This window comes from Halostella salina (assembly GCF_003675855.1).
Lineage (GTDB): Archaea > Halobacteriota > Halobacteria > Halobacteriales > Natronoarchaeaceae > Halostella > Halostella salina.
The window spans coordinates 54,928-108,094 of sequence record NZ_RCIH01000006.1 but is presented as its reverse complement, the minus strand read 5'-3'; the positions used below and the strand labels follow the sequence as shown (position 1 = coordinate 108,094).

At 68.6% G+C, this 53,167-nt stretch carries 65 protein-coding genes and 3 tRNA genes (2 of these 68 running past the window's edge); 50 read left to right on the top strand and 18 right to left on the bottom strand.

What is annotated here, in order from left to right; translation table 11 throughout:
* Positions 1–720, top strand: the 3' portion of a protein-coding gene (locus D8896_RS12780) for an alpha-hydroxy-acid oxidizing protein (protein ID WP_121822496.1). It extends 450 nt beyond the left edge of the window; only the last 720 of its 1,170 coding nucleotides appear in the window; its start codon lies off the left edge, out of view; it ends in the stop codon at positions 718–720.
* Here the strand turns inward: D8896_RS12780 and D8896_RS19445 are convergent.
* Positions 717–875 carry a hypothetical protein gene (locus D8896_RS19445; protein ID WP_162991553.1) on the bottom strand — a complete coding sequence of 53 codons (159 nt, stop codon included), beginning with the start codon at positions 873–875 and terminating at the stop codon, positions 717–719. The genes D8896_RS12780 and D8896_RS19445 overlap by 4 nt on opposite strands.
* Before the next feature lie 165 nt (positions 876–1,040).
* Here D8896_RS19445 and D8896_RS12775 point away from each other — a divergent pair, with 165 nt between their 5' ends.
* From D8896_RS12775 to D8896_RS12765, 3 genes are all read left to right on the top strand, one after another.
* A complete protein-coding gene (locus tag D8896_RS12775) occupies positions 1,041–1,601 on the top strand; it encodes a DnaJ domain-containing protein (RefSeq protein WP_121822495.1) in 561 nt (186 codons plus the stop codon).
* A gap of 60 nt (positions 1,602–1,661) precedes the next feature.
* Positions 1,662–3,263: a GTPBP1 family GTP-binding protein gene (locus D8896_RS12770; protein WP_121822494.1), complete on the top strand. Its 1,602-nt coding sequence runs from the start codon at positions 1,662–1,664 to the stop codon at positions 3,261–3,263.
* Between the two features lie 63 nt (positions 3,264–3,326).
* Positions 3,327–4,271, top strand: coding sequence for a M48 family metallopeptidase (locus tag D8896_RS12765; RefSeq protein WP_121822493.1), 945 nt, complete (start codon positions 3,327–3,329; stop codon positions 4,269–4,271).
* A 9-nt stretch (positions 4,272–4,280) separates the two neighbouring features.
* Here the strand turns inward: D8896_RS12765 and D8896_RS12760 are convergent, their stop codons facing one another.
* Positions 4,281–4,952, bottom strand: coding sequence for an HAD family hydrolase (locus D8896_RS12760; RefSeq protein WP_121822492.1), 672 nt, complete (start codon positions 4,950–4,952; stop codon positions 4,281–4,283).
* A 57-nt stretch (positions 4,953–5,009) separates the two neighbouring features.
* Positions 5,010–5,669 carry a DUF7509 family protein gene (locus tag D8896_RS12755; RefSeq protein WP_121822491.1) on the bottom strand — a complete coding sequence of 220 codons (660 nt, stop codon included), beginning with the start codon at positions 5,667–5,669 and terminating at the stop codon, positions 5,010–5,012.
* Positions 5,670–5,772: 103 nt separating this feature from the next.
* Here D8896_RS12755 and D8896_RS12750 point away from each other — a divergent pair, with 103 nt between their 5' ends.
* Positions 5,773–6,165: an ArsR/SmtB family transcription factor gene (locus D8896_RS12750; RefSeq protein WP_121822490.1), complete on the top strand. Its 393-nt coding sequence runs from the start codon at positions 5,773–5,775 to the stop codon at positions 6,163–6,165.
* Here the strand turns inward: D8896_RS12750 and D8896_RS12745 are convergent, their stop codons facing one another.
* Positions 6,166–6,657 carry a hypothetical protein gene (locus D8896_RS12745; protein WP_121822489.1) on the bottom strand — a complete coding sequence of 164 codons (492 nt, stop codon included), beginning with the start codon at positions 6,655–6,657 and terminating at the stop codon, positions 6,166–6,168.
* Between the two features lie 10 nt (positions 6,658–6,667).
* Positions 6,668–7,600: a methenyltetrahydromethanopterin cyclohydrolase gene (gene mch / locus D8896_RS12740; protein WP_121822488.1), complete on the bottom strand. Its 933-nt coding sequence runs from the start codon at positions 7,598–7,600 to the stop codon at positions 6,668–6,670.
* Between the two features lie 97 nt (positions 7,601–7,697).
* Between mch and D8896_RS12735 the strand changes: the two genes are divergently transcribed.
* A complete protein-coding gene (locus D8896_RS12735; RefSeq protein WP_121822487.1) occupies positions 7,698–8,693 on the top strand; it encodes an arsenic resistance protein in 996 nt (331 codons plus the stop codon).
* Between the two features lie 10 nt (positions 8,694–8,703).
* Here the strand turns inward: D8896_RS12735 and D8896_RS12730 are convergent, their stop codons facing one another.
* The 5 genes from D8896_RS12730 to D8896_RS12710 form a co-directional block, all read right to left on the bottom strand.
* Complete coding sequence (locus tag D8896_RS12730; RefSeq protein WP_121822486.1) at positions 8,704–9,015, bottom strand: MTH1187 family thiamine-binding protein; 312 nt, start codon at positions 9,013–9,015, stop codon at positions 8,704–8,706.
* Positions 9,016–9,471: 456 nt separating this feature from the next.
* A tRNA-Gly gene (locus D8896_RS12725) sits at positions 9,472–9,542 on the bottom strand.
* 55 nt (positions 9,543–9,597) lie between these two features.
* Entirely contained in the window at positions 9,598–9,987 is a 390-nt protein-coding gene (locus tag D8896_RS19440) for a hypothetical protein (RefSeq protein WP_162991552.1), read from the bottom strand.
* Between the two features lie 31 nt (positions 9,988–10,018).
* A complete protein-coding gene (locus D8896_RS12715) occupies positions 10,019–10,744 on the bottom strand; it encodes a class I SAM-dependent methyltransferase (protein ID WP_121822485.1) in 726 nt (241 codons plus the stop codon).
* Between the two features lie 421 nt (positions 10,745–11,165).
* A tRNA-Gly gene (locus D8896_RS12710) sits at positions 11,166–11,236 on the bottom strand.
* A 222-nt stretch (positions 11,237–11,458) separates the two neighbouring features.
* On the opposite strand from D8896_RS12710, the gene D8896_RS12705 reads away from it, so the two are divergent.
* The 26 genes from D8896_RS12705 (at position 11,459) to D8896_RS12580 (ending at position 30,438) form a co-directional block, all read left to right on the top strand.
* Entirely contained in the window at positions 11,459–12,367 is a 909-nt protein-coding gene (locus D8896_RS12705) for a putative RNA uridine N3 methyltransferase (RefSeq protein ID WP_121822484.1), read from the top strand.
* 7 nt (positions 12,368–12,374) lie between these two features.
* The gene (locus D8896_RS12700; protein ID WP_121822483.1) at positions 12,375–13,391 is read left to right on the top strand and encodes a 50S ribosomal protein L3; all 1,017 of its coding nucleotides are present in this window, start codon (positions 12,375–12,377) and stop codon (positions 13,389–13,391) included.
* 3 nt (positions 13,392–13,394) lie between these two features.
* Positions 13,395–14,147: a 50S ribosomal protein L4 gene (gene rpl4p, locus D8896_RS12695; protein WP_121822482.1), complete on the top strand. Its 753-nt coding sequence runs from the start codon at positions 13,395–13,397 to the stop codon at positions 14,145–14,147.
* Positions 14,144–14,401, top strand: coding sequence for a 50S ribosomal protein L23 (locus tag D8896_RS12690; RefSeq protein ID WP_121822481.1), 258 nt, complete (start codon positions 14,144–14,146; stop codon positions 14,399–14,401). Before rpl4p ends, D8896_RS12690 begins: the two co-directional genes overlap by 4 nt.
* Positions 14,402–14,403: 2 nt before the next feature.
* Entirely contained in the window at positions 14,404–15,126 is a 723-nt protein-coding gene (locus D8896_RS12685) for a 50S ribosomal protein L2 (protein ID WP_121822480.1), read from the top strand.
* Positions 15,126–15,551, top strand: coding sequence for a 30S ribosomal protein S19 (locus D8896_RS12680; protein ID WP_121822479.1), 426 nt, complete (start codon positions 15,126–15,128; stop codon positions 15,549–15,551). Before D8896_RS12685 ends, D8896_RS12680 begins: the two co-directional genes overlap by 1 nt.
* 7 nt (positions 15,552–15,558) lie before the next feature.
* Complete coding sequence (locus D8896_RS12675; RefSeq protein ID WP_121822478.1) at positions 15,559–16,023, top strand: 50S ribosomal protein L22; 465 nt, start codon at positions 15,559–15,561, stop codon at positions 16,021–16,023.
* Positions 16,023–16,958 carry a 30S ribosomal protein S3 gene (locus D8896_RS12670; protein WP_121822477.1) on the top strand — a complete coding sequence of 312 codons (936 nt, stop codon included), beginning with the start codon at positions 16,023–16,025 and terminating at the stop codon, positions 16,956–16,958. Before D8896_RS12675 ends, D8896_RS12670 begins: the two co-directional genes overlap by 1 nt.
* A complete protein-coding gene (rpmC, locus tag D8896_RS12665) occupies positions 16,958–17,170 on the top strand; it encodes a 50S ribosomal protein L29 (protein ID WP_121822476.1) in 213 nt (70 codons plus the stop codon). The genes D8896_RS12670 and rpmC overlap by 1 nt, the downstream gene beginning before the upstream one ends.
* 7 nt (positions 17,171–17,177) lie before the next feature.
* A complete protein-coding gene (locus D8896_RS12660) occupies positions 17,178–17,609 on the top strand; it encodes a ribonuclease P protein component 1 (RefSeq protein ID WP_121822475.1) in 432 nt (143 codons plus the stop codon).
* The gene (locus D8896_RS12655; RefSeq protein WP_121822474.1) at positions 17,600–17,935 is read left to right on the top strand and encodes a 30S ribosomal protein S17; all 336 of its coding nucleotides are present in this window, start codon (positions 17,600–17,602) and stop codon (positions 17,933–17,935) included. The genes D8896_RS12660 and D8896_RS12655 overlap by 10 nt, the downstream gene beginning before the upstream one ends.
* On the top strand, positions 17,935–18,333 hold the full coding sequence (locus D8896_RS12650) for a 50S ribosomal protein L14 (protein WP_121822473.1): 399 nt from the start codon (positions 17,935–17,937) through the stop codon (positions 18,331–18,333). Before D8896_RS12655 ends, D8896_RS12650 begins: the two co-directional genes overlap by 1 nt.
* Positions 18,330–18,686, top strand: a complete 357-nt coding sequence (rplX, locus tag D8896_RS12645) for a 50S ribosomal protein L24 (protein ID WP_121822472.1) — start codon at positions 18,330–18,332, stop codon at positions 18,684–18,686. The genes D8896_RS12650 and rplX overlap by 4 nt, the downstream gene beginning before the upstream one ends.
* Positions 18,683–19,396 carry a 30S ribosomal protein S4e gene (locus D8896_RS12640; protein WP_121822471.1) on the top strand — a complete coding sequence of 238 codons (714 nt, stop codon included), beginning with the start codon at positions 18,683–18,685 and terminating at the stop codon, positions 19,394–19,396. Before rplX ends, D8896_RS12640 begins: the two co-directional genes overlap by 4 nt.
* Positions 19,393–19,920, top strand: a complete 528-nt coding sequence (locus D8896_RS12635; RefSeq protein WP_121822470.1) for a 50S ribosomal protein L5 — start codon at positions 19,393–19,395, stop codon at positions 19,918–19,920. The genes D8896_RS12640 and D8896_RS12635 overlap by 4 nt, the downstream gene beginning before the upstream one ends.
* Positions 19,917–20,096 (top strand): 30S ribosomal protein S14, encoded by a 180-nt coding sequence (locus D8896_RS12630; protein WP_121822469.1) that lies wholly within the window; start codon positions 19,917–19,919, stop codon positions 20,094–20,096. Before D8896_RS12635 ends, D8896_RS12630 begins: the two co-directional genes overlap by 4 nt.
* Positions 20,097–20,098: 2 nt before the next feature.
* Entirely contained in the window at positions 20,099–20,491 is a 393-nt protein-coding gene (locus D8896_RS12625; protein WP_121822468.1) for a 30S ribosomal protein S8, read from the top strand.
* Positions 20,492–20,493: 2 nt separating this feature from the next.
* The gene (locus D8896_RS12620; protein WP_121822467.1) at positions 20,494–21,030 is read left to right on the top strand and encodes a 50S ribosomal protein L6; all 537 of its coding nucleotides are present in this window, start codon (positions 20,494–20,496) and stop codon (positions 21,028–21,030) included.
* Positions 21,031–21,735, top strand: a complete 705-nt coding sequence (locus D8896_RS12615; protein ID WP_121822466.1) for a 50S ribosomal protein L32e — start codon at positions 21,031–21,033, stop codon at positions 21,733–21,735.
* Positions 21,728–22,177, top strand: coding sequence for a 50S ribosomal protein L19e (locus D8896_RS12610; RefSeq protein WP_121822465.1), 450 nt, complete (start codon positions 21,728–21,730; stop codon positions 22,175–22,177). Before D8896_RS12615 ends, D8896_RS12610 begins: the two co-directional genes overlap by 8 nt.
* Complete coding sequence (locus tag D8896_RS12605) at positions 22,177–22,728, top strand: 50S ribosomal protein L18 (RefSeq protein ID WP_121822464.1); 552 nt, start codon at positions 22,177–22,179, stop codon at positions 22,726–22,728. Before D8896_RS12610 ends, D8896_RS12605 begins: the two co-directional genes overlap by 1 nt.
* Positions 22,725–23,375, top strand: coding sequence for a 30S ribosomal protein S5 (locus tag D8896_RS12600; protein WP_121822463.1), 651 nt, complete (start codon positions 22,725–22,727; stop codon positions 23,373–23,375). Before D8896_RS12605 ends, D8896_RS12600 begins: the two co-directional genes overlap by 4 nt.
* Positions 23,375–23,839 carry a 50S ribosomal protein L30 gene (rpmD, locus tag D8896_RS12595; RefSeq protein WP_121822462.1) on the top strand — a complete coding sequence of 155 codons (465 nt, stop codon included), beginning with the start codon at positions 23,375–23,377 and terminating at the stop codon, positions 23,837–23,839. The genes D8896_RS12600 and rpmD overlap by 1 nt, the downstream gene beginning before the upstream one ends.
* A gap of 2 nt (positions 23,840–23,841) precedes the next feature.
* Positions 23,842–24,330, top strand: coding sequence for an uL15m family ribosomal protein (locus tag D8896_RS12590; protein WP_121822461.1), 489 nt, complete (start codon positions 23,842–23,844; stop codon positions 24,328–24,330).
* Positions 24,331–24,333: 3 nt separating this feature from the next.
* Positions 24,334–25,773, top strand: a complete 1,440-nt coding sequence (secY, locus tag D8896_RS12585; protein WP_121822460.1) for a preprotein translocase subunit SecY — start codon at positions 24,334–24,336, stop codon at positions 25,771–25,773.
* 453 nt (positions 25,774–26,226) lie between these two features.
* On the top strand, positions 26,227–30,438 hold the full coding sequence (locus D8896_RS12580; RefSeq protein ID WP_121822459.1) for a hypothetical protein: 4,212 nt from the start codon (positions 26,227–26,229) through the stop codon (positions 30,436–30,438).
* Positions 30,439–30,531: 93 nt separating this feature from the next.
* Here D8896_RS12580 and D8896_RS12575 read toward each other — a convergent pair whose 3' ends face one another.
* Complete coding sequence (locus tag D8896_RS12575; RefSeq protein ID WP_121822458.1) at positions 30,532–31,860, bottom strand: MFS transporter; 1,329 nt, start codon at positions 31,858–31,860, stop codon at positions 30,532–30,534.
* Between the two features lie 138 nt (positions 31,861–31,998).
* On the opposite strand from D8896_RS12575, the gene D8896_RS12570 reads away from it, so the two are divergent.
* Positions 31,999–32,862 carry a DNA adenine methylase gene (locus D8896_RS12570; protein WP_121822457.1) on the top strand — a complete coding sequence of 288 codons (864 nt, stop codon included), beginning with the start codon at positions 31,999–32,001 and terminating at the stop codon, positions 32,860–32,862.
* A gap of 6 nt (positions 32,863–32,868) precedes the next feature.
* Here the strand turns inward: D8896_RS12570 and D8896_RS12565 are convergent, their stop codons facing one another.
* From D8896_RS12565 to D8896_RS12555, 3 genes are all read right to left on the bottom strand, one after another.
* Positions 32,869–33,057 (bottom strand): DUF1328 domain-containing protein, encoded by a 189-nt coding sequence (locus D8896_RS12565; protein ID WP_121822456.1) that lies wholly within the window; start codon positions 33,055–33,057, stop codon positions 32,869–32,871.
* A 107-nt stretch (positions 33,058–33,164) separates the two neighbouring features.
* Complete coding sequence (locus tag D8896_RS12560; protein ID WP_121822455.1) at positions 33,165–35,405, bottom strand: amino acid permease; 2,241 nt, start codon at positions 35,403–35,405, stop codon at positions 33,165–33,167.
* A 215-nt stretch (positions 35,406–35,620) separates the two neighbouring features.
* Positions 35,621–36,004 (bottom strand): hypothetical protein, encoded by a 384-nt coding sequence (locus tag D8896_RS12555; protein ID WP_121822454.1) that lies wholly within the window; start codon positions 36,002–36,004, stop codon positions 35,621–35,623.
* Between the two features lie 109 nt (positions 36,005–36,113).
* Between D8896_RS12555 and D8896_RS12550 the strand changes: the two genes are divergently transcribed.
* From D8896_RS12550 to D8896_RS12535, 4 genes are all read left to right on the top strand, one after another.
* Positions 36,114–36,761, top strand: a complete 648-nt coding sequence (locus D8896_RS12550) for an adenylate kinase (protein WP_121822453.1) — start codon at positions 36,114–36,116, stop codon at positions 36,759–36,761.
* 97 nt (positions 36,762–36,858) lie between these two features.
* The gene (locus D8896_RS12545; RefSeq protein ID WP_121822452.1) at positions 36,859–37,758 is read left to right on the top strand and encodes a DUF106 domain-containing protein; all 900 of its coding nucleotides are present in this window, start codon (positions 36,859–36,861) and stop codon (positions 37,756–37,758) included.
* 43 nt (positions 37,759–37,801) lie between these two features.
* The gene (gene cmk / locus D8896_RS12540) at positions 37,802–38,380 is read left to right on the top strand and encodes a (d)CMP kinase (protein WP_121822451.1); all 579 of its coding nucleotides are present in this window, start codon (positions 37,802–37,804) and stop codon (positions 38,378–38,380) included.
* Entirely contained in the window at positions 38,380–39,279 is a 900-nt protein-coding gene (locus tag D8896_RS12535; protein ID WP_121822450.1) for an RNA-guided pseudouridylation complex pseudouridine synthase subunit Cbf5, read from the top strand. The genes cmk and D8896_RS12535 overlap by 1 nt, the downstream gene beginning before the upstream one ends.
* 36 nt (positions 39,280–39,315) lie before the next feature.
* Here the strand turns inward: D8896_RS12535 and D8896_RS12530 are convergent, their stop codons facing one another.
* Positions 39,316–39,726: a MaoC family dehydratase gene (locus D8896_RS12530; RefSeq protein WP_121822449.1), complete on the bottom strand. Its 411-nt coding sequence runs from the start codon at positions 39,724–39,726 to the stop codon at positions 39,316–39,318.
* 88 nt (positions 39,727–39,814) lie between these two features.
* Here D8896_RS12530 and D8896_RS12525 point away from each other — a divergent pair, with 88 nt between their 5' ends.
* The 13 genes from D8896_RS12525 (at position 39,815) to D8896_RS12465 (ending at position 51,956) form a co-directional block, all read left to right on the top strand.
* Positions 39,815–40,615, top strand: a complete 801-nt coding sequence (locus tag D8896_RS12525; protein ID WP_121822448.1) for an alpha/beta fold hydrolase — start codon at positions 39,815–39,817, stop codon at positions 40,613–40,615.
* A complete protein-coding gene (locus D8896_RS12520) occupies positions 40,615–42,246 on the top strand; it encodes an AMP-binding protein (RefSeq protein ID WP_121822447.1) in 1,632 nt (543 codons plus the stop codon). Before D8896_RS12525 ends, D8896_RS12520 begins: the two co-directional genes overlap by 1 nt.
* Before the next feature lie 24 nt (positions 42,247–42,270).
* The gene (locus D8896_RS12515; protein WP_121822446.1) at positions 42,271–42,972 is read left to right on the top strand and encodes a helix-turn-helix domain-containing protein; all 702 of its coding nucleotides are present in this window, start codon (positions 42,271–42,273) and stop codon (positions 42,970–42,972) included.
* 51 nt (positions 42,973–43,023) lie between these two features.
* The gene (locus D8896_RS12510; protein WP_121822445.1) at positions 43,024–44,214 is read left to right on the top strand and encodes a thiolase domain-containing protein; all 1,191 of its coding nucleotides are present in this window, start codon (positions 43,024–43,026) and stop codon (positions 44,212–44,214) included.
* Entirely contained in the window at positions 44,211–44,585 is a 375-nt protein-coding gene (locus D8896_RS12505) for a Zn-ribbon domain-containing OB-fold protein (protein WP_121822444.1), read from the top strand. The genes D8896_RS12510 and D8896_RS12505 overlap by 4 nt, the downstream gene beginning before the upstream one ends.
* 53 nt (positions 44,586–44,638) lie before the next feature.
* Positions 44,639–45,484 carry an SDR family oxidoreductase gene (locus D8896_RS12500; protein ID WP_121822443.1) on the top strand — a complete coding sequence of 282 codons (846 nt, stop codon included), beginning with the start codon at positions 44,639–44,641 and terminating at the stop codon, positions 45,482–45,484.
* 90 nt (positions 45,485–45,574) lie between these two features.
* Positions 45,575–46,918, top strand: a complete 1,344-nt coding sequence (locus tag D8896_RS12495; RefSeq protein ID WP_121822442.1) for an ABC transporter substrate-binding protein — start codon at positions 45,575–45,577, stop codon at positions 46,916–46,918.
* Positions 46,918–47,721: an ABC transporter ATP-binding protein gene (locus D8896_RS12490; protein WP_121822441.1), complete on the top strand. Its 804-nt coding sequence runs from the start codon at positions 46,918–46,920 to the stop codon at positions 47,719–47,721. The genes D8896_RS12495 and D8896_RS12490 overlap by 1 nt, the downstream gene beginning before the upstream one ends.
* The gene (locus D8896_RS12485; RefSeq protein WP_121822440.1) at positions 47,718–48,425 is read left to right on the top strand and encodes an ABC transporter ATP-binding protein; all 708 of its coding nucleotides are present in this window, start codon (positions 47,718–47,720) and stop codon (positions 48,423–48,425) included. The genes D8896_RS12490 and D8896_RS12485 overlap by 4 nt, the downstream gene beginning before the upstream one ends.
* Positions 48,422–49,426, top strand: a complete 1,005-nt coding sequence (locus D8896_RS12480) for a branched-chain amino acid ABC transporter permease (protein ID WP_121822439.1) — start codon at positions 48,422–48,424, stop codon at positions 49,424–49,426. Before D8896_RS12485 ends, D8896_RS12480 begins: the two co-directional genes overlap by 4 nt.
* A gap of 202 nt (positions 49,427–49,628) precedes the next feature.
* Positions 49,629–50,828 carry a branched-chain amino acid ABC transporter permease gene (locus D8896_RS12475; RefSeq protein WP_375137062.1) on the top strand — a complete coding sequence of 400 codons (1,200 nt, stop codon included), beginning with the start codon at positions 49,629–49,631 and terminating at the stop codon, positions 50,826–50,828.
* Positions 50,825–51,844, top strand: coding sequence for a 3-oxoacyl-ACP synthase (locus D8896_RS12470; RefSeq protein ID WP_121822437.1), 1,020 nt, complete (start codon positions 50,825–50,827; stop codon positions 51,842–51,844). The genes D8896_RS12475 and D8896_RS12470 overlap by 4 nt, the downstream gene beginning before the upstream one ends.
* Before the next feature lie 41 nt (positions 51,845–51,885).
* Positions 51,886–51,956, top strand: a tRNA-Pro gene (locus D8896_RS12465).
* A gap of 60 nt (positions 51,957–52,016) precedes the next feature.
* Here D8896_RS12465 and D8896_RS12460 read toward each other — a convergent pair.
* The 3 genes from D8896_RS12460 to D8896_RS12455 form a co-directional block, all read right to left on the bottom strand.
* Entirely contained in the window at positions 52,017–52,550 is a 534-nt protein-coding gene (locus tag D8896_RS12460; protein ID WP_121822436.1) for a hypothetical protein, read from the bottom strand.
* Positions 52,551–52,608: 58 nt separating this feature from the next.
* Positions 52,609–52,740 carry a hypothetical protein gene (locus D8896_RS19995; protein ID WP_259372646.1) on the bottom strand — a complete coding sequence of 44 codons (132 nt, stop codon included), beginning with the start codon at positions 52,738–52,740 and terminating at the stop codon, positions 52,609–52,611.
* 72 nt (positions 52,741–52,812) lie between these two features.
* Positions 52,813–53,167, bottom strand: partial view of a bifunctional 4-hydroxy-2-oxoglutarate aldolase/2-dehydro-3-deoxy-phosphogluconate aldolase gene (locus D8896_RS12455; protein WP_121822435.1) — the 3' portion only. 290 nt of this gene lie beyond the right edge of the window; the window shows 355 of its 645 coding nt (coding positions 291–645); the start codon falls outside the window, past its right edge — the gene reads right to left on this strand; it ends in the stop codon at positions 52,813–52,815.

The window sequence follows — 53,167 nt, the reverse complement described above, 5'->3', positions numbered from 1 at the left end:
TTCCAGCTGTACTGGAGTTCGGACGACGACCTGACCGCCAGCCTGCTGGACCGGGCCGAGGCGGCGGGGTACGAGGCCGTCGTCGTCACGCTGGACACGCCGCTTCTGGGCTGGCGCGAGCGCGACATCGACCTCGGCTACCTGCCGTTCATGGAGGGCGAGGGCGTGGCAAACTACTTCGAGGACCCCGTGTTCCGCGAGTCGCTGTCCGGGTCGCCGGAGGAGAACATCGATGCCGCCGTCGCGCAGTTCCTCGACGTGTTCTCGGACGCGAGCCACACCTGGGACGACCTGGCCGACCTCGCCGGGATGACCGACCTCCCGGTCGTCGTGAAGGGCGTGCTCCACCCGGAGGACGCCGCGCTCGCGCTGGACCACGGCGCGGACGGCGTCGTCGTCTCGAACCACGGCGGCCGGCAGGTCGACGGCGCGGTGGCGGCCGCCGACGCGCTCCCCGAGGTCCGCGACCGGGTCGGCGACGACGTGCCGGTGCTGTTCGACAGCGGGATCCGCCGCGGCGCGGACGCCGTCCGGGCGATCGCGCTCGGAGCGGACGCGGTCCTCCTCGGCCGACCGTACGTGTACGGGCTCGCGCTCGGCGGGTGCGAGGGCGTCGCGGCCGTGGTCGACAACTTCCTCGCGGACCTCGATCTGACGGTGGCGCTGTCGGGCGTGACGGACGTGGACGACCTGGACCGGTCGGTGCTGACCGAGCGCTAAAACGTCCGGCCGCCCTGCGACGCCCCGGACGCGCAGTCCGCACAGTAGCCCAGCGACCGGTCGTAGTGTTCGGGACACACCATCGTGCCACACTGGTCACACCGCGTCTCTGCCTCCCGCGCCTGACAGATCCCACAGAGGCCGCTGACGCTCATACGAGGGGGTAGGACGGGCGCGGGTTTGTAGCTTGGGCGCGCCGGCGACCCCGAGGCGGTCGGCTTCTCCGGCGACGCCGGCGTCGTCTCGGCGACGGTCGGGGACGACGCCGACGGCCGGTCCGGGCGGGACGCTTACTTGCCTGTAGTGCCTACTTCCATCCCGTGTCGAAGGAGACACTGCTGGTCGGGCTTGCGGCCGTGTTCGCCGGGTTAGCGGCGGTGCTTGGCATCCTGACGCTGGTGCGGATGAACCCCTTCGTGCTGATCCTCGCCGCGCCGTTCGCGTTCGTCGCCTACCTGCTCTGGTACCAGGGCACCGGCCGGCTGGCCGAGCAGGCACAGCGCCGCGCCGACCGGGGCGAGTTCCGCGACCGCCGGGAGTCCGGGTTCGGAGCCGGCGCGCGCCGAGCGGCCCGCGAAAGCCGGGGACAGCGGGAGGCCCGCCAGCGGTACGAGGCCCGCTTCGGCGGCCGGACAGCGGCAAGCGACGGTGCCGGACGCACCGGACCGCAGCCCTCGCCGGGGCCGAGCGCGAGCGAGGCGGCCACGGTCCTCGGCGTCAGCCCGGACGCCGGCGACGACGAAGTCAGGCGAGCCTACCGCGAGAAGGTCAAGGACGTGCATCCGGACGCGCCCGACGGCGACGAGGAGCGGTTCAAGCGCGTCCAGCGCGCCTACGACCGCCTCCAGGGCGATCCGGAGAGTGATCGTGTTAGTCGATAACACGGCATGGTTTAGCATCCGACGCGAAGGCTTTTGTTCACGGTCTTCCAACCCGGGGGTATGAGCCCTGACCGGGCCGTGCTGGAGCAGGCCCTGGAACGTGGCGAACGGGAAGGCGGGAGCGTGGAGTTCAAGGAGCAGCTCACGAAGGACCTCCACCTCTCCGAGGGGCGACGCGAGAGCCTGGCGGCGCAGCTGCGCCACCGCGTGCTCTCGGGCGACGGCGAGGCGACGTACGTCGTCGGCGTCACCGACGACGGCGGGCTCGCGGGGATCGCCCCCGACGACTTCTCCGAGTCGATGGACGTGCTCTCGCTGCTGGCCGAGGAGGCCGGCGCACACATCGAGGACGTGGGGACGTGGGGCGTCGACGGCGGCATCGTCGGCGTCGCCACGGTCCGCGAGGGGGCGATGCTCGACACCGACGACGAGCACATCGTCGTCGGGACGGCTGGCCACGTCGACCACGGGAAGAGCACGCTCGTCGGGAGCCTCGTCACCGGCCAGCCCGACGACGGGCAGGGCGGCACGCGGGGCTACCTCGACGTCCAGCCCCACGAGGTCGAGCGCGGCCTCTCCGCCGACCTGTCCTACGGCGTCTACGGCTTCGACGACGACGGCCCGGTCAGGATGGACAACCCGCACCGCAAATCCGACCGCGCGCGGGTCGTCGAGGAGTCCGACAGCCTCGTCTCCTTCGTCGACACGGTCGGCCACGAGCCGTGGCTCCGCACGACGATCCGGGGGCTGGTCGGGCAGAAACTGGACTACGGCCTGCTCACCGTCGCCGCGGACGACGGCCCGACGAAGACGACCCGCGAGCATCTCGGCGTCCTGCTGGCGACGGAGCTGCCGACCATCGTCGCCATCACCAAGGCCGACGCCGTCGACGACGAGCGCCTCGCCGAGGTCGAGCGCGAGGTCGAGCGCCTGCTCCGGGACGTGGACAAGACGCCGCTCCGGGTCGACCGCCACGGCGTCGACGCCGCCGTCGAGGAGATAAGCGACACCGTCGTCCCCGTGGTGACGACGAGCGCGGTCACGATGGCGGGACTCGACACGCTCGACGAGCTGTTCGAGCGCCTCCCCAAGACCGCGGGCGACGACGGCGAGTTCCGGATGTACGTCGACCGCACCTACAAGGTCACCGGCGTCGGCGCGGTCGCCTCCGGCACCGTGATGGCCGGCGAGGTGGAGGCGGGCGACGAACTGCTGCTCGGGCCGATGCCCGACGGCTCGTTCCGCGAGGTCGAGGTCCGGTCGATCGAGATGCACTACCACCGCGTCGACCGGGCCAAGGCCGGCCGCATCGTCGGCATCGCCCTGAAGGGGATCCGCGAGGCCGACGTGGAGCGCGGGATGGTCCTGCTCCCGCGCGAGGCCGACCCCGACCCCGTCCGGGAGTTCGAGGCCGAAGTGATGGTGCTGAACCACCCGACCCGCATCGGCGACGGCTACGAGCCGGTCGTCCACCTGGAGACGGTGAGCGAGGCCGCCGCGTTCTACCCCGAGGGCGGCCAGTTGCTCCCCGGCGACAAGGGGCGGGCCCGCGTTCGGTTCAAGTTCCGCCCGTACCTCGTCGAGGAGGGCCAGCGGTTCGTCTTCCGCGAGGGGCGCTCGAAGGGCGTCGGCACCGTGACCGACGTGAACCCGAGCGACTGATCCCGCCGGCCGCCCGACCACGGAGACGGACCGTTTTTCTCTCCCGCACGCCTACTCGCTGGTATGCGACGGGTCGGCCTTCGGCTGCTGATGGCGCTCGTCGGGGTCGGGCTGCTCGGCCTCTACCTCGCGGTCGGGGTCGTGCTGGTCGAAGGAGTCGCGCTGCTGTTCGTCGGTCGGCCCGACCCCTGGGTCCTCGTCGGTGGGATCGTCGCGTCGGCGCTGTTCTTCGGCTACCTGAGCTACCGCGTCGGGACGCGCCGGCTGGTGACGGGACTCGACGCCGTCGAACTGCCCCGTGATCGCGCACCGTGGCTCTACCAGCGGCTCGACCGCCTCCGCGGGGAGATGTCGGTCGGCGAACCGCGGGTGTTCGTCGCGTCGCTCCCCGCGCCGAACGCGCTGGCCGTCGGGGCTGGCGAGGGCGTCGTGATACTGGACCGCGACCTGTTCCGGATCCTCGACGGCGAGGAACTGGAGGCGATCCTCGCCCACGAACTCGCCCACCTGGAGACCCGTGACGCCCTGCTCCAGACGCTCGGGAGCAGCCTCGTCGAGACGGCGAGCGGGCTGCTCTTTCTGCTCCTCTTCCCGGTCGGACTGCTCCTGGCGGGCATCGGTCGCGTCGGCGCGTGGCTCGCCGGCCGCCGGCCGGAGCCGTTCGGCCACCACCTCGTCCGGGTCCACTACCGCGTCTCGCAGGTCGTCGTCGTCCTCCTGCTCGCGCTGACGCTGGCGCTCCGCGCCCACTCCCGGCGGCGGGAGATCCGGGCGGACGACCGCGCCGTCGAGGTGACCGGCGACCCGCTCGCGCTTGCCCGCGCGCTGGCTCGCATCCAGCGCGCGTCACGGCCGCGGCTCGGTCCCCTCTCGTCGCTGTACATCTACGGCCAGGAGGAGGCAGACACCCTGTCGCGCCTGCTGGCGACCCATCCGCCGATGGACGACCGGATCGAGCGGCTGGTCGAACGGACCGAGCGGTCGAGGGCGGCGATCCCGGTGCGGTGACTCCCGCGGTTACCCCAGCCAGGGCGGCGTCGTCAGGTCCCGCAGCGACCCCAGCCGGTAGTGGGGTTCCGGGTCCGGGTCGCTCCCGTCCGAGAGCCACGCCGAGCGGACGCCGGCGGCGTGGGCACCGGGCACGTCCGTCGTCAGCGAGTTGCCGACGTGGACGGCCCGCTCGGGCGTCGCGTCGAGCAGGTCGAGCGCGTGGTGGTACGGCTCCGGCTCGGGCTTCCGCGGCGCGTCGTAGCCGGCGTGGACGACCGCCTCGAACGCGTCGCGGAACGGCAGCGCCGCGAGCTTCTCGGACTGCATCCCCGGCGCGCCGTTGGTCAGGACCGCGAGGCGGTGGTCCGCCGCCAGTCGCTCGACGGCCTCGGCCGCGCCCGGCAGCGGGCGGACGTTCCCGTGGTCGCGCTCGGCGGCGAAGGCGTCCGCGACGGCCCGCCCGAGGTCCGGGTCCCGGTCCCGGTCGGCGGCGAGCGCGGCGAAACACTCCCGGCGAAGCTCGACCATGTCGTCCGTCTCGGCCAGGAACTCCTCGTAGCGCGCGTGGTACTCGTCGACGCCGAAGAACGGGTCGACGCCGACGTCGTCGAAGGCGAGCGAAAGCAGCTCCGCGCCGCCCCGGCGGTACTCACAGAGGGTGTCGTCCAGATCGAACAGCACGGCGTCGACGGCGGTCATCGGTCGGAGGATGGCGGCCGAAGGTGAAAAATCGGGTGGCCACGTCCCCGGACGACATCACTCGCGGTCCGTGTTCGGCTCGCTGCCGGCTTCGGACCCCGGCCCGCGCCGGGAAAGCGACCCGTATAGCTCCCGGTTCATCACGTCAACGGCGAAGGTCCGAAGGTGACGCGTCAGTTCGTCCACCGAATCGTAGCGCTGTACCGACGCGTTCCAGCGCCGGGAAAGCGAGTCGATCATGGCGCTTCGAACCCCGGATTCGTGAACGAACACGAGACGCTCGTGGTCGGCGTCGTCGAGCGAGGCGAGCACGGAACCGGTTTCGATACCGACGCCGAGGTTCTTGCCGACCCGCGGCACGACGAACGCCGTGACGTTGGACGCCGCGGCGAACCGGATCGACTGGGTCGCCGCGTCCAGCTCCTCCAGCGGCAGGTTCACGTCGATGGCGAGAAACGCGTTGAGCCCCGCGTCGCGGCGGAGGTCGTCGCGGACCCGTTCGAGCAGCGCCAGAACCTCGTCGTGGTCGAGTCCAGCGGCATCGTCGTCCCACGAGCCGAAATCGACGGCCACGTCGTCGCGGTCGACGGTCTCCGGGAGGTGGTCGTCGACCGTGAACGCCTCGTACGGGCCCATGAGATACAGGAGAAACTCCGAACGGGAGGCGGTCGGGAGGTCGTCGTTCCGGTCGAGCGCGCGCCGGATCCGCTCGCGCATACCGGTTCTGTGAACGGGTAGTATATAAATACCACTGCTTTCAGAATAAATTGACTCAACTACCGTTAAGTGGGTGGCGTCGAAACGCTAGGCCAGGAGTGAGATGACGGACACAACGCGCCGCCACGCGGAAGGGGTCGACCCCCCGGCACCGATCCTGCCCGAGGACAGCGTCCTCTCCCGGGCGGAGTATCTCAGCATGCAGGAGCAACTCGGCGATCCGACCCGGTTCGAGCTACTGCGAACGCTGTCGGAACACGGACCGCTCGGCGCGACGGAGCTCCGCGAGACGCTCGAACTGCGGGGGAACCGGCTCCACTATCACCTCGACAGGCTCGTCGACGTCGGTCTCGTGGAGAACCGCAAGGAGAGTTCGCCCGACCGTGACGGGCTGTACTCCTACTATCGGCTCAGTGCGCTCGGCGAGGGGATTCTGGAGCACGGCGTCGTGGAACTCATGCGACGGGAACGCGAGTTCCGGGACGAGTACCGCTGATTATCGGCGACCGGTGCGCTCGTATCCGTGCTCGGATCGGTCGATAAGCCCCAGCAGGACGGCCCACCCGAGCAGGCGCTGGACGCGCTCGCGCCACTCGGCCTCCCACGTCCCCGGGTTGCGGTGGCGCTCCCACTGCGGGACGGCGGGACGGACCGCCTCGAACGCCTCGTCGACGGTCGTCGGACCCTCGTCCAGCGTCGCTAGCGCTTCCCGCGCGCCGAGGACGCGCTCGCGGAACGCGTCGGCCAGCGCGTCCGGGTCGGCGTCCGCCCGAGTGCGGGCGTACCCAGAATCGGTCTCCTCGACCAGTTCCAGCGCCCGGAGGAACGTGAGCCACGTCCGGGCGGCGTCCCGCGTCGTCACGTCCGTCCGGCGCTGGAGGCGGGCACAGCAGTCGTCCTCGGACCCCGGGACCAGCGGCACTGCGCGCCGGTAGTCGGCCAGCGCGTCGAGCGAGTCCGGCGGTTCGGGCACGTCTTTGAACCTCACGGGTGGCCCCTCACAGGTCGAAGCTCTCGGCCAGCAGGGCCTCGTTTCGCTCCCCGAACACGTGCGTGTCGCCGCCGACCACGTCGATCGTCACCTGCGCCGGCGCGAACACGCTCTCGGGCACGTCGTAGAACTCCCAGTCGTGGTCCTCGTACACCGCTTCGAACGGCGTGCCGTACTCGTCGGTCGCGGTCGAGGCGACCTCGTCGAACCGGTCGAACGGCTCCTCGACGACGAGATGGACCTGCCCGCCGTACGCCAGCGCGTCGTTCGTCCGGCCGATCGCCGCTTCCTCGGAATCCGCGACGGGCGCGAGCGGCGCGCTCCCGCTCGCGGTCACCACATCCAGCGGGTCGTAACCAAGCTCCGTCAGCCGGAAGACGGCGAGTTCGGCCGCGCGAGCTGCCATCGTGACGCTCCCGGCGACGCTGGCGGTCGAGAACACCGGGAGGAACACGCCGTTGTCGTCGACCTCCGCCAGCTCCGCGACGTGTTCGGCGACGGCCTCGTCCGGGAACTCGTCGGTCTCGACGGCGAGCACGGCGAACTCGAAGGCGTCGTGGTAGCCGATCTGCCGGTACTCGTCCTCCTCGGCCACCAGCGCGCGAGCCGGGCCGCTGCCGAGGCCCTCGAACCCATCAGCGCTGACCTCCCAGCCGGCCTTCTGCGCGCCGAGCAGGGCGACGCCGGGGTGGTCGGTCGACAGTTCGACGTGGGGCAGCGGCGCGCCGGCCACCTCGTCCATCCGGGTCTGGACGGTGGCGAGGCCGGCGCTCTGGATCTCCGACAGCAGGAGGCCCGCCTCGATGCCGCCCTCGACGTCGACGCCGAAGTCCAGCACCGTCGCCTCGTTGTCCAGTTCGTACGCCCCGATGCCGAGTTCCTCGGCGAAGTCGATGGCCTCGTCGACGAGTTCGATGGCCATCCGGTTGAGACTGTCCATACCCGCCGGAACGGCCGCACCGCACAAGGGCTTTGCCAGTCGGCTCGCTCGGCCGGAAGCGACGCGCGTTTCCGGCGGCGTCCCGTCGTATCGACGGATGGGACGCAAGGCGTGGATACGGCGACACCAGATCGCTCTGTACGCCGTCGCGGTACTCGCCGCGCTCGGCGTCGGACTCGGCCGTCCGGCAGCGGGCACGGCCGTCGAGCGGTTCATCGAGCCGGTCCTCGTCGTGTTGCTGTACGTGACGTTTCTCGAAGTCCCGTTCGTCCGGATCCGTCGGGCGTTCGCCAACGGGCGGTTCATGGCGGCGGCGCTGGGGATGAACTTCCTGGTGGTCCCGGTCGTCGCCTGGGGGCTCACCCGCGTGCTCCCGCCGAACCCGGCCGTGCTCGTCGGGTCGTTCATGGTGTTGCTGACGCCGTGTATCGACTACGTGATCACGTTCACGGAGCTGGCCGACGGCGACGCCGAGCAGGTCACCGCAGCGACGCCCGCGCTGATGCTCGTCCAGCTGCTCCTGCTCCCGGCGTACCTCCGACTGTTCATGGGACCGCAGGCGGCCGGGATCGTCGAGGCCGGCCCCTTCGTCGAGGCGTTCCTGACGATCATCGCGCTTCCCCTCGCGCTCGCGTGGGCGACGGAGGCGGTCGCCGAGCGCGCCGCCGCGGGGGAGCGCTGGCAGGCGGCGATGGGATGGCTCCCCGTCCCGATGCTCAGCGTGACGCTGTTCGTCGTCGTCGCGTCCCAGCTGCCGCGAGTCCGCTCCGCGTTTGACCAGATCGCGGCCGTCGTCCCCGTGTACGTCGCCTTTCTCGTCGTGATGCCACTGCTGGCGCGCGTCGCCGCCGGGGCGGTCGGGTTGGACGTCGGCGAGAGCCGCGCGCTGGTGTTCACGTCGGTCACCCGGAACTCGCTCGTCGTGTTGCCGCTGGCGCTCGCGCTCCCCGCGGGCTACGAACTCGCCCCTGCGGTCGTGGTGACGCAGACGCTCGTGGAACTGTCGGGAATGGTCGTTCTCACCCGGGCGGTGCCGGCGTGGCTCGTTCCGAGCGCGCCGACGCCGCTCTTCGACGCCGTCCGTGGCGACTGACCGCGGCGAACTACTCCCCGCTCCGCGCCTCGCGGCCGAGTTCGTCCTCGACGGCGTCGACCTTGTCGGCTGCGCTCGACGACGCCGTCCGCTTGTCATCTATCTTCAGAAACGTCGAGACGCGGTCGCCGTCGACCGCCTCGTGAGCCGCCTGCGCCGCGGCGAACACCTCGTCGGCGGTTTCGGCCTCGATGACGGTCCCCATCGGGTTCGTCTCGTAGCTCACGTCGAAGTCCTCCAGCGCGTCGACGGCCTTGGCGACTTCCTCGGCCATGCTGTCCTCGATCACCGGTGCGACGGAGAGCATCGCGACGGTCGTCATGGGCGACTGGACGGGACGGCGGCTCAAAGGTGTTCGTCCGCACCGGGCGAACGCTCGGTGGCGCTTACTCGTTCGCTGCTCGAATCCCCGTTTGACTTCCTCGCTCACGTGAGGTAATCGACATGCACGGCGGTCGCTGGCCGTGTGGTTCGCGACAGAACTGCGCTGGCGGGGATTTGAACTCGCCGGGACTCGCTTCGCTCGGTCCCGTCTGCTCAAATCCCTCGCTGCATTCGTCGTCATCGGTAGTCGCAGCGCGATGAAACGCGCTGCTAAGTCGTGATGACGACAGAAATGCGCTGGCGGGGATTTGAACTGGGCGAGACGGTCCGGGTCGCTCACTGCGTTCGCTTCCCGGGCGTGCGACTCGCTGGTTCAAATCCCGGACGATTTCGCTGCTCACCCTGAGCGAGCGACACGCAGAGCGGTCGCTCGCTGTGTCGTTCGCAGCAGAAATGCGCTGGCGGGGATTTGAACCCCGGTTGTGACCATGGCAAGGTCACGTGATACCACTACACTACCAGCGCCCTGTACCCGAAACGACGTGACGGGGATATATAAATGTAGCCAACTCCGGCGCGGTCACTCGAACGTCGAGAGGTCCAGATGGACGCCCCCGCGTGCGTAATCGATCCCGATAAACACCAACACGAGGCTGCCGAGCGCGATGAGGATGCCGAAGAGCAGCGACCCCGAGTCGTCCGAGAGCGTCGTCGAGACCCCGCTCGCGAGCATTCCCAAGCCGAGCAGGATGTCGCCGCCGCCAGCGAACCAGTACCACGGGACGCTGTCGGCCGGGAGCGGCAGCCACCGGTGGACACCGGCCACGACGAACGCAGCGCCCGCGAGACCGTACGCGAGGAGCGAGGCGACCGGCCAGTCGAACGACTCGGGCACCCCGATGACGAACAGGAGGGCGACCTGTGCGACGAGGAAGGCGGAGCCGAGGACCGCGAACCAGTAGCGGCGCATGCATTGGGATCGCCGGAGTTCGACAATGAAGCTACTGGTCGCCCGATCGTGCCCGAACACAGAGGATCTGCGGGCGCTCGTTCACGTTCCAGTCGTCCGCGGCGTGCGCCTCGTAGGCTGCGGTTGGCCGCGGTTCCTCGACGGCGTCGATTCGAAACCCCGCATCGACCAGCGCGGTCAGGATCTCGCCGACGGGACGCTGGTAGGAAGTGATATCGACGCCCTCCCAGCCGAGCGTCACCGCGGTCGTCCCGTAGTACTCCGCGACGGCGTCGTAGTCGAGGTAGTACTGCATCGGATGCACAACGGTGAACACGAGCGACCCGTCGGCCGTCAGAACACGGCGGAACTCGCTGAACGGGTCCGTCAAGTTCTCGATGTGATCCAGCACGAGGTGGCTACAGACGACGTCGAACGCGTCGTCGCCGAACGGCAGCGGCTCCGCGAGGTCCGCCCGCTCGAACGATGCCCGGTCGTCGAACCGGTCCCGTGCGGTCTCGACCGCCGGTTCGCTCACGTCGATGCCGACGACCGTCGCGCCGTCGTCAAGCAGCTCCTCGACGTGGTCGCCGACGCCGCAGCCGGCGTCGAGAACGCGCTGGCCGTCGAGGTTCGGGAGCAGCGCCCGTGTCGCCGGCCAGGAATAGTGTTCCTGTAGCGGGTTGTCGCCCCACGGGCTTTCCCAGCCGTCGGCGTCGGTGCGTTCGGAGAGTTCGTCGTAGCCGAGAACCGTCGGGTCGGTGGTGGAGGGATCCATCGGGACGGGGCTACGTGCAACCGAGTGATATACTTTCTATGCTATTGATGTATTTTCCTGCCGCCAGCCGAACGCGATGAAACGCGTCGGTGGGACTTGGGTGTTGGAGACGTGCGCTGGCGGGGATTTGAACTCGGAAAGACGATCACCTCGCTGCGCTCGGTGCTGCGTCGTTCCTGCTCAAATCTCCGGTGCGATTTCGCCTCACTTGGTCGCCAGCGACACGCACAGCGGTCGCTGGCTCAGTGACGTTCGGCAGAAATGCGCTGGCGGGGATTTGAACTGGGCGAGACGGTCCGGGTCGCTCACTGCGTTCGCTTCCCGGGCGTGCGACTCGCTGGTTCAAATCCCACGCGCATTCACGGAACCGGTCGTTGCGACGCGATGAAACGCGTCGCTGAGGACGTAGGTTCCGGAGAAGTGCGCTGGCGGGGATTTGAACCCCGGTTGTGACCATGGCAAGGTCACGTGATACCACTACACTACCAGCGCGCGTTCCACTCCCACCTAATCGCCGGGTGGCGTATAAGCGTTCCGAACTCGGCGCTCCGCGGCCCGGCCCACCACGGTACGCGGACACATACTCGATCCGTCGTGATCCGCCGCTGAAACGCGTGTGAAGGCCACACAGGGCCGAAAACGATCCGGCATTCTTTTACGACCCCGACGGATACATCGGCACAGTCTAGTGGCGAGGCGTCAAAGCGTCACGGCATGACCGTCAGCGTACTCGTGCCGTCGTCCCTCGTCCGGGAAGCCGAAGACAAACGCGAGGCAACTCGCAAGGTCGGCTACGTCGCCCGCGCGGCGACGGTGTTCCGGGCGGACCGCCTGACCGTCTTCCCCGACCGGGAGGGCGAGCGCAGGTGGGGCGAGGGGTTCGTGAAAACCGTACTGCGGTACGCCGCAACGCCCCCATACCTCCGAAAGGAGGCGTGGGGCAAGCGGGACGAACTGGAGTACGCGGGCGTACTGCCGCCGCTTCGCGCCGCGTCACAGACCGGCTCCGGATCCGACGATTCGGGGTCGTTAAGACAGGGAATCGTGACCGAGGTCGGACCTGAAGGGCGCGTACGGGTCAATTGCGGACTGCAACACCCGATCTCGCTCGTCGTCCCTCCGGAAATGGAGGTCGACGAGGGGGAACGCGTTACCGTCAGGATCTCTTCGCGAGAGCCGGTCCGTGCGAGGATCGTCGCCCAGTCCCTTCCGGGACTGGCCGTCGACAGCGCGGACCTGTCGGCAGCGCTCGGCCGTGAGGACGCCGGCGTCCGGATCGCAACGTCGCGGCACGGTGAACCGCTCACCGTGTCGGGGCTCGGACCGCTGGCCGGTCGCGTCGAGGACGACGGGATGACCGTCGCCTTCGGCGCGCCCGAGAGAGGGCTGCCGGAGATGATACCGGACCTGACCGTGGACGCGGTCAGGGCCGCGCGGACTCCCGACGAGGGAGCCGTTGAGACCGAACCGGCGGACGGGGCGGAGGCCCCGCCCGCGGTCGAACCAGGCGCACCCGGCCGGTTCGACCTCTGGCTCAACGCGATCCCGAACCAGGGCAGCGAGGTCGTGCGAACGGAGGAAGCGATGTTCGCCGCGCTCGGCTGCCTCACACTCACGGAGTGAAACACAAATGCCACAACCAAGCAGACCACGCAAAGGCTCGCTGGGGTTCGGCCCCCGGAAGCGCGCGGAGAGCGAAGTCCCGCGCTTCAACTCGTGGCCGGACGACGACGGACAGCCAGCGCTCCAGGGCTTCGCCGGCTACAAGGCCGGCATGACCCACGTGGTGATGATCAACGACGAGTCGGACTCCCCCCGCGAAGGGATGGAGGAGACCGTCCCCGTCACCATCGTGGAGACGCCGCCGATGCGCGCGGTGGCCCTGCGAGCGTACGAAGACACCGCCTACGGCAAGAAGCCGCTCACGGAGGTCTGGACCGACGAGTTCCACGAGGAGCTCGACCGCGTCCTGGACGTTCCCGAGGAGCACGACGCCGACGCGGCGACGGAGGAACTGCACGACGCGCTCGACGCCGGCGAGGTCGCCGACGTTCGAGTCATCACCCACACCGTGCCGAGCGGCGTGGCGAGCGTCCCGAAGAAAAAGCCCGACGTGATGGAGACCCGCGTCGGCGGCGGCTCACTCGACGACCGCGTCGAGTTCGCGCTCGACCTCGTCGAGGACGGCGGCGCACACGAGATGAACGACGTGTTCCGCGCCGGCGAGTACGCCGACGTCAGCGGCGTCACCAAGGGCAAGGGCACCCAGGGCCCCGTCAAGCGCTGGGGCGTCCAGAAGCGGAAGGGCAAGCACGCCCGCCAGGGCTGGCGGCGCCGGATCGGCAACCTCGGCCCGTGGAACCCCTCCCGCGTGCGCTCGACGGTCCCCCAGCAGGGGCAGACCGGCTACCACCAGCGCACGGAACTGAACAAGCGCCTCATCGACATCGGTGAGGGCGACGACGCGTCCGTCGACGGCGGCTTCGTCAACTACGGCGAGGTCGACGGCCCGTACGCGCTCGTCAAGGGATCGGTTCCCGGCCCGGAGCAGCGCCTCGTGCGCTTCCGCCCGGCCGTCCGACCGAACGACCAGCCGCGCCTCGACCCCGAGGTGCGCTACGTCTCCACAGCATCGAACCAGGGATAACCAATGCAAGCAACAATTCGCGACCTGGACGGCGAGGACGACGGCACGCTCGACCTCCCCGAGGTCTTCGAGTCGGCCTACCGACCGGACCTCATCAAGCGCGCCGTACTCGCCGCACAGGCAAACCGGAAGCAGGACTACGGCGCGGACGAGTACGCCGGCATGCGGACGCCGGCCGAGTCCCAGGGGAGCGGCCGCGGCATGGCCCACGTCCCCCGTGAGAACGGGCAGGGCCGCCGCGTTCCCCAGACCGTGGGCGGCCGCCCGGCCCACCCGCCGAAGTCCGAGAAGGACCGCTCGCTGAACATCAACGACAAGGAACGCAAACAGGCCGTCCGCAGCGCCATCGCGGCGACGACGGACGCCGAGCTCGTCGCCGAGCGCGGCCACGAGTTCGACGAGGACGCCGACCTGCCGCTCGTCGTGAGCGACGCGTTCGAGGACCTCGTCAAGACCCAGGCCGTCGTCGACACGCTGGAGTCGCTCGGCGTTCACGACGACGTCGAGCGCGCCGACGAGGGGCGCTCCGTTCGCGCCGGCCGCGGGAAGACCCGTGGACGGAAGTACCAGACGCCGAAGTCGATCCTCTTTGTCACGTCCAGCGAGGCCGGCCCGTCGAAGGCCGCGCGCAACCTCGCGGGCGCTGACGTCGCGACGGCCGCCGAGGTCAACGCGGAGGACCTCGCGCCCGGCGCGGAGGGCGGTCGACTGACCGTGTTCACCGAGAGCGCCGTCGAGGAGGTGGCCGACCGATGACGGGCGACGTCATCGTCCACCCGCTGGTCACCGAGAAGGCGATGAACCAGATGGACTTCGACAACAAGCTCCAGTTCGTCGTCGACCTGGACGCCTCCAAGCCGGAGATCGCCGAGGCGGTCAACGAGCAGTTCGACATCGAGGTCGAGAAGGTCAACACGCAAGTGACGATGAACGGGCGAAAGAAGGCGACCGTCCGACTGGGCGAGGACGACGACGCCCAGGAAGTCGCCTCGCGCATCGGGGTGTTCTAACCATGGGACGCAGGATTCAAGGACAGCGACGCGGTCGCGGTGGCCCCACGTTCCGGGCCCCCTCGCACCGCTACAAGGCGGACCTGACGCACAAGAAGGCCGAGGACAGCGACGTGGTCTCGGGCACGGTCGTCGACATCGAGCACGACCCGGCCCGGAGCGCGCCCGTCGCCGCCGTCGAGTTCGAGGACGGCGACCGCCGCCTCGTGCTCGTCGCCGAGGGTATCGGCGTCGGCGAGGAGATCCAGGTCGGCGTCTCCGCGGAAATCAAGCCGGGCAACACGCTCCCGCTCGCGGAGATCCCGGAGGGGGTCCCCGTCAGCAACGTCGAGCGCCAGCCCGGCGACGGCGGCAAGTTCGCCCGCGCCAGCGGGACGAGCGCCGACCTCATCACGCACGACCGCGACGCCGCGGTCGTCCAGCTGCCGAGCGGCCAGACGAAGCGCCTCGACCCCGAGTGTCGGGCGACCATCGGCGTCGTGGCCGGCGGCGGCCGCACCGAGAAGCCCCACGTGAAGGCCGGTAACAAGTACCACAAGATGAAAGCCCGCGGCACGAAGTGGCCCAACGTTCGTGGCGTCGCCATGAACGCCGTCGACCACCCGTTCGGTGGCGGTGGCCGCCAGCACCCGGGCAAACCGAAGAGCATCTCCCGCAACGCCCCGCCGGGCCGCAAGGTGGGCGACATCTCGTCCCGGCGCACGGGTCGCGGAGGTGACAACTAATGAGCGACTCCGAGTACAGAACCGGCCGCGAAGGTGAGTTCACCTACCGTGGCCACACGCTAGACGAACTGCAGGACATGAGCCTGGAGGACGTCGCGGAACTGCTCCCCGCCCGACAGCGGCGAAGTATCGAGCGCGGCCTCTCCGTCGAGAAGGAGAAGCTGCTCGCCGAGGCCCGCGAGGCCGGCGAGGAGGAGACCGCCAACGACCCGATCCGGACGCACCTGCGCGACATGCCGATCCTGCCGGAGTTCGTCGGCAAGACGTTTGCCGTCTACAACGGGCAGGAGTTCGAGCGCGTGCAGGTCGAACCGGAGATGATCGGCCACTACCTCGGCGAGTTCCAGCTGACGCGGACCTCCGTCGAGCACGGACAGGCCGGCATCGGGGCGACACGCTCGTCGAAGTTCGTCCCGCTGAAGTGATACAACCATGGGAATCAACTACAGCGTCGACGCGGACCCGGACGAGACGGCGAAAGCGATGCTCCGGGAGCGTCACATGAGCCACAAGCACAGCAAGGCCATCGCCCGCGAGATCAAGGGCAAGACCGCGACGGAGGCCGAGGAGTTCCTCCAGTCGGTCATCGACGGCGAGCAGTCGGTGCCGTTCAAGTCCCACAACAGCGGCGTCGGCCACCGCTCCGACATCGACGGCTGGGACGCCGGTCGCTACCCCGAGAAGGCCAGCGAGGCGTTCCTCGACCTGATCGAGAACGCCGTCAACAACGCCGACCACCAGGGGTTCGACGGCGAGGAGATGGTCATCGACCACGTCGCCGCCCACAAGGTCGGCGAGTCCCAGGGCCGCAAGCCCCGTGCGATGGGTCGCGCCTCCGCGTGGAACACGCCGGAGGTCGACGTCGAACTGATCCTGAAAACGGAGGATGAGGAATAATGGCTGACGAACACCAGTTCATCGAAGACGGCCTGCAGCGCTCCCAGATCGACGAGTTCTTCGAGGAAGAGCTCGGTCGCGCCGGCTACGGCGGCATGGACGTCGCCAAGACGCCGATGGGCACCCAGATCGTCCTCAAGGCCGAGAAGCCCGGGATGGTCATCGGCAAGGGCGGCGAGAACATCCGGAAGATCACCACGGCCCTCGAGGAACGGTTCAACCTCGAGGACCCCCAGATCGACGTCCAGGAGGTCGACGAACCGGACCTCAACGCCCGGATCGTCGCCGACCGCCTGGCGAACGCCCTGGAGCGTGGCTGGTACTTCCGGAAGGCCGGCCACACCACGCTGGAGCGCATCATGGATGCCGGCGCGCTGGGCGCCGAAATCGTCCTCTCCGGTAAGGTCACCGGCGCGCGCTCGCGCGTCGAGAAGTTCAACGACGGCTACATCAAGCACAACGGCGAGCCCGCCGAGACCATCGTCGACCACGGGCAGGGCGTCGCCGTGATGAAGCTCGGCACCATCGGCGTGGACGTGAAGATCATCCCGCCGGAGGCCGAGCTTCCGGACGACTTCCGCATCGAGGAGGACGCCGACATCGAGGGCCTCATCCCCGAGGACGTCGACGCCGACGAGGGCGTCGAGGCGCTGCTCGACGAGCCCGAGGAGGGCGAGGCCGACGTCGAGGAGACCGAGGCCGAGGAGTCCGCCGAACCCGCCGAGGAGACGGTGGACGAGGAAGTCGTCGAGGAGGCCGCGGAGGCGGCCGACTTCGATGAGGAAGACGTCGAGGTCCCCGGCGGCGAGGAGGAGGACATCGCCGAGGAGCTCGAGGAACTCGACGAGGAAGTCGAGTCCGAGGCCGAGGACCTGATGGACGAGATGGACGAGGAAGCCGAGTCCGAGGACGACGACGAAGGAGGTGACGCCTGATGGCGATCCTCTACGCCGAGGAGATCCGGGAGATGACTCCCGCCGAGCGCGAGTCCGAGCTGGAGGAGCTCGAAACCGAGCTGCTCAACGCGAAGGCCGTGCAGGCGGCCGGCGGTGCGCCCGAGGACCCCGGCCGGATCAGCGAGCTGCGGAAGACGATCGCTCGGATCAAGACGATCCAGAGCGAGGAAGGCGACTTCGACGACGAATAACGAACCGATGGCACTGACACCCGAGACGCTCCCGCGACACGAACTCAACGGCCTCCGCGTAGCGGTGGTCGACGCCACGAACCCCGACCTGGTCGGGATAGCCGGCCGTGTCGTGATCGAGACGATGCAGACGCTGCACGTCGAATGTCGGCCGGCCGACGCGGACGGCGACGGGGAGCCTCGGGTGCGACAGGTGCCAAAGCGGGAGGCGACGTTCGAGTTCGCGCTCGACGTCGGAGCCGACGACGCTACAGATGAAGCCGCCGCTCCCGAGAGGGACGCGGGGACCGCGTCCGAACTGGGCTCGGAAACTGCCGGGGGAAGCCCCGGTCAGTCTGGGTCCGGCGAGGGCGTGGCCTACGTTACGGTGGATGGGACACGTTTGCTCTCACGGCCCGCACAGCGAAGCGAGAACACAGGAGATTCACTATGGCGTTAGGACTGAACGTACCGGAACCGGAGGACGCCTGCTCCGACGAGAACTGTCCGTTCCACGGGTCGCTTTCCGTGCGCGGGCAGACGCTCGAAGGGGAGGTAGCCTCCACCGACATGGACAAGACCGTTGTCGTCGAGCGAGAGTACGACGTCACCGTGCCGAAATACGACCGTTTCATGAAGCGACGGTCGCGCGTTCCCGCCCACGCACCCGAGTGCGTGGAGCTGGACGTCGGCGACACGGTCCGTATCGCAGAGACACGACCACTTTCGAAGACGAAGAGCCACGTCGTCGTCGAACGAGTTCCCGACGAGGGAGGTGACGACTGATGGAAGCGCTGAAGGCTGACGTGACCCAGGGCCTGGAGAAGGGCTCCCTGCTCACGTGTGCCGACAACACCGGCGCACGCGAGGTGAAGGTCACCTCCGTCTCCGGGTACTCGGGGACGAAGAACCGGCACCCGAAGGCCGGCGTCGGCGACAAGATCACCGTCTCGGTCACCAAGGGGACGCCGGAGATGCGTCGCCAGGTGCTCGAAGCGGTGATCGTCCGCCAGCGCAAGCCGATCCGTCGTCCCGACGGCACCCGCGTGAAGTTCGAGGACAACGCGGCCGTCATCATCGACGAGAACGAGGAGCCCCGCGGCACCGAGATCAAGGGGCCCGTCGCACGCGAAGTGGCCGAGCGCTTCGGAAGCATCGCGAGCACCGCGACGATGATAGTATGACACGACAACCACGCAAACAGCGAACCCAGACCGCGGAGGCGTCGCTCCACGAGCGACACAAGCAGGTCCACGCGACGCTGTCGGACGAGCTCCGCGAGGAGTACGACACCCGTCGCGTTCGCGTGAACGAGGGCGACACCGTCGAGGTCATGCGCGGCGACTTCGCCGGCGAAGAGGCCGAAGTCGTCGCGGTGGACCTCAAGGACGCCGTCGTCCACGTCGAGGACGTCACGGTCGAGACCGCCGACGGCGAGGAAGTGCCGCGGCCGCTCGACGCGAGCAACCTCCGCGTGACGGAGCTCGACTTAGAGGACGAGCGCCGCGAGGCGCGACTGGAAGGTGATAGCGAATGACGAAACATCAGAAGCGACTGTCAGTACCCAAGTCCTGGCCGGTCGAACGCAAGACGGAGACGTTCACGACCGCCGCCGGCGCGGGTCCCCACGGCGAGGACGGCGTGCCGCTCGTCATCCTCCTGCGGGACGTGCTCGGCTACGTCGACTCGAAGAAGGAGGCACGCTACGCGCTCAATCAGGACACCGTCCTGGTCAACGGCGACGCCGTCTCCGACGAGAGCATCCCGATCGGGATGTTCGACATCCTCGCCTTCACCGAGCGCGAGGAGTACTACCGCGTGTTCCCCGACGAGGGCGGTCGGCTCTCGCTGACCCCCATCGACGCGGACGCCGCGGGCTCCAAGCTCGGCAAGATCGAGGACAAGCGCCAGGTGCCCGGCGGGACGACCCAGCTGAACCTCCACGACGGTCGGAACCTGACCGTCGAGGACGGCAGCGAGTACAGCGGCGGCGACTCGATCGTCGTCGACAACGAGACCGACGAGGTCGTCGCCCACTTCCCGTACGAGGAGGGCGCGCTCGTCACCGCCGTTCGCGGGCAGCACGCCGGCGAGGTCGGCGAGGTCACGGAGATACAGGTCACGCCCGGCAGCGGCTCGAACAACGTCGCCGTCGACACCGAGGACGGCTCCTTCGAGACGGTCGAGGAGTACGTCGTCGTCATCGACGAGAACTTCACCGGCGACGACGGAGGTGACGCGGCATGAGCGAGGCCGACGACGCCGAGTTCCACGAGATGCGTCGCCCCTCCGTCGAGAAGGTCGTCGTCCACATGGGCGTCGGCGAGGGCGGCCGCGAGCTCGCCCAGGCCGAGGAGATCCTGGAGGAGGTCGCGGGGCAGCAGAGCGTCCGCACGCAGGCCAAGGCGACGAACCAGGACTTCGAGATCCGGGAGGGCGACCCGATCGGCGCGAAGGTCACCCTTCGCGGCGACGACGCCCACGAGTTCCTGGAGACCGCCCTGGAGTTCGCGGACGTCTCCGCGTCGCAGTTCGACGACACCGGCAACTTCAGCTTCGGCGTCGAGGAACACACGGAGTTCCCGAGCCAGGAGTACGACCCGAGCGTCGGGATCTACGGGCTGGACGTCACCGTCAACCTGGTGCGTCCGGGCTACCGCGTCTCCAAGCGCGACAAGGCCACCCGTTCCATCCCGTCGAGCCACCGCCTCGACGCCGACGACGCCGTCGCGTTCGTCGAGTCGGAGTTCTCCGTGGAGGTTGACCAATGAGTGAAAGCGAGAACGACGCCCAGACGGGCGAGCACGCGAGCAAGCGCACCGACCAGCTGGAGGAGTGCCAGCGGTGCGGGCGCAAGCAGGGCCTCGTCGGCAAGTACGACATCTGGCTCTGTCGACAGTGCTTCCGCGAAGTCGCTCGAAGCATGGGCTTCAAGAAGTATCGATAACAATGGCAGGCAACGACCCATTCAGCACCGCGCTCTCCGGCATCGACAACGCCGAGAGCGTGGGGCATCTGACACACACGGTAGAGCCCGCCTCGAACGAGATCGGCAGCGTCCTCGAGGTCCTGTACGACCGCGGGTACATCGACGGCTTCGAGTTCGTCGAGGACGGCAAGGCCGGTCGGTTCGAGGTCGAACTGAAAGGCGCCATCAACGACTGTGGCCCCGTCAAGCCCCGCTACTCAGCGGGGTCCGACGAGTTCGAGAAGTGGGAGAAGCGGTTCCTCCCCGCCCGTGACTACGGGACGCTCATCGTCACGACGAGCCACGGCGTCATGAGCCACTACGAGGCCCGCGAGCAGGGCGTCGGTGGCCAGGTCATCGCATACGTCTACTAACAATGCCGCGAACAGAACTTCAGATTCCGGACGAAGTAAGCGCGGAGGTCGACCATCTCGACCTCACCGTCGAGGGCCCGGAGGGGAGCGTCACGCGACGCCTCTGGTACCCCGACGTGTCCGTCTCGGTCGACGGCGACGTCGTCGTCATCGAGAGCGACGAGGACGACGCCGAGACCATGTCGACGCTTGGCACCTTCGAGAGCCACGTCACCAACATGTTCCACGGCGTCACCGAGGGGTGGGAGTATCAGATGGAAGTGTTCTACTCCCACTTCCCGATGCAGGTCTCCGTCGAGGGCGAGGAGGTCGTCATCGAGAACTTCCTCGGCGAGAAGGCCCCGCGACGGACCCCCGTCCACGGCGACACCGACGTCGAAGTGGACGACGAGGAGCTGACGCTCCGCGGCCCCGACAAGGAGGCCGTCGGTCAGACCGCCGCGGACATCGAACAGACCACGCGCGTCACGGACAAGGACAACCGCGTCTTCCAGGACGGCGTGTACATCACGGAGAAGCCGAAAGGAGGTGCCCAGTAAATGGCAGACGAACCCGAAGAACTCGAGGACATCAGCGGCGTCGGCGCGAGCAAGGCCGACGCCCTCCGCGACGCCGGCTTCGAGACGGTCGAGGACGTCAAGGGCGCGAGCCAGGACGAACTCGCCGACGCCGAGGGCGTGGGCAACGCGCTCGCGGCCCGCATCAAGGCCGACGTCGGCGACCTCGAAGTCAGCGAGGAGACCGAGGCGGAGATCGAAGACGAGACCGAGACGGAGGAGGCCGACGAAGACGTGGAGACGGAGCTCCAGCCTCGCGGCCTCGCCGAGAAGACGCCCGACCTCTCCGAGCGGGAGGAGCGCCTCCTCGCGGAGCGCCGCCAGGTCGGCAAGCCGCAGTTCAACCGCCAGGACCACCACAAGAAAAAGCGCGTGTCGACCTCGTGGCGACGCCCGCGCGGCCAGCTGTCCAAGCAGCGCCGCGGAATCAAGGGCAAGGGCGACACCGTTCAGGCGGGCTTCCGGACGCCAACCGAGGTGCGCGGCAAGCACCCGAGCGGCTTCGAGGAGGTCCACGTCCACAACGTGGACGACCTCGAGGGCGTCGACGGCGACCGCGAGGCGGTCCGTATCGCCTCGAAAGTCGGCGCTCGCAAGCGCGAGCGCATCGAGGAGGAGGCCGAGGACGCGGGGATCCGCGTGCTCAACCCCACCTACGTCGAAGTGGAGGTGACCGACGATGAGTGACCTCTCCGCACAGAAGCGCCTCGCCGCCGACGTGCTGGACGTCGGGAAGAACCGCGTCTGGTTCGACCCGGAGGCCCAGGGCGAGATCGCGGAGGCGATCACCCGCGAGGACATCCGCGAACTCGTCGACCAGGGCACCATCCGCGCAGAGGAGAAGTCGGGCAACTCGCGTGGCCGCGCCCGAGAGCGCCAGCAGAAGCGCTCCTACGGCCACCAGACCGGCCCCGGCTCCCGCCGCGGGAAGGCCGGCGCTCGCCAGGACCCGAAGGAGGACTGGCAGGAACGGATCCGCGCACAGCGCGCCAAGCTGAAGGAACTCCGCGCCGAGGGCGAGATCACGTCCTCGCAGTACCGGGACCTGTACAACAAGTCCCGCGGCGGCGAGTTCCGCAGCGTCCAGCGCCTGTTGAACTACATCGACGAACACTACGGTGACCACTAATGGCGACAGGACCACGATACAAGGTGCCGATGCGGCGCCGCCGCGAGGTCCGGACTGATTACCATCAGAGGTTGCGCCTGCTGAAATCCGGGAAACCCCGGCTTGTCGCTCGCAAGAGCAACAAGCACATTACGGCGCAGCTGGTGACCCCCGGCCCCGACGGCGACGAAACGATAGCGAGCGCACACTCCAGCGACCTGACGGAACACGGCTGGGAAGCCCCAACGGGCAACCTCCCCGCCGCGTACCTGACGGGCTTTCTCGCCGGCAAGCGTGCGCTCGATGCCGACGTCGAGGAGGCGGTCCTCGACATCGGTCTGAACACGGCGACGCCCGGTAACAAGGTGTTCGCCGTCCAGGAAGGCGCGATAGACGCTGGCATCGAGATCCCGCACAACGAGGACGTGCTGGCCGAGTGGCCGCGGAACCGCGGCGAGCACATCGCCGAGTACGCGGAGCAGCTCGACGAGCCGCTCTACAGCGGCGACTTCGACGCCACCGAACTGCCCGAGCACTTCGACGAAGTGCGCGACACTCTCCAAGAGCTATGAGCAGCAACGACTACAACGACGGCGGCTGGGAACCCGTCACCCGGCTCGGCAAGAAGGTACAGGAGGGCGAGATCGACACGATGGAGGACGCCCTCAACTCCGGGCTCCCGCTGAAGGAGCCGGAAGTCACGGACCAGCTCCTGCCGGGGCTGGAGGACGAGGTGCTGGACATCAACATGGTCCAGCGGATGACCGACTCCGGGCGACGCGTGAAGTTCCGCTGCGTCGTCGCCATCGGCAACCGCGACGGGTTCGTCGGCTACGCCGAGGGGCGCGACGACCAGGTCGGCGCGGCGATCCAGAAGGCCATCGGCATCGCGAAGCTGAACATCATCAACGTCTCCCGTGGCTGCGGGTCCTGGGAGTGTGGCTGTGGCCGTCCCCACACGGTCGCGCTGCGCTCCAGCGGCAAGGCCGGCAGCGTCGAGGTCGAGCTGCAGCCCGCGCCGCGCGGGCTGGGGCTGGCCGGCGGTGAGACGGTCCGCAACGTGCTGGAGCTGGCCGGCATCGAGGACGCCTGGACGCGAAGCTCCGGGAACACGCGCACGACGGTCAACTTCGCGAAGGCGACGTTCAACGCCCTTCGCAACACGGCCGAGGCGCGCGTCCCCCAGCACGCCTTCGAGCAGCGCGAGGTGATCGAATGATGAAGGCGGTCGTGCAGGTCCGCGGCGAGGTCGACATGAGCGGCGACATCCAGGACACCCTGGAGATGCTCAACATCCACGCGGTCAACCACTGTGCGCTGGTCCCCGAGACCCCGGCGTACGAGGGGATGGTGACGAAGGTCAACGACTACGTTGCCCACGGACAGCCCAGCGCGGAGACCGTCGAGACGCTCCTGCGCAAGCGCGCTGAACCCGAGGAGGGCGACGCCGACGTGGACGACGAGTGGGTCGCCGACAACACCGACTACGACGACGTCGCCGCACTGGCCGAAGCGCTCGTCGACGAGGAGACGACGCTCCGTGACGAGGGCCTCGCACCGGTGCTGCGGCTCCACGCCCCGCGCAAGGGCCACGAGGGCATCAAGCAGCCGACCGCTGCCGGCGGGCAGCTCGGCAAACACACCACCGAGGAGATCGACGACCTCCTCACAGCGATGCGATAACAATGAGCAAGAAACGACGACAGCGCGGCTCTCGTACGCACGGCGGCGGTAGCCACAAGAATCGCCGCGGCGCCGGCCATCGCGGCGGGCGCGGGCGTGCGGGCCGCGACAAACACGAGTTCCACAACTACGAACCGCTCGGCAAACACGGCTTTACCCGCCCCGAGGCAGCCCAGGACGAGGTCCTCACCATCGACGTCCAGAAGCTGGACGAGGACGCCGTCGTGTACGCCGCCGAGGGCGTCGCCGAGGAGACCGGCGACGGCTACGAACTCGACGCCCGCGAGATCGTCGAGGACGGGTTCGAGGCCGACGCCGTGAAGGTGCTCGGCAACGGTCAGGTGCGCAACCAGCTGACGGTCGTCGCGGACGCCTTCTCCGCGAGCGCCCGCGAACTCATCGAGGAGGCGGGCGGCGACGCCGTCCTCAGCGACCGCGCCGAGGAAGCCGAATCAGAAGACGTATCCCAGACGGACCAAGACGAGGAATAACACATGGGATGGAAGGAAGCTGCCGAACCGGTCCTGACGCGCATGCCGTCGGTCCAGCGGCCGGAGGGGCACGTCCCCTTCAAGCGGAAGCTCGGCTGGACGGCCGGCGTGCTGGTGCTGTATTTCTTCCTCACGAACGTACAGCTCTACGGCCTGGCCGCGACCGGCGGCGGTGACATCTACCAGCAGTTCCGGTCGATCCTGGCCGGGTCGCAGGGGTCGGTCCTGCAGGTCGGTATCGGGCCGATCGTCACCGCGAGCATCGTCCTCCAACTGTTGGGCGGTGCGAACCTGCTGGGGTTAGACACCAACGATCCGCGCGATCAGGTGCTGTATCAGGGCCTCCAGAAGCTGCTGGTGGTCGTGATGACGGTCCTGACCGCCGCGCCGATGGTGTTCGCCGGCAGCTTCCTGCCAGCAGGAACGATCTCGCTCGGCGGGATGACGCTCGGCACGGGGGCGACCCAGTGGGTCATCTTCGGCCAGATCATCGTGGGCGGGATCCTCATCCTGTTCATGGACGAGATCATCTCGAAGTGGGGCGTCGGGAGCGGTATCGGCCTGTTCATCATCGCCGGCGTGAGCCAGCGACTGATGGGCGGTATCATCGGCGGCGACGGCCTCATCATGCAGTGGTACCGGATCGCCGTCGGCGAAGTCGGGATCGGCCCGATCGCCGGCCAGGGCCTGTACGCGCTGTTCCTCGGGCCGGGCGACCTGCTCGCGCTGATCACGACGCTGCTCATCTTCGGGATCGTCGTGTACGCCGAGAGCGTCCGGGTCGAGATCCCACTCAGCCACGCCCGCGTGAAGGGTGCCCGGGGCCGGTTCCCCGTGAAGCTCATCTACGCGAGCGTCCTGCCGATGATCCTCGTCCGCGCGCTGCAGGCGAACCTGCAGTTCCTCGGACAGATCCTCGCCTCGACCATCGACATGCCGTCCTGGCTCGGCGTGTACGCCGACGGCCAGCCGGTCAGCGGGTTCTTCTACTACGTCGCGCCGATCCAGTCCAGAGGCGACTGGATGTGGTGGACCGGCGCGGTGTCCCAGGAGACCTGGCAGGTGCTGATACGGATCGGCGTCGACCTGACGTTCATGATCATCGGCGGCGCCATCTTCGCCATCTTCTGGGTGGAGACGACGGACATGGGCCCCGAGGCGACGGCGAAGCAGATCCAGAACTCCGGGATGCAGATCCCCGGGTTCCGACAGAACGTCGGCGTCATCGAGAAGGTGATGGAGCGATACATCCCGCAGGTCACCATCATCGGCGGCGCGCTGGTCGGCCTGCTGGCCGTGATGGCGAACATGCTCGGCACCATCGGCGGCGTCTCCGGTACCGGGCTGCTGCTGACGGTCTCCATCACGTACAAGCTGTACGAGGAGATCGCCGAGGAGCAACTCATGGAGATGCATCCGATGATGCGCCAGATGTTCGGTTAGTAACCCCGAATATCCACACTTCTTTGCGGTGCCTCGAACCGGCGAGCGGCAGCGCTCTCGGCCGGTATGACTCCATGGGACGGGACGCCGTTTACCGATGGGCATGTGAGGAGGAGTGACGCGAAGGCGGCCGAGGACACGGAGTGGATGTAGTCGGTGAACCGACACATTAACCACTCCGAAGCAGAATTGTTCACGCAGAATCATGTTTTCGCGCGAACCCGGGCTACGGCAACGCGGTACTGGGGCGTCGCGGGTGACGATCGACGGACGCAGCCGGCCGTTGCTGAGTTCCGTGAGGGAACGCTCGTCGAGCGAGCGAGAGCAGGATAGATAGCGATGAGTCGGGAGCGTCGAAGTCGAAAGCTTGCGGTACTGACACAGGTCACCCTGCTGTTGTTGGCGGCCGTGGCAGGTACCGCTTCGGTTGCTGGGGCCGAGGCAGCGGGCAACGTGAGTCTGGAGAGCCTGCACGGGAACGGTACCGAAGACGACCCGTACGTCATCACGAACGCGACCGAGCTACAGCTGCTGTCGCAGGGTCTCGACGCCCACTACGAGCTCGGGAACGATATCGACGCCGCCGAAACCGCTACCTGGAACGGCGGGAAGGGGTTTGCGCCGATCGGAAACGATAGCCACCCGTTCACGGGGGAGTTCGACGGAAAGGAGCACACGATACGCGGACTGACGGTGGACCGACCGTCGGAGAAGTTCATCGGGTTGTTCGGTGACGTCGGCGAAGACGGGCGAATAGCGAACGTGAGCGTGACGAACGTAGCCGTGTCCGGCGACGCGAGGGTGGGCGGACTCGCCGGAGGGAGTAGCGGAACCGTGCAGTCGGTAGCGGTACGCGGCTCCGTCAGCGCCAATGCCTCCGTCGGCGGTGTCGTCGGGTCTCACATAGGGACGGTGCGAAACGCGACGATGGACGGGTCCGTCACGGGATCCCGGTTCGTCGGGGGGATCGTCGGATACGCGTACACGAGGATCCTGAACTCGACATCGAACGCCACCGTCAGCGGCGACGAGTACGTCGGGGGCGTCGTGGGGTTCACCCAGGGCCCGATTCGGCATGCGACCGCGACGGGAACGGTGCGTGGTGAATCGATCGTCGGCGGTATCGTCGGGAGCGCAGATGCGAAGGGCTCCTTCCCGCTGGAGAAGTCCATCTCGACTGGCGTGGTCAACGGGACGACTCACGTCGGCGGGATCGCCGGCAAGAACAGCGGGTTCATCCGAACCGTCTGGACGAACGCGACCGTCATCGGGAACGACTCGGTCGGTGGGCTCGTCGGAACGAACCGGAGGCTCACCGACGCATCGTTTTCGAACGCGACCGTCGACGGGAACGTCTCCGTCGGCGGGCTCGTCGGAACGAACCGGGGGCTCGGCGACGTTCGGACGTCCGTCGCGGTCGGTTCCGTCAGCGGTGAGGCAGAAACCGGAGCGCTCGTCGGGACCATGGACACACGTAACTTGGACAGGGTGTTCCTCGACTCATCCTACTGGAATCGAGACACGGTGGGACTGTCGGCGGTCGGCGCGAACCGAACCGGCGGTGTGGCAAACGTAACTGGGCTCGACACCGACCGGATGACCGGACGGAGCGCGGCGGTCTCCATGGACGGACTCCAGTTCTTCGAGACGTGGGCCGTCTCGTCCGGGTACCCCCGTCTCGCTTGGCAGACCGGTACCGTGCCGGCGGTGTATCTCGTCGAGAACGTGACAACGCCGCCGCGAACGGACGCCGGAGGAACCCTCGCGGTGAACGCAACCGTCCGCAACGCCGGGGACGAGGCGGGCGACCGCACTATCTCGCTGACCGTTGCGGGTGAACCGATCGAACGGCGGACGGCCACACTCGCTGCCGGCGAAACGGACACGGTCGCCTTCGAACACACGGCACAGTCGGACATCAATGGCAGCGACGTCGCGGTCACGACGACCATTGACGCGTACCGGTTCGCTGCCGTTACCGGCACTATCACCGACGTCGCGGACACCCCAGTCGGGAACGCAACCGTTACCGTATCCGGGACAGGGACCCAGCCGGAACCGGTCCGGCAGTCGGTGATGGACGACAACGATACCTATCGGATCACCGTCAGCGATGGCCAGTCGGTCAGCCTGAACGTCACGCGGACCGACCTCCCCGGACAGCCGGTTACGAAAACGGTCCGGGTCGATGTCACCGGCGTCACCACGCGGAACGTGTCCCTCGTGCGTCCGGTCGAGCGGCTCCCGGGCAACGGGACGGCAGCCGATCCCTATCGGGTTTCGACCGTGCGGGAACTTCAGCTCCTGAACCAGGACCGGGACGCCCACTACTCGCTGAGTTCGGATATCGCCGCGGCGGGCACCGAAACGTGGAACGGCGGCGCGGGATTCGACCCGCTCGGAAACCGGAGCCGCCCGTTCACCGGAACGCTCGACGGGAACGGCCACGCGATCACGGGGGTAACCGTCGACAGGCCGGGTGAGACCCACGCCGGCTTGTTCGGCTTCGTTTCCGGCGACGGACGGGTGACGAACGTAACCCTGGTGAACACGACCGTCCGCGCCGATTCCGTGGTCGGTTCGCTCGCCGGAGGGGCTGATGGGGTGGTGTTGTCCCGGGTTTCGTCGACGGGAGGCACCGTCATCGGGGATCAAACGGTCGGCGGGCTGGTCGGCGGGAGCAAGGACACGACGCTTCACGAAGTGTCGGCCGCCGGGAACGTAACCGGCGGAAGCTACGTCGGAGGCGTGGTCGGCGGGAGCAAGGACACGACGCTTCACGAAGTGTCGGCCGTCGGGAACGTAACCGGCGGAAGCTACGTCGGGGGCGTGGTTGGCGTCCATACCGGCCCGGACGCAGTTCGACAGACCTATTCGACGGCGTCAGTCGACGGTAGGAGTGGAGGTGGGATCGTTGGGGTTCTCATTGAGGGGTCGCTGAATCGGTCGTACAGCGCAGGAAACGTCACTACATCGGGTCCCGGCGGCGGTCTCGTCGGTATCGTCGCCCGGGACGCAACGGTTACCGACTCCTATTGGAACCGAACCGCGGCACCCAGCGACGCGGTCGGTACGATCGATTCCGGCACCGTGACGAACGTGTCCGGCCTCACGACCGACCAGTTGACCGGGACCGCGTCCGTCTCGAACATGACGCGCCTGGACTTCGACGCGACGTGGGTGCCGACGACCGGGTCGCCCCGGCTGGCGTGGGAGGACCCGACTGCCCGGCCGCTGGCGCAGTTCAACGTGACGATCACCGACACATCCGCGCCCGTGACGGCCGGTGAGTCGGTGGCGGTGACGGCGAGAGTCACGAACACCGCGGCGTTCACGAACACACAACGGATCGCGTTACACGAGTTCAACGGAACGACCGTCGATACGACCGAGGTCACGCTTGGGCCCGGCGAAAACGCTACCGTCACGCTCCGCTGGCAGACGACCGAAGGGGACGGTGCAACGGATCGCCTCAGGGTTGCCACCCCTAACTGCGAGACGACCGGACGGATAACGGTCGAAGCGGCCGACGATAGCGACGGGGACAGCGGGGGGACTGAAACCCCCGATAACGGAACCACCGACGGGTCGGGAGGTGGGGGTGGCGGGACAGCAGGCAGCACCGACGCATCGATCGGTGTGGCATCGGTCGATGCACCCGAGACCGTCGGCCGCGGCGACGTACTGGACCTTTCGGCGACCGTCGCAAACACCGGCGGAAGCGCCGGAACCGCCGTCATCGAGTTCAGTTTCGATCGGTCGTCGGCCGGTGGCGAAGCCGTCCGTCTCGGCGGCGGAAACAGCACCACAGTGGCCTTCGAAGAGCGGATCCCACCGGATATCGAGCCCGGTGAGTATCAGTACAACATCCGGACAGAAGAGGGGAAACGCGGCGGCATCGTCACGATCACCGCCCCGGATGCCCTCGTTGTGACGGATATCACCGCTCCGAACCGTGTGACGGCCGGAAGCGCGGTCGAAGTCTCGGCTACGGTCGCCAACACAGCGGACATCGAGGGAACCGGGACGGTCGACATCGGTGTCGGCGACGACCGAATTGCGACGCAGTCCATCGCCGTCGACAGCGGCGGATCGAGGACCGTCACGTTCACCCCGTCGATCCCCGAGGATACAGACCCCGGCGACCACGAGGTCCAGGTGCAACTCGGAGAGAGCGAAGCAGCGACCGAACTGGTAGTGGTCCCACCGGCGAGCTTTGAAGTCACGGCTATCGAAACGCCGGACCGGGCCACGCCGGGTGACACCGTCCCAGTGGCTGCGAACATCTCGAACACCGGCCCAACCGAAGGGACAGTTACGGCAGCGCTCGTTCTGAACGGGCAAGTGGAAACCCGCAAGCAGATCCGCCTCGCTGGCGGTGAAACGACCCGTATTGTGTTCACCGCTGAACTGCCAGCCAATGTCTCGGAGGGCTACACAGTGAGCATCCGTACCGGCAACTCGACCGTAACGGGCGAGGTCGGTATCGAGCAACGATCCGCGGCCGGGGGGACCACGGCAGGAACGGAATCGACAACTGAGGACACCACTGCCACCGATGCCAACGCCTCGGTGAACAGTAACGGACAGCCCGGGTTTACGCCGCTACTGAGTGTGTGTGCCGTTGTACTGCTGTTCGTCATTCGACGGCGAACCGGACTCTGATCGGTTGCAGTTCCGGAACCGGATCGGCTTCCCTCGACTTTTGGCGGGAGTCGTGCGCGCAGGTCGCTGTTTAGCGGCCGACTCGGCACACGCTCACGCGTACGCCTCGAACTCCTCGCCGAACGCGAGGAAGTAGCCGGTGCCGACGACGCCGATCGCGGCCGCGACGGTAAAGGCTACCTCCGGGCTGACGAAGTCCCAGAGGTAGCCGCCGAGCGCGGCGCTGGGGATGACGATCGTGTTCCGGAGCAGGTAGTAGGTGCCGGTCACCCGGCCGCCCGTCCCCTGCTCCGCGGGACCGACGATGAGCGCCTTGTGCGACGGCAGCCCCGCGAAGCGCAGCCCGGAGAACGCGAAGACGGCGACGAGCGCGGTCGGGGTCGCCGGTGCGTAGATGAGGACAACCGGGAAGACGGCGTACACGGCGAACCCGAGCGCGACGACCGGCTTCAGTCCCACGCGCTCGGCCGCCTTTGCCGCCGGTGCCATCACGAGCAGGGCGACGAGCATCTCGACGCCGAGCAGGTAGCCGAAGAACGCCTCCGGCGAGAGGTCGACGGCGTACGAGAGGCCGCCGACCGACACCGTCGTCTCCAGCCCCACCTCGAATATCTGCGTGACCACGAGCACGAAGAAGACGTACACCATGCCGTTGGCGAAGCGGACGAGCGTGTCGCCGACCAGCAGCGGCTTGAGTTCCGCGGGCATCTCCCGGAGGTCCGTCAGGATCCGGTCGACTCCCTCGAACGAGTCGCCGATGCTGTCCGAACTGGCGTCGTAGAGGACGTGCTGGACGGCGGTGCCGAGGACGCCGAACAGCACCGCCACCGCGAGCACGTACTGGAAGCTGACGGTGAACGCCGGATGCAGACCGATCAGGGCGGCGGCAAGCACCGGCCCGACGAGGAAGGCGGTCCGGCGGAACGTCTCGGTGCTTGCAAACCCCTCGGCGAGCCGCGACGGGTCGGTCGCCTGCTTGACGACGGCGAAGGATGCCCCGAGCCCGAACGACTTCCAGGCCTGTGCGAGGAACAGGCCGACGAAGATCCAGACCCAGGGTTCGACCGCCACGCCGCCGACGGAGACCGTCCCGACACGGGGGGCCACGAACCAGACTCCGAACCCGAGCGTCGAGAGCAAGCCAAACGCCGTCAGCGCGTAGCGCGACCCGATCCGGTCGGACACCGCACCGCCGGGGTACGGGTAGACGGCCGAGATGACGTTGCCGACCGTCCCGAACAGCCCCACGACGAAACCGGACGCGCCGAGCGCGACGATGTACTCCGGGAGAAAGCGGTTGGTCATCTGGAAGCCGAGGCTGAAGGCGAACATCGCCACCGAGAGGACGAGCACGTCGCGCTCCAGCGAGAGAAACCGTCGGAACGGGGCGAAGACGCTGACCGACTCGTCCTCCGTGGCCATCTACCGGTTCGACGTTGATGGGCGCGGGAAATAGAGGTTTCCCACCCCGCCGCCGTTCACCGCAACGACGGCACTCCGGCCCGGCGCGAGCCGCCAAGTGATGACGTTTATTACCCCGAGCGCACCACCGTCCGGTAGATGGTCGACCCCGTGCTGAAGTGGGCCGGCGGGAAGCGCCAGTTGCTCCCGGAGATCACCGCCCGCTTTCCCGTCGCGTACGACCGGTACCACGAGCCCTTCTTCGGGGGCGGCGCGGTCTTCTTCCACCTCGAACCCGACAGTGGGTCGATAAACGACGTGAACGAGCGCCTCGTCACCTTCTACGAGGTAGTGCGGGACGACCCCGAGACGCTCATCGCGGAGAACCGCACCCACGAGCACTCGGACGACTACTACTACGACGCCCGCGACGAGTTCAACGACCTGCGGACGGTCGAGGGAAAGACCGACGAGCAGGCGGTCCGCGAGGCGAGTCTCCTGCTGTATCTGAACCGGACCGGGTTCAACGGGCTCTACCGGGAGAATTCGGACGGTGAGTTCAACGTTCCCGTGGGACGGTACGCGAACCCGGACTGGGTGCAGGCCGACCGGATCCGCGCGGCGAGCGAGGCGCTGGCGGGCGCGACGATCCACAGCGACGACTTCGAGTACGTCGCCGACGAGGCGACCGCGGGCGATCTCGTCTACTTCGACCCGCCGTACCAGCCGGTGTCGACGACGGCCGACTTCACCGACTACCACGCCGAGGGGTTCGACCGCGACGACCAGCGCCGCCTCCGCGATCTGGCGGCCACGCTCGGCGAGAACGGCGTCCACGTCGTCCTCTCGAACTCGCCGCCGGTGGCCGAACTGTACGAGGACCTTCCGGCGTTCGACGTGGAGGTGGTCGAGGCGACCCGGGCGATAAACAGCGACGGCGACGAGCGCGGCGAGGTCGCCGAAGTGCTGATCACGAACGTGCCGCCGGACGAGCGCCGGCGAACGACGCTCTCGGAGTTCTGACCCCGCCTACAGCAACAGCGTGACGATCGCCAGGATGATGAACACGATGATGAATATCCTGGCGATCTCCATGCTGACGCCGGCGACGCCGCGCGCGCCGACGACGGCGGCGATGATGGCGAGGACGAAAAACACGATCGCCCACTGCAGGAAATCGCCGGTGAGCTGCAGCGGAGCGACGAGCACGTCGATCATCGCGCTCCACCTGTCGAACCGCGGACGGTTGTGAGCATGCGCCGTAGCTACCACGGAGGCGGCCTTTGTTATAGCCGCCTTAGCCCGGGAAACCCGGGATTAGGTCGCTACCCGAACAGCCGCTCCCGGAGCGAGCGACGCCGGGCGGTCTCGGTCAGCAGCACCGAACAGTCGACCTCCTCGACCACGTCGAGCACGAGCGACCCGCGGAGCAGCCGCGAGAGCAGGCCGCGCTCGGTCGCGCCGATGAGCAGCATCGTGTGGTCCGCGGCCGCCTCGCCGATGGCCGTCTCCACGTCGGCGTCGCTGACGAGCAGGTTCGCGTCGGAGAGGTCGTGGTCCGCGGCCCACTCCTCGAGGAACCGCTCGGCCTCCTCGCGGGTCTCGCCCTCGCCGACGGCGTGGAGCAGCGACACCTCGGAGCCGAACTCCGAGCGCAGCAGACTGGCCATCTCCGCGGAGAGGTCGGAGCTCGGCCCACCCGCGGTCGGGACGAGGATCCGCGAGGCGTCGAAGCCGCGGTCCTTCAGCACGACGAAGTCACAGGGGATGTCGTGCGTGAGTTCGTCGAGCCGCGACTCCGCGCGCCCGTCGTGGGAGTGGGGGCCCCAGCCCATCACGACGAGGTCGGCGTCGTACGTCGTCGCGGCGTCGAACACCTCCTCGAACGAACGGTGGGAGAGGACGGTGTGGGTCTCGACCGGGACGTCGAAGGTCTCGGCGTCCTTGCGGGCGGCCTCCACGATCTCGCGGTCCGCGCCGAACTCGTCGACGTGTTCGTCAGCGTACGTCAGCGAGGTCTGGTCGGGCACCTGTACGATGTGGACCGCGTGGACCTCGCCGCCGCGCTGCTTGGCGACGGCACTGGCGAGGGTGATCAGCTCCTGCTCGTGGTCGGGGTTCGACAGCGGCACCATCACGCGGTACGTGCCGCCGTCGGGCTGGACCGTCGTGGCGGCCGACACCGCACGGTCCGGGAGCTCCTCGGAGCGCGAGAGGATGTACTCCGAGAGGATCCCCTGTTTCTCCGTCCGTGAGCGGGCGTAGAAAAGGTACCAGAGCACCGCCGCCCCGGCGATGCCGAAGGAGAGCAACAGCGCGTCGCCGGCAACGAACACCAGCAGCGCGAAGGAGAACACGACGCCAAGGATCGGCAGGAGCGGGAACAGCGGCACCGTGAAGTCCGGCGTGTACTCCTCGGGCGCGACGTAGCGCATCACGAGCAGCGCCGCGTTCAGCAGGCCGTAGATGATGAGGTGCAGCCCCGAGGCGGCCCCCGACAGCAGCGTCAGGTCGCCGATGACGATGAACAGCAGGATGAGGCCGCCGGTGATGCCGATGGCGCGGTACGGCGTGCCAAAGCGCGGGTGGATCGCGTTGAGTGCGGGCGTGACGATCCGGTCCCGGCCCATCGCGAAGTTGATCCGCGAGGACGCCAGTATCGAGGCGTTCGCGCTCGACGCGGTCGCAAGCAGGCCGCCGAACAGCAGGGCACCGCCCATCGCGGCCCCCTGAATGTACTGGCCGACCTCGACGACGGCGATGGGGTTCTCCTGCCCGCTGGTGATCACGTCGGCGATGAACCCCTGCGGGACCGCCGCGCTCATCACGACGAGCACCAGCGCGTACACGACGGTGACGATGACGACGCTCCCGATGACCGCCCGCGGGAGGTTCTTGCCCGGATCCTTGATCTCCTCGGCGACGCTCGTGATCTGGACGAAACCGAGGTAGGAGACGAAGATGAGGCCGGTCGTCTCCAGCGTCGTGACGACGCTGGTCGGGTCCGGAAGGTTGCCCGGTTCGGCCCGGAGCGTCCCGAGGAAGGTAAACACCGCGAGGATGGCGACGAGGAGCACGACGATGACGTTCTGGAGCCGGCCCGTCTCCTTCGCGCCGACGTAGTTGATGAGGACGAAGAACGCGCCGCCGACCAGGGCGATCAGTTTGACGACGGTGATCGACGCCGGGCCGACGCCGACGCTCCCGCTGAGGCCGAAGATGCGGGCGATGTAGCGGCCGAACCCGACCATGTAGAACGCGCTGGCGAAGGCGAGGCCGAGCCAGTTCGCCCACCCCGCGACGGAGCCAAACAGCGGTCCGAGCGCGTGGTTGACGTAGTAGTACGCGCCGCCGGACTTGGGCATCGCCGTCCCGAGTTCGCTCGCCGAGAGCGCGGTGAACATGGCGATGACGCCGCCGAGGACGAACGCGACCGAGGCCATCGAGCCGGCCTGCAGGATCGCCTCGCCCGGGAGGACGAAGATGCCCGCGCCGATCATCGTGCCGACGCCGATGGTCAGCGCGGCGAGGGGGCCGAGGTCCTTGGCTAGCTCTTCGTCGCTCATCCGCCCCCACCTCCGCCGGGGGGTGCTGCCGGTCGTGAAACGGGGGAGAAACGCGGCACTGGGTGGAACACGTCCATAGGTACTACTACCCCATAGCGAGGGACAGCTAATAAACGCCAAGATATCGGCGAGGAGTCATAGTGGTTGCTCTCACCCGGGACGGTGATCGCCCGTACCGGCACCGGCGATCGCCGTACTTGGCGGGAGCAGTCGCCTCAGACCTCGACCACCCACGCCCGGTACTCCTCGGTGAGTTCGAACGCCTCGGCGAACGCGCGGTCGACGAACTGGGCGACGCGGTTGGCGTCGCCGCGGCCGACGACTCGGACGTTGGTCCCCTCGGCCTCGTCGGGCCGGGTGAGTTCGTCGATCGTGAACGCCGGAAACTCCGAGAGCACCTCCTTCAGGCGGTCGAGCTCCGCGTCGGTGCAGTCCATGTTGATCGTGTCCTCGCTCACCTGCACCCACGGCGCGAGTTCGTCGGGGTCGGTTTCGGCCTCGACGGTGAGAAACGGGCTGCCGCGCTGGCGGTGGGCGGTGATGGCATCGACGAACAGTTTCCGCCGGTCGCCGGGAGTGGCCGCGTCGAATCGGGTCATGGGCGAGGCTACGCGGGCGGGGGACGAAAAACGTCCGACCGGGCACGGCGGTCGAGGGAGGCGTCGCCGGAATGTTCAAGCCTTTAACCGGGGAGGAAAAAGTGCGGGTATGGCCAATCCGAACGTTCTCATCCTGGGCGCACCCGGGGCGGGCAAAGGCACGCAGAGCAGCAACATCGTCGACGAGTTCGGGGTCGAACACGTCACGACCGGCGACGCGCTCCGGTCGAACAAGGGGATGGACATCAGCCACCTCGACACGGAGTACGACACGCCGGGCGCGTACATGGACGCCGGCGAACTCGTCCCCGACGAGGTGGTCAACGAGATCGTCAAGACGGCGCTCCAGTCGGCCGACGGCTACGTGCTCGACGGCTACCCGCGCAACGCCTCGCAGGCCGAGTACCTGGACGAGATCACCGACCTCGACGTGGTGCTGTACCTCGACGTGTCGAAGGACGTGCTCGTCGACCGCCTCACCGGCCGGCGCGTCTGCGACGACTGCGGCGCGAACTACCACGTCGAGTTCGAACCGCCCGAGGAGGCGGGCGTCTGTGACGACTGTGGCGGCGAACTGGTCCAGCGCGAGGACGACACCGAGGAGACGGTGCGCGAACGGATCCGCGTGTACGAGGAGAACACCGAGCCGGTCATCGAGCGCTACGACGAGTCGGGCGAACTCGTCCGGATCGACGGCGAGGGGGCCCCCGACGAGGTGTGGGCGGACGTTCGGGACGCGGTCCAGTCCGCGGCGTAACCCGGCGGTCCGCGAGCCGGTCGGACGGGGTCGAATCCGTCACGACGGCGAGCCGAAGGTAAAAGGTTGATTACAGCCGGTCTCCTAGACCCCGGCAATGGCACGGACAGCGGAGAAAGTGGAGTCCCTCATCGAGGAGGACGTCACCATGGCCGACGCGCTCGCGGCGGTGCGCCGCGAGACGAAGGCCAACGGGGGCGAAGTCGAATGGGGGGACGTCCGCGACGACCTCACGAGCGGACAGTGGGGCCGGCTCATCGAGAAGGGGATCCTCGTCAGCGGCGACGAGGGGTTCGAACTCGCTGACCCCGAGGCCGTCGAGGAGGCCCTGGAGGACGACGAGACGGTCACCGCGACGGCGACGGGGACCGACGACGAGGACGACGAGGAGTCGAGCTGGTCCCAGTACGACAAGCTGGCCGGCGTCACCGCGCTCGGCCTGATGGTCGGCTACTACTACGATCCCGTCAAGAACACGGTCGGGGGCGCGATCGACGTGTTGCTCTCGCCGCTCTCCGAGGCGATGCCGTTCTACGCGGTCATCCTCGCGATCGCGATGCTCACCGGGCTGTACTCGACGCTGCTCCAGTCGAACCTGATGGACATGGACCGGATGGCCGAGTACCAGGAGCGGATGAAGGCGATCCAGGAGAAACAGAAGCGCGCGAAGGAGCGCGGCGACGACGAGGCCCTGGAGCAGATCCGCGAGGAGCAGATGGAGGCGATGGGCGACCAGATGGGGATGTTCAAGGAGCAGTTCCGCCCGATGGTGTGGATCTTCCTGCTCACCATCCCCTTCTTCCTGTGGATGTACTGGAAGATCGGCAGCCCGGCCATCGGCTCGGAGACCATCGTCATGCCGATGCACGGCGAGGTCAGCTGGGCGGAGGGGATCGTCGGCCCGATGCAGGCGTGGATCGTCTGGTACTTCCTCTGCTCGATGGGCTTCACCCAGCTCATCCGGAAGTCGCTGAACCTCCAGACCACGCCGTCCTGACGAAGTTCACAACCCCTTTTACGATCTACCGTCGAGGTAGGGTATGTTACTGACCGTCTCCGGTCCACCCGGGAGCGGAAAGAGTACGAACGCGGCGCGACTCGCGGAGCGGTTCGGGCTCGAACACGTCTCCGGCGGCGACATCTTCCGGTCGCTGGCCGACGAGCGCGGCCTCTCGCTCGCGGAGTTCAACGACCTCGCGGAGGACGACGGCCAGATCGACCGCGACCTCGACCGACGGCTGCGCGAGACCGCCGTCGAGCGCGACGACGTGGTGCTCGAATCCCGGCTCGCCGGCTGGCTGGCGGCCGACGAGGCCGACCTCCGGTTCTGGCTCGACGCGCCGCTTGCCGTCCGCGCCGAGCGCATCGCCGACCGCGAGAACAAGCCTGTCGCCGAGGCCCGCGAGGAGACCGAAGTCCGCGAGGAGAGCGAGGCCCAGCGCTACCTGGCGTACTACGATATCGACATCGCCGACCTCTCTATCTACGACGTGTCGCTGAACACCGCCCGCTGGGGCGAGGACCCGGCGTTCGAGGTCCTGTCGAACGCCGTCGAGGCGTACGAACCGTCGGGTGACGAGGGCAAGTACCCGGTCACCGGCGTCAGCTACGACTTCTGATGACGCTCCGTCCCGCCCCCGAGGAGCGCTCGCCCGCCGAACTGCTCGCCTTTGGCGTCGTCAACCTCGACAAGCCGGCCGGCCCGTCGGCCCACCAGGTGAGCGCCTGGGTCCGGGACCTGGTCGCCGACCGCGTCGGCGACGAGGCGGTCGACAGGGCCGCCCACGCGGGGACGCTCGACCCGAAGGTGACCGGCTGTCTGCCGACGATGCTCGGCGACGCGACGCGGCTCGCGCAGGTGTTTCTCGAGGGGTCGAAGGAGTACGTCGCGGTGCTGGAGTGTCACGACGCGGTGCCCGACGACGTGGCCGCCGTCGCGAGCGAATTCGAGGGGCCGATCTACCAGAAGCCGCCGCGCAAGAGCGCCGTCGTCCGCGACCTGCGCGTCCGCGAGGTGTACGAACTGGACGTGCTGGAGGCCGGCGACCGGCAGGCGCTCCTGCGGATCGACTGCGAGAGCGGGACGTACGTCCGGAAGCTCTGTCACGACCTCGGGCTGGCGCTCGGGACGGGCGCGCACATGGGCCACCTCCGCCGGACGGCGACGACCCCGTTCGACGACCGGGACCTCGTCACCCTGCACGACCTGGAGGACGCGCTGTCGTTCTGGACCGGGGACGGCGACGCGGGGCCGCTCCGCGAGGTCGTCGATCCCGCGGAGCGCGCGCTCGACCACCTGCCGGCGGTGACGATAGCGCCCAGCGCCGCGGAGCAGGTCGCGCAGGGCGCGCCGGTGTACGCGCCGGGCGTGATCGACGCCGACGATGCCGCCCGCGAGGACGGCGCGCTGGTCGCCTGCTTCGTGCCGAACGGGACGGCGGTCTGTCTGGGGCGGACCGTGGGCGACCCGGACGCGGAGTCGGGGACGGTCGTCGAGTTGGAGCGCGTGCTCGTGTAGCCCGTCGCTCGCGCGTCGGGGCGGCTCTTGCGGCCGTCAGTCCGACCCCTGCTGTGCGCCGTGCGGGAGCGACAGCACCGTCGCGGTGCCGGTGACGACCGGTCCCTCGTCGGTCTCGGCGGTCGTCTCGACCTCCAGGCGGTCGTCGTCGCGGGCCGCGACGGTGGCGGTCGCCTCGACGGTCTGCCCGGGGCGGACCGGCTGCTCGAACGAGAGGTCCTGCGAAACGTAGACGATGTCGCCCGGGAGGTCCGCCAGGGCACTGGAGATCGCGCCCGCCGACAGCATGCCGTGGGCGATCTGGCCGTCGAAGATCGACTCGTCGGCGTAGCCCGGGTCGAGGTGGAGCGGGTTCTCGTCGCCGGTGACCGAGGCGAAGGCGTCGATCCGGTCCTCGGTCACGGGGAGCGTCGCGGTCGCGGTGTCGCCGGGTGCGGCAACTGGCATCGGCACTGAGTAGGGACAGGACGGGCCTCAAACGCGTGGTTGATATGCGAACTGCCGCTTTGATTAGGCGTCCGGCCGATCCACGAGTATGCCGATCGCTACCAACGACGGGGTCGACCTGCACTACGAGGTCGACGGCCCGGCGGACGCCGAAACGGTCGTGCTGGTCGAGGGCCTCGGGTACGGCCGGTGGATGTGGCGCTGGCAGCGCGAGGCGCTCGCCGAGCGCTACGAGACGGTCGTGTGGGACAACCGCGGGACGGGCCGGTCTGACGCGCCCGAGGGACCGTACACGATCGCCGAGATGGCAAGCGATCTGGAGGCCGTGCTGGCCGAGCACGGCGCGGACTCGGCCCACGTCGTCGGCGCGAGCATGGGTGGGATGATCGCCCAGCAGTACGCCGTCGAGTACGACCGCACCGACCGCCTCGTCCTGCTGTGTTCCTCGGCCGGCGGCGACGACGCCGTCGAGGCCTCGCCGGAGGTGCAGGCGCGGATGGTCGCCGAGCCGGAGGGGGCCGACGAGCGCGAGACGATCCGGCACCGCATGAGCCCAGCGATGACCGACGAGTTGGCGGAGGACGACGACCTGCTCACGCGGATCGTCGACTGGCGGCTCCAGCAGGACGCCACGGAAGCCGGGCGGAACGCACAACTGGCCGCCGTCGGCGCGTTCGACAGCACGGACCGGCTGGGCGAGATCGACGCCCCGACGCTCGTCGCCCACGGCACAGAGGACCGCGTGCTGCCGTTCGGGAACGGCGAACTGCTCGCGGCGGGGATCCCGAACGCCCGGCTGGAGGCGTTCGAGGGCGGCCCGCACCTCTTCTTCATCGAGCAGGCCGACGCGGTCAACGACGCGATCCGGTCGTTCCTGGAGGGCGACTGATGGTCCACGACCACGGCGAGCGGCCGTACGACTGGGTCGGCGCGTGGAGCGAGCGCCGCGCGACGCTGTCGCCGGAGACGGTCGGCCTGAAGGACGCGACGACCGGCGAGTCGTACACGTACGCCGACCTCGACGCGCGGGCCAACCGGGCGGCGCGACTACTGGCCGACCGCGGCGTCGGGAAGGGGGACCGCGTCGCCGTCGTCTCGCGCAACCGCGTCGAACTCGTCGACCTCTTCTTCGCCGGCGGGAAGACCGGCGGGGTGCTCGCGCCGCTCTCGCACCGCCTCGCGCCGCCGGAACTGGGCGAACTGCTCGACACCGTCGACCCGTCGCTGCTTGTCGTCGAGGAGCCGTTCGTCGACGCCGTCGCCGAGGCGGTCGATGGCGACGCGCCGTCGTGTCCCGCGGTGGTTCTGCCGGACAACGGCAGCGACTGTCCCGCTGACGGTGCGGCGTTCGACGACGCACCGACCTATGCCGACGCGCTGCCCGACGACGATGCGCCGTTCGATGGTCCGGAGCTGTCGCTGTCGGACCCGTGCCTGTTCCTCCACACCGGCGGGTCGACCGGGACGCCGAAGGAGACGGTGATCACCCACGGCGCGGTGCGCTGGAACTCGTTCAACACGATCACGGCGTGGGGCCTGCGGCCGGACGACGTGACGCCGATGGTGTTCCCCATGTTCCACACCGGCGGCTGGAACGTGCTGACGATACCGTTCTTCCACATGGGCGGCACCGTCGTCATCAGCCGCGAGGTCGACCCCGGACGCGTGCTGCGGACCATCGAGCGCGAGGGCGCGACGGCGTTCGTCGCGGTGCCCGCAGTCCTGCGGTCGATGGCGACCCACGACGACTGGGAGGGGACGGACCTCTCCACCCTGCGGTTCGTCAAGAGCGGCGGCGGCCCCTGCCGCGACGCGACGATCCGGGCGTGGCGCGAGCGCGGCGTCGACCTCTCGCAGGGGTACGGCCTCACCGAGTGCGGGCCGAACAACTTCGCGATGCCCGACGGCTGGCCGGAGGACAAAACCGACACGATCGGCAAGCCGGTCCCCCACGCCGACGTGCGGATCGTCGACGAAGCCGGTGATCCCGTCGACGACGGCGAGATCGGCGAACTCGAACTCGCCGGGCCACACGCCGCCGACCGCTACTGGCGCGACGAGTCCGAGACGCGGGCGACGTTCGGGCCGACCGACGACCCGGCGGCCGACCGCTGGGTGTCGACCGGCGACCTGGCGAGCGTCGACGCGGACGGCTACTACCGCATCGAGGGCCGCAAGAAGAACATGTTCACCAGCGGCGGCGAGAACGTCTACCCGCCGGAGGTCGAGGACGCGATCGCGGACCACCCCGCAGTCGAGGAAGTCATCGTGATCGGCGTTCCGGACGAAAGGTGGGGGACCGTCGGCAAGGCGGTGATCCAGCCGGCGGCGGACGCCGAGGGGGACGGCGCTCCGCTGACGGTCGACGACCTCCGCGAGTTCCTCGACGGCCGCCTCGCGGGGTTCAAACACCCGCGGAGCGTCGCGTTCGTCGACGAGTTGCCGACGAGCGGGCCCTCGAAGATAGACCGGAGTGCAGTGAAGCGGGAGTTCGGGGCTTCAGACACGAAAGATAATTGAGGACCCGTCGCATAGCGGAGTGGTATGATAGACGTCGCGATGGACATGGAACAGTACGACTGTCCGTTCATCGACACGACGGACGACCACGAGGTGTCGTTCACCGCGGTTCACTGGGAGTTCGACGAGCGAGCCAAGCAACTGGAGACGCGCCTCGCCGTGGAAGGGGACGGCCGCGAGGAGCTAGAGCAGGGGCTGACGGCGCTCAAGAACCACGACAACATGCGGGAGTGTGCGCTGTTCTCGAAGCGCGGCGAGCAGGCCGTGATCCGGACGGTCATCGACCAGACGAACGCGATGAAGGTGATCCGGGAGAACGGCGGCTACATCACCGGCCCGTTCCACATCGAGGACGGAAGCGAGACGTGGGAAGTGGGCTTCGACGAGGAGGACGTCGCCGACGACACGCTCTCGGAACTGGACCGGCACAACGAGTTCACCGTCGAGTCCCGCGACTCGCTCGACACCGAGGAGCTGTTCGACCTGCTGGAGAACGCCGAGCCGGCGATGACGATGCTCGACGGCTGCCGGAGCCTCTCGGCCGTCGAGCGCGAGACGATGACGACGGCGGCCCGTGAGGGGTACTACGAGGAACCGCGGGAGGCGACGCTGCAGGACCTGGCGGACGCCTTCGACGTGTCCGACACCGCCGTCTCGAAGAACCTCCGGCGCGGCGAGCGGAAGGTGGTGCGGAGCGTCGTCGCGGCGCTGAGCGACCTGAACTGAGTTCGGATATCAACCTCACTCCTTTTCGGGCTGGGATTCCTCCCTTCGATCATGCACGACGCACACGTCGTCGGCGTCGGGATGACGCCGTTCGGCGTCCACGACGCGACGCTCCCCGACCTGTTCGCCGAGGCCGCGCTCCCGGCGCTGGACGACGCCGGTGCCGGCCCCGACGATGTCGAGGCGCTGTACTTCGGCAACGCGATGGGCGGACAGATAGAGGGCGACAGCCACCTCGCGCCGACGGTCGCCTCGCACGTCGGGCTGGCGGGGATCCCCTGCCAGCGGTTCGAGGACGCCTGCGCCACTTCATCGAACGCGTTCAAGAACGCGGTCCGTGCGGTCGAGGCAGGCCAGCACGACGTGGTGCTCGTCGGCGGCGTCGAGCGCTGCTCGCCGGAGACGGGGAAGGGCACCGGCGCGATGACCCGCATCTTCGCCAGCGCCGCCCACGGCGCGTACGAGCGCCCGACCGGTCTCACGTTCCCCGGCGTGTTCGCCCTGCTGACCAAGCGCCACATGCACGAGCACGGCACGACCGCCGAACAGCTCGCCGAGGTCGCCGTCAAGAACCACTACCACGGCAGCCTCAACGACCGCGCGCACTTCGGCAAGGAGACGACGACCGAGGAGGTACTCGACGGCCCGGTCGTCGCGGACCCGTTCCGGCTGCACGACTGCTGCCCGTTCTCGGACGGCGCGGCGGCCGTGGTCGTCGCCAGCGAGGACGTCGCTGCGGACCTGTCGGGCGACCCGGTCCGCGTGGCGGGCGTCGGGCACGCGACCGACGTGGTGCCGCTCGCGGACAAGGCCCACCCCTCGACCACGCAGGCCGCCCGCGACGCCGCGAGCGAGGCGTACGACGCCGCCGGGATCACCGCCGACGACGTGGACTTCGCGGAGGTCCACGACTGTTTCACCGGCGCGGAGGTGCTGGCGACGGAAGCGCTCGGCCTCGTCGCGGACGGCGAGGGCGGGGCGGCCGCGGCGGAGGGCCGCACAGCGCTGGGCGGCGAGATACCCGTGAATCCGAGCGGCGGTCTGAAGGCGAAGGGCCACCCCATCGGCGCGACGGGCGCGGCCCAGATCGTCGAACTGACCGAACAGCTCCGCGGCGACGCGGGCGAGCGTTCGGTCGAGGACGCCGGGGTCGGGCTGGCGCACAACCTCGGCGGCGACGCGGCGACGACCGTCGTGAGCGTGTTGGAGTCGACCGACGCCGGCTCGGGGGTGGCGCGATGAGCGTCGACGAGTACGCCGAGGCCGGCAGGCTGACCACGTCCGGGTGGCGCGAGGCGCTCGACGACGGCGTCCTGCTCGGCCAGGAGTGCCGCGACTGCGGCCACGTCACCGGCGCGCCGAAGGCGGCCTGCGTCCGCTGTGGCTCCCGGGCGCTCGACACGGTCCACCTCCCGGAGACGGGCGAAGTGTACTCCGTCACGCGGATCGAGGTCGCGCCCGAAGGGTTCGACGCGCCGTACCACGTGGCGATGGTGGCGTTCGACGGCGGCCGGGTCACGGCCCGGCTCGGCGACGAGGCGGAGATCGGCGAGACCGTGACGTTCGAGGGAGCCGCGTCGACGCCCGAGGGGCCGGCCCCGCTGTTCGACTGACGGTTCGTATATCAACTCCCCCCTTGTTTGTGGTCGCCGCCGTAGCGAGTAGCATGTCAGAGGCCCCCACGCCGCCGGCGGTCGAGCGCAGCGACGTTCACACGGTCGACGACGAGCGGTTCACGGCCGAGAGCGTCTGTCTCGTCACGGGCGCGGCGTCGGGTATCGGTCGCGCGGTCGCGCTCGTCGCCGCGGTGAACGGACTCACCGTCGTCGCGACCGACGTGGACGGGGACGGACTGGCCGAGACGGCCGCTCGCGCGGCCGAACTCGACGCCGAGGGGCCGGTCGAGACGGTGACTGCCGACCTCCGGATCGACGAGGAAATGGATGCGCTGGTCGAGGCGGCCGCCGAGCGCGGACAGCTTCGGTTCCTCGCCAACGTCGCCGGCCTCCAGCACGTCGACCCGATCGACGAGTTCCCGATGGAGCGGTACGACGCCATTCAGGACGTGATGGTGCGCGCGCCGACGTATCTCGCCAAGCGCTGCATGCCTCACATGCGGGAGACGGGCGGCTGTATCGGTAACATGGCTTCGGTGCACGGCCACTACGTGACGAGCGACAAGGTGGCGTACAACGTCGCCAAGTTCGGCATCCGGGGGCTGACACAGTCGATCGCGGCCGAGGGTGACGGCGACGTGCGCTCGTTCTCGGTCAGCACGGGGTACGTGAAGACGCCGCTGGTCACCGACCAGATCCCCGACACGGCCGAACAGCGCGGGATCAGCGAACGCGAGGTGGTCGAGGACGTGATGCTCGGCCAGTCCCGGACGAAAGAGATGATGGACCCGGTCGACGTGGGCAACCTCTTTCTGCTCGGCTTCTCCCGGCTCGCCGACCATCTGAACGGCGGCGACCTGCTGTTCGACGGCGGGATGACGCTGACCTACGAGTGAGCGCAGGCGGGTCGGTCTGCGGTCTCCGACGGCGAGGTTGGTATATCAACACGGGTGACTTTGCGGGACCGTGGCGATCATTGGTGTACAATGACACGGGTCAACAGGCGATCGGTGCTGAAAAGCGCAGGGGCACTGGGGCTGGCCGGTGCGGCCGGCTGTCTCTCGGAAGAGGGCGGAAGCGACGGCGGGACGGTCCGGGTCGGCATGATGCAGCCGCTGTCCGGGCCGCTCGAATACTACGGCCTGCAGAGCGTCTGGGGGTTCCTGTCCGGGCTGGCGTACAAGCACGACCAGGACCCGCTCGACGTGAGTTCCGCGGGCGAGCAGACGGTCGAGGGCGAGAACTACGACTACGAGCTGTTCATCGAGGACACGGAAGCGTCGGCCGACCAGACGCAGTCGATCGCGACCGACCTCGTGCAGGAGCAGGAGGTGGACGTGCTCGTCGGCACGTCCTCGTCGGCGTCGGCCCGCCGGGTGATCGACAACATCATCCCGAACACGGACGTGCCGTTCATCGCCGGCCCGGCGGCGGCCGCCGACATCACGTCCAGCAGCGACTACTGCAACAGCCAGGTGTTCCGCGCCAACGAGAACACCGCGATGGATGCCCGGAGCGGCGGCCGGTACGTCGCCAACGAGACCGACGTGGAGCGGGTGTTCATCATGGCCGCCGACTACAGCTTCGGGCGGGCCGTGGCGAACAACTACCGCAACGTGCTGGAGAGCGAGGGCGTCGAGATCGTCGGCGAACGGTTCGTCGCACGGGGATACTCCGAGTTCGAGGGGCTGTACGACAACGCACAGGAGGCAAACGCCGACGCGGTCATCGGCGGATTCACCGTCCAGACGCTCCCGGCGTTCCTCGGGACGGGCCTCTCCGGCGAGTACGACTTCCGGATGTTCGGCGGGTTCGCCACGCGGATCACGAACGCCGCGCTCGGCGGCGTCGCCCAGCGCGTGTTCGGCGAGGACTTCACCGCCGAGGACCTGCAGGAGGCGAAGCTCGGCCCCTTCACGACGCGCTACCACTGGAACCAGTACGACAACGAGATCAACAGCGCCTTCGTCGACTCGTACACGAGCACGTACGGCGTCGTCCCCGACCTGTTCACCGCCGGCCAGTTCACGGCCGCCTCGTCGCTGGTCCAGGCCGTCGAGGAGAGCGGGTCGACCGCGGCCGGCGACCTGATCGACGCGCTCACCGGCATGACCGTCCAGGACACGCCGAAGGGCGAGGGCGCGTACACCTACCAGGAGTACAACAACCAGGCCCGGTCGGCGATGACCATCGCGGACCCCGTGCCGACCAGCGACGAGTGGGCCGATAGCTGGGAGTCGCCGGTGATGCCCAGCGACCCCGTCGCCACCGTCGAAGCGAGCGAGACGACCATCCCGGCGGACGCCGACGGCATGAGCTGCGACCTGTAATGCTCCGAACGAGCGGACTGACGAAACGGTTCGGCGGACTGACCGCCGTCGACGGCGTCGACTTCGAACTCGGCGCGGACGAACTCTGCTCGCTCATCGGCCCGAACGGGGCGGGGAAGACGACGTTTTTCAACCTGCTCACGGGGACGCTCGAACCCACCGCGGGCACGGTCGAGTACCGCGAGGGCGACTGGGTCGACGTGACCGACGACGAGCCACACGAGATGGCGCTGCGCGGGCTCCACCGGTCGTACCAGATCACGAACGTGTTCCCGACGGCGACGGCGCTGGAGAACGTCCGCGTCGCCGCCCAGGCCGACGGCGGCCGCGACGCCTGGAAGCTCTGGCGCAACGTCGGCGCGTTCGACGAGTACGAGCGCGAGGCCCGGGAGATACTGGACCGGGTCGGGCTCGGCGACGAGGCCGACACGGTCGCCGAGACCCTCTCGCACGGGCAGAAGCGACACCTCGAAGTCGCCGTCGCGCTCGCCGGCGACCCGGACGTGTTGCTGCTGGACGAGCCGACCGCCGGCGTCTCCAGCGACGCCATCGACCGGCTGGTCGACCTCATTCGGAACGTGGCGGCGGACCACGCCGTCCTGCTGGTCGAGCACAACATGGACGTGGTGATGGACGTGAGCGACCGCGTCGCCGTGCTCCACCAGGGCGAACTGATCGCCGACGGCGAGCCGGAGGCGGTCCGGGAGGACCCCGTGGTACAGGAAGCGTACCTCGGCGGCTACGACCCCGACGAGGCCGACGCCGACGCTGACGACGGCGCGCGCGGAGGTGAGGCGGCGTGAGCGACGCCCCCGCCCTCGAACTCGACGGCGTCCACAGCTACTACGGCGAGAGCCACGTCCTCCGTGGCGTCGACCTGGCCGTCGAGACGGGCGAGAACGTCGCGCTGGTCGGCCGCAACGGCGTCGGCAAGACGACGACGCTGCGCTCGGTGCTCGGGCTGACGCCGCCCCGCGAGGGGACCGTGCGGATCGACGGCGAGGACGTGACGGGCGTCGAAACCCACGACATCGCCCGGCTCGGCGTCGGCTGGGTGCCCGAGGAGCGCCGGATGTTCGGCCACCTCACCGTGGAGGAGAACCTCCGGGTCGCGACGCCGCCCGACGCCGACTCGGCGGCCCGCATCGAGGAGGCCCTCGACGCCTTCCCCGACCTCCGGGACCACCGGAAACGCGAGGCCGGGGACCTCAGCGGCGGCCAGCAGCAGATGGTCGCCATCGCCCGGGCGCTGGTTGGCGACAACGACCTGCTGCTCGTCGACGAACCGAGCGAGGGGCTCGCCCCGCTCATCGTCGAGGAGGTGGTCGACGCGCTCGAATCGCTCGCCGACGACGTGACGCTGCTGCTCGTCGAGCAGAACTTCCCGCTGGCGATGGACCTGACCGACCGGTTCTACCTGCTCGACCACGGCGAGGTGGTTGAGTCGGGGAACTCGGACGAGGTGTCCCGCGACGACGAGATGATACGGAGGTACCTTTCAGCATGAGCGGGATCGCCGTCGTCGACGTGCTCGTCGACCTGCTCGACCCGTCGACGCTCGCCGGGATCTTCCTCGGCGCGTTCTCGAAGTCGGCGCTGTACGTCATGATCGCCAGCGGCCTCTCGCTCATCTTCGGGCTGATGGGCGTGCTGAACTTCGCCCACGGGTCGCTGACGATGCTCGGCGCGTATCTGGGCGGCGCGGTCATGGTCGTGCTGGTGTCGGGCGGCACGGGCGGGCCGACCCGCCTGTTGCTGTTTTTCGTCGCCATCGCCGCGACGTTCGCGCTGCTCACGCTGCTCGGCGGCGCGATAGAGGTGACGCTGATCCGGCCGCTGTACGACCGCGCGCCGCTGTTCCAGATCCTGCTGACGTTCGGCGTCGTGCTCGTGCTGGACGAACTCGTCCGCATCGCGGTCGAACTGTACGGCCTCCAGCCCCGGACCGACTGGCAGGCCGCCTTCGGCACCGCGCCGGACTTCCTCGCGGAGTGGTACACCGTCGCCGGGGTCACCACGCGCGGCCTCTACCTGTTCGAGGGGCTGCTCGGGGTGCTGGCGGTCGTGGCCATCTGGGCGTTCCTCACCCGGACGCGGTACGGCCTGTACATCCGCGCCGGGAGCGAGGACCCCGAGATGACCCGCGCGCTCGGCGTCGACGTGCGGCGGGCCTTCACCGTCGTGTTCGGCGTCGGCGCGGGGCTGGCCGGCGTCGCGGGCGTCGTGCTGATGTGGGACCCGCGGTTCGGCGCGAGCGTCCCGCTCGGCGTCGAGACGCTGCTCGTCGCGTTCGTCGTCGTGATTATCGGCGGCCTCGGCTCGTTCCGGGGCACGGTCGCCGCGGCGGGCATCGTCGGCCTGACCGACGCGTTCGCGACGTGGCTGTTCGTCAACGACCACGTCGCCTTCGCCGGTCTCCCCGAGATGGTGTCGTTCGTCGTGCTGGTCGGCGTGCTGATCGTCAGACCACAGGGCCTGTTCGGCGTCGCGGAGGTGGGCGGCCATTAGCGACCCCACCGACCCGGCCGACGGCGCGGAGCCGCCGGCCACCGACGATGGCGGTGCGGAGGCGACCGACGGCGGAAGCACGGAGGCAGCCGACGCCGCGGCCCCCGGGGAGACCGCGGACGCGGACGCCGCGGGCGGGCTCACGATCGGCGACGCGTCCGTCCGACAGCTGATCGCCGACCACCGGGTCCACATCGCCGTCGTGGCGTTCCTCGCGGTGTACCCGGTGCTGTACGCGACGCTGGTCCGGACGCCGCTCGGGCGGGAGTTCGACGTGATCCTCCCGGGTGCCGACGTGATGGTCACGGTGCTGTACGTCGGCCTCTTTGCGATCAGCTTCGACTTCATCAGCGGCTACACCGGCTACCTCTCCTTCGGGCACTCGCTGTTCTACGGCACGGGCGCGTACCTCGTCGTGCTCGCGGCGACGGAGAAGCTCCCGCTGCTGGGGGCGGACACGCCGTTCATGCTGCTGTTGCTGCTCGCCGGCGTGGTTGCCGTCGTCATCGCGCTGGCCGTCGGCGTGGTGTCGTTCCGGCTCTCGGGCGTCTACTTCGCCATGATCACGCTCGGCTTCGCTGAGGTGGCCCACGTGTTCATCCGGAACTGGGACCGCGTGAGCGGCAACCCGCGTGACGGCGCGAGCGTCGGGGGCGGCGTCGACGCCTTCGCCGTCGGCGTCCCCGGCGTCGACGCGCTCCAGATCGAACTCGGGCGGCTCGTCCGGGACAGCCTCGGCACGGTGCCCGGCCTCGGCGTCGAACTCGACGCGGCGGCCGGCTCCTACTACGGCGTGGGGCTGATGGTGCTCCTGTCGTACCTCTGTATGCAGCGGATCATCCACTCGCCCTTTGGCCGGGTGATGATCGCCGTCCGCGAGAACGAGGAGCGCGCCCGGGCGGTCGGCTACGACGTGTACAAGTTCAAGCTGGTCGCGTTCGCGATCAGCGGCTTCTTCGCGGGGGTCGCCGGCGCGCTGTTTGCCGGCTACCGCCGCTCGGTCGCGCCGGTGAACACGTTCGACCTGTTCGTCACCGCCGACGCCCTGCTCGCCTCCATCGTCGGCGGCCTCGGCACGCTCGCCGGGCCGCTGTACGGCTACCTGTTCACGGCCTCGGTCGAGGGGGTTCTGACCACCGAGAGCGACGGGATCGCCCGGTACCTCCGGGACGCGCTCGGGGAAGGAACCCTTGCGACCGAAGTCGGCGGGGTCAGCGTCGCCGAACTGATCAACGTCTTCGTCGACGGCCGCGCGGACCTGTATCTGGGCATCGTGTTCATCCTCTTCGTCCTCTACGTGCCCCGCGGCATCCTCGGCACGCTCCGGGACCGCCTCGGCGGCCACGTCGCGGACCGCCTGCCCGACCGCGTTCGCGCCCGGATCCGGGGGTGGCGGAAGTGACCGTCTCCCTCACTGGCTACGGCCGCTACGTCCCGGACGAGCGCATCACCGGCCCGGAAATTGCTGAACGCAGCGGTATCCCCGAGGAAGTCGTCGTCGAGAAGATGGGCGTCCGCGAGAAGCGCGTCTGTCCACCCGACGATGACCACCCGACCGATATGTGCGTCGCCGCCGCCGAGGACGCGCTCGCCGACGCGGACCGCGACGCCGCGGATCTGGACCTGGTGCTGTACCACGGCAGCGAGTTCAAGGACTTCGTCGTCTGGAGCGCCGCCGCAGACATCGCCGAGCGACTCGGGGCAGAGTCGGCGTACGCGACCGAGAGCTACACGCTCTGTGCCGGCGCGCCCGTGGCGCTCCGGCAGGTCCGCGCCCAGTTGCTCGCCGGGGATATCGACGCGGCGCTGCTTGTCGCCGCCAGCCGCGAGGAGGACCTCGTCGACTACGCCAACGTGGACTCGTCGTTCATGTTCAACTTCGGCAGCGGCGCGTCGGCGATGGTCGTCGAGCGCGACGCGGGCGACCGCTCGCGGGCAGCGGTGCTCGGCAGCGGTGCCGTCACCGACGGCTCCTTCTCCCGCGACGTGGTGATGCCGGCGGGCGGCACCCGCAACCCAACGAGCGAGGACACCGTCGCCGCGGGCGAGCATTCGCTCGACGTGCCCGACCCCGACGGGATGAAAGAGCGCCTCGCGCCCGTCTCGCTCCCGAACTTCCTCGACGTGACCGACGAGGCCCTGGAGCGGTCGGGACTCGACCGGGACGACGTGGACTTCGTCGCGCTCACCCACGTCAAGCGCTCGTTCCACGACTACTACTTCGAGGAGATGGGGCTGGACCCCGAAACCGACGGCTACTACCTCGACGACTACGGCCACGTCCAGAGCGTCGACCAGGTGCTCGCGCTCGACGAGGGCCGCTCGCGGGGCCGGATCGAGCCGGGCGACGTGGTCTGTTTCGTCGCCGCCGGCACGGGGTACACCTGGGCGGCGACCGCCCTCCGGTGGCGGGGTTGAAACGAAGCGCTTAATTGTACGACGGTCCTCGCTTCACTCGCGGGACCGTGGGGTAGTGGTATCCTCTGCGCATGGGGTGCGTTGGACCCGTGTTCGAATCACGGCGGTCCCACTCGAAATTCAATCGCTTTCCATTCTCGGTAGTCTCGACCATCTGAGACTCCCGGGACGCCTATCCCCCGTTCGCCGACGCCGTCGAGTCGCCGCCGGTGTCCATGCCGAACTGGAACAGGTCGCGGTAGAACACGAGGCCGACGAACAGCATGTACACCGCGCCGACCGGGACGGAGTACCAGTTCAGTCCCCCTGACGAGCCGATAAGGATGTTACCGTACACCAGCAGCCGGCTGAGCAGGAACAGTCCGCCGGCGGCGAGAAACGCCGCGCCGACCGCGCGGTCGCTGCGCCGTTCGGGCAGCGGCGAGTCGACGACCCACGTCACGAGGAGATACAGAGTCGCGAGCAACGCGACTGCGGACGCGACGAGCCACGCGTACATGGCGATCCGGCCCACGGTTCCGAACCCGTCCCGCAGTTCGAACAGCTCCTGTGGCAGCAGGAACTGCGACCCGAGGACGGTGTCGACGTACCGCCCGAAGGCCGAGTGTGCTCCCCACCCGATCCCGTTCCCGTACCAGAACACGTCGAACGGGAACAGGACCGCCGTGAGGGCGAAGAGCCGTTTCGCGGCACTGATCGTGAACATCGTCCCGATGAACGGAGTTCCGATATTTCAGAGTGCCGGATCCACGAACCGAACCCGGTTAGAATATCACTTCCCAGGAGTGGTCACAGTTCGCGCATCTGAACAGCGTCTTTATGCCGTCGGCGGTTCGCTCCCGGGAGATCCGGTCGCCGACGCCGTCGGCACACTCCGGGCAGGGGAACTCGTTCACAACGGATCGTGGTAGTCGACCGACGGGCATTCCTGTAGCGCCTAAAGTATTTGAACCGGACGGCCGCGACGCTTACCGGGCGTTCTCGACGGCCTCGACCATCGCCCGAGCGTTCTCGGTGATGGTCTCGAAGTCGCCGCGTTCGACGGCGTCGTGGTCGACCAGTGCGCCGCCCGCGCCGACGCATTCGGCACCGGCCTCGATGAACTCGCCGGCGTTGTCCGGGCCGACGCCGCCGGTCGGCATGATCGGCACCTGCCCGAGGGGTCCCTTGATGCTGGAGAGGTAGCCCGGGCCGAGATCCGAGGCGGGGAACAGCTTCACCATGTCCGCGCCGGCCTGGTACGCCTCGATGGCCTCGGTCGGGGTGGCGACGCCGGGTGCGACGGGGACGCCGTAGCGGTTGCACGTCTCGACCACGTCCTCG

Bases quoted from the DNA above. Each gene is read 5' to 3' on its own strand.
- rplX (WP_121822472.1), top strand. From the start codon at position 18,330: ATGACACGACAACCACGCAAACAGCGAACCCAGACCGCGGAGGCGTCG.
- D8896_RS12495 (WP_121822442.1), top strand. From the start codon at position 45,575: ATGACACGGGTCAACAGGCGATCGGTGCTGAAAAGCGCAGGGGCACTG.
- D8896_RS12700 (WP_121822483.1), top strand. From the start codon at position 12,375: ATGCCACAACCAAGCAGACCACGCAAAGGCTCGCTGGGGTTCGGCCCC.
- D8896_RS12735 (WP_121822487.1), top strand. From the start codon at position 7,698: ATGGGACGCAAGGCGTGGATACGGCGACACCAGATCGCTCTGTACGCC.
- D8896_RS12770 (WP_121822494.1), top strand. From the start codon at position 1,662: ATGAGCCCTGACCGGGCCGTGCTGGAGCAGGCCCTGGAACGTGGCGAA.
- D8896_RS12460 (WP_121822436.1), bottom strand. From the start codon at position 52,550: ATGTTCACGATCAGTGCCGCGAAACGGCTCTTCGCCCTCACGGCGGTC.
- D8896_RS12570 (WP_121822457.1), top strand. From the start codon at position 31,999: ATGGTCGACCCCGTGCTGAAGTGGGCCGGCGGGAAGCGCCAGTTGCTC.
- D8896_RS12565 (WP_121822456.1), bottom strand. From the start codon at position 33,057: ATGATCGACGTGCTCGTCGCTCCGCTGCAGCTCACCGGCGATTTCCTG.
- D8896_RS12610 (WP_121822465.1), top strand. From the start codon at position 21,728: ATGAGTGACCTCTCCGCACAGAAGCGCCTCGCCGCCGACGTGCTGGAC.
- D8896_RS12660 (WP_121822475.1), top strand. From the start codon at position 17,178: ATGGCACTGACACCCGAGACGCTCCCGCGACACGAACTCAACGGCCTC.
- D8896_RS12625 (WP_121822468.1), top strand. From the start codon at position 20,099: ATGGCAGGCAACGACCCATTCAGCACCGCGCTCTCCGGCATCGACAAC.
- D8896_RS12730 (WP_121822486.1), bottom strand. From the start codon at position 9,015: ATGACGACCGTCGCGATGCTCTCCGTCGCACCGGTGATCGAGGACAGC.
- D8896_RS12760 (WP_121822492.1), bottom strand. From the start codon at position 4,952: ATGACCGCCGTCGACGCCGTGCTGTTCGATCTGGACGACACCCTCTGT.
- cmk (WP_121822451.1), top strand. From the start codon at position 37,802: ATGTTACTGACCGTCTCCGGTCCACCCGGGAGCGGAAAGAGTACGAAC.
- rpl4p (WP_121822482.1), top strand. From the start codon at position 13,395: ATGCAAGCAACAATTCGCGACCTGGACGGCGAGGACGACGGCACGCTC.
- rpmC (WP_121822476.1), top strand. From the start codon at position 16,958: ATGGCGATCCTCTACGCCGAGGAGATCCGGGAGATGACTCCCGCCGAG.
- D8896_RS12515 (WP_121822446.1), top strand. From the start codon at position 42,271: ATGATAGACGTCGCGATGGACATGGAACAGTACGACTGTCCGTTCATC.
- D8896_RS12545 (WP_121822452.1), top strand. From the start codon at position 36,859: ATGGCACGGACAGCGGAGAAAGTGGAGTCCCTCATCGAGGAGGACGTC.
- D8896_RS12490 (WP_121822441.1), top strand. From the start codon at position 46,918: ATGCTCCGAACGAGCGGACTGACGAAACGGTTCGGCGGACTGACCGCC.
- D8896_RS12530 (WP_121822449.1), bottom strand. From the start codon at position 39,726: ATGCCAGTTGCCGCACCCGGCGACACCGCGACCGCGACGCTCCCCGTG.
- D8896_RS12685 (WP_121822480.1), top strand. From the start codon at position 14,404: ATGGGACGCAGGATTCAAGGACAGCGACGCGGTCGCGGTGGCCCCACG.
- D8896_RS12575 (WP_121822458.1), bottom strand. From the start codon at position 31,860: ATGGCCACGGAGGACGAGTCGGTCAGCGTCTTCGCCCCGTTCCGACGG.
- D8896_RS19445 (WP_162991553.1), bottom strand. From the start codon at position 875: ATGAGCGTCAGCGGCCTCTGTGGGATCTGTCAGGCGCGGGAGGCAGAG.
- D8896_RS12520 (WP_121822447.1), top strand. From the start codon at position 40,615: ATGGTCCACGACCACGGCGAGCGGCCGTACGACTGGGTCGGCGCGTGG.
- D8896_RS12560 (WP_121822455.1), bottom strand. From the start codon at position 35,405: ATGAGCGACGAAGAGCTAGCCAAGGACCTCGGCCCCCTCGCCGCGCTG.
- D8896_RS19440 (WP_162991552.1), bottom strand. From the start codon at position 9,987: ATGCGCCGCTACTGGTTCGCGGTCCTCGGCTCCGCCTTCCTCGTCGCA.
- D8896_RS12605 (WP_121822464.1), top strand. From the start codon at position 22,177: ATGGCGACAGGACCACGATACAAGGTGCCGATGCGGCGCCGCCGCGAG.
- D8896_RS12510 (WP_121822445.1), top strand. From the start codon at position 43,024: ATGCACGACGCACACGTCGTCGGCGTCGGGATGACGCCGTTCGGCGTC.
- D8896_RS12635 (WP_121822470.1), top strand. From the start codon at position 19,393: ATGAGCGAGGCCGACGACGCCGAGTTCCACGAGATGCGTCGCCCCTCC.
- D8896_RS12675 (WP_121822478.1), top strand. From the start codon at position 15,559: ATGGGAATCAACTACAGCGTCGACGCGGACCCGGACGAGACGGCGAAA.
- D8896_RS12640 (WP_121822471.1), top strand. From the start codon at position 18,683: ATGACGAAACATCAGAAGCGACTGTCAGTACCCAAGTCCTGGCCGGTC.
- D8896_RS12705 (WP_121822484.1), top strand. From the start codon at position 11,459: ATGACCGTCAGCGTACTCGTGCCGTCGTCCCTCGTCCGGGAAGCCGAA.
- D8896_RS12615 (WP_121822466.1), top strand. From the start codon at position 21,031: ATGGCAGACGAACCCGAAGAACTCGAGGACATCAGCGGCGTCGGCGCG.
- secY (WP_121822460.1), top strand. From the start codon at position 24,334: ATGGGATGGAAGGAAGCTGCCGAACCGGTCCTGACGCGCATGCCGTCG.
- D8896_RS12680 (WP_121822479.1), top strand. From the start codon at position 15,126: ATGAGCGACTCCGAGTACAGAACCGGCCGCGAAGGTGAGTTCACCTAC.
- D8896_RS12630 (WP_121822469.1), top strand. From the start codon at position 19,917: ATGAGTGAAAGCGAGAACGACGCCCAGACGGGCGAGCACGCGAGCAAG.
- D8896_RS12500 (WP_121822443.1), top strand. From the start codon at position 44,639: ATGTCAGAGGCCCCCACGCCGCCGGCGGTCGAGCGCAGCGACGTTCAC.
- D8896_RS12505 (WP_121822444.1), top strand. From the start codon at position 44,211: ATGAGCGTCGACGAGTACGCCGAGGCCGGCAGGCTGACCACGTCCGGG.
- D8896_RS12755 (WP_121822491.1), bottom strand. From the start codon at position 5,669: ATGCGCGAGCGGATCCGGCGCGCGCTCGACCGGAACGACGACCTCCCG.
- D8896_RS12655 (WP_121822474.1), top strand. From the start codon at position 17,600: ATGGCGTTAGGACTGAACGTACCGGAACCGGAGGACGCCTGCTCCGAC.
- D8896_RS12750 (WP_121822490.1), top strand. From the start codon at position 5,773: ATGACGGACACAACGCGCCGCCACGCGGAAGGGGTCGACCCCCCGGCA.
- mch (WP_121822488.1), bottom strand. From the start codon at position 7,600: ATGGACAGTCTCAACCGGATGGCCATCGAACTCGTCGACGAGGCCATC.
- D8896_RS12620 (WP_121822467.1), top strand. From the start codon at position 20,494: ATGCCGCGAACAGAACTTCAGATTCCGGACGAAGTAAGCGCGGAGGTC.
- D8896_RS12765 (WP_121822493.1), top strand. From the start codon at position 3,327: ATGCGACGGGTCGGCCTTCGGCTGCTGATGGCGCTCGTCGGGGTCGGG.
- D8896_RS12480 (WP_121822439.1), top strand. From the start codon at position 48,422: ATGAGCGGGATCGCCGTCGTCGACGTGCTCGTCGACCTGCTCGACCCG.
- D8896_RS12670 (WP_121822477.1), top strand. From the start codon at position 16,023: ATGGCTGACGAACACCAGTTCATCGAAGACGGCCTGCAGCGCTCCCAG.
- rpmD (WP_121822462.1), top strand. From the start codon at position 23,375: ATGAAGGCGGTCGTGCAGGTCCGCGGCGAGGTCGACATGAGCGGCGAC.
- D8896_RS12690 (WP_121822481.1), top strand. From the start codon at position 14,144: ATGACGGGCGACGTCATCGTCCACCCGCTGGTCACCGAGAAGGCGATG.
- D8896_RS12600 (WP_121822463.1), top strand. From the start codon at position 22,725: ATGAGCAGCAACGACTACAACGACGGCGGCTGGGAACCCGTCACCCGG.
- D8896_RS12550 (WP_121822453.1), top strand. From the start codon at position 36,114: ATGGCCAATCCGAACGTTCTCATCCTGGGCGCACCCGGGGCGGGCAAA.
- D8896_RS12535 (WP_121822450.1), top strand. From the start codon at position 38,380: ATGACGCTCCGTCCCGCCCCCGAGGAGCGCTCGCCCGCCGAACTGCTC.
- D8896_RS12555 (WP_121822454.1), bottom strand. From the start codon at position 36,004: ATGACCCGATTCGACGCGGCCACTCCCGGCGACCGGCGGAAACTGTTC.
- D8896_RS12650 (WP_121822473.1), top strand. From the start codon at position 17,935: ATGGAAGCGCTGAAGGCTGACGTGACCCAGGGCCTGGAGAAGGGCTCC.
- D8896_RS12525 (WP_121822448.1), top strand. From the start codon at position 39,815: ATGCCGATCGCTACCAACGACGGGGTCGACCTGCACTACGAGGTCGAC.
- D8896_RS12715 (WP_121822485.1), bottom strand. From the start codon at position 10,744: ATGGATCCCTCCACCACCGACCCGACGGTTCTCGGCTACGACGAACTC.
- D8896_RS12590 (WP_121822461.1), top strand. From the start codon at position 23,842: ATGAGCAAGAAACGACGACAGCGCGGCTCTCGTACGCACGGCGGCGGT.